At 64.0% G+C, this 55463-nt stretch carries 52 protein-coding genes and 1 pseudogene (1 of these 53 only partly in view); 27 read left to right on the top strand and 26 right to left on the bottom strand.

Going from position 1 to position 55463, the window contains the following annotated elements:
* The first annotated feature begins 77 nt into the window (after window positions 1-77).
* The 3 genes from FJ546_RS09895 (at window position 78) to FJ546_RS09885 (ending at window position 4825) form a co-directional block, all read left to right on the top strand.
* Window positions 78-707: an FMN-dependent NADH-azoreductase gene (locus FJ546_RS09895; protein WP_140889149.1), complete on the top strand. Its 630-nt coding sequence runs from the start codon at window positions 78-80 to the stop codon at window positions 705-707.
* 102 nt (window positions 708-809) lie between these two features.
* On the top strand, window positions 810-2252 hold the full coding sequence (locus tag FJ546_RS09890) for a 3' terminal RNA ribose 2'-O-methyltransferase Hen1 (protein ID WP_246686793.1): 1443 nt from the start codon (window positions 810-812) through the stop codon (window positions 2250-2252).
* Window positions 2249-4825 carry a polynucleotide kinase-phosphatase gene (locus FJ546_RS09885; RefSeq protein ID WP_140889148.1) on the top strand — a complete coding sequence of 859 codons (2577 nt, stop codon included), beginning with the start codon at window positions 2249-2251 and terminating at the stop codon, window positions 4823-4825. Before FJ546_RS09890 ends, FJ546_RS09885 begins: the two co-directional genes overlap by 4 nt.
* Window positions 4826-4831: 6 nt before the next feature.
* Here the strand turns inward: FJ546_RS09885 and FJ546_RS09880 are convergent, their stop codons facing one another.
* On the bottom strand, window positions 4832-5131 hold the full coding sequence (locus tag FJ546_RS09880; RefSeq protein ID WP_140889147.1) for an AzlD family protein: 300 nt from the start codon (window positions 5129-5131) through the stop codon (window positions 4832-4834).
* A complete protein-coding gene (locus FJ546_RS09875) occupies window positions 5128-5862 on the bottom strand; it encodes an AzlC family ABC transporter permease (RefSeq protein WP_140889146.1) in 735 nt (244 codons plus the stop codon). Before FJ546_RS09875 ends, FJ546_RS09880 begins: the two co-directional genes overlap by 4 nt.
* 171 nt (window positions 5863-6033) lie before the next feature.
* Here FJ546_RS09875 and FJ546_RS09870 point away from each other — a divergent pair, with 171 nt between their 5' ends.
* Window positions 6034-6492, top strand: a complete 459-nt coding sequence (locus tag FJ546_RS09870) for an Lrp/AsnC family transcriptional regulator (protein ID WP_140889145.1) — start codon at window positions 6034-6036, stop codon at window positions 6490-6492.
* Between the two features lie 144 nt (window positions 6493-6636).
* Window positions 6637-7839, top strand: coding sequence for an MFS transporter (locus tag FJ546_RS09865; RefSeq protein WP_140889144.1), 1203 nt, complete (start codon window positions 6637-6639; stop codon window positions 7837-7839).
* Window positions 7840-7892: 53 nt separating this feature from the next.
* Here FJ546_RS09865 and FJ546_RS09860 read toward each other — a convergent pair whose 3' ends face one another.
* Both FJ546_RS09860 and FJ546_RS09855 read right to left on the bottom strand, forming a co-directional pair.
* Complete coding sequence (locus FJ546_RS09860; RefSeq protein ID WP_140889143.1) at window positions 7893-9026, bottom strand: FAD-dependent oxidoreductase; 1134 nt, start codon at window positions 9024-9026, stop codon at window positions 7893-7895.
* 36 nt (window positions 9027-9062) lie between these two features.
* Complete coding sequence (locus FJ546_RS09855; RefSeq protein WP_140889142.1) at window positions 9063-9731, bottom strand: peroxiredoxin; 669 nt, start codon at window positions 9729-9731, stop codon at window positions 9063-9065.
* Between the two features lie 104 nt (window positions 9732-9835).
* Between FJ546_RS09855 and FJ546_RS09850 the strand changes: the two genes are divergently transcribed.
* On the top strand, window positions 9836-11572 hold the full coding sequence (locus FJ546_RS09850) for a BTAD domain-containing putative transcriptional regulator (protein ID WP_246686792.1): 1737 nt from the start codon (window positions 9836-9838) through the stop codon (window positions 11570-11572).
* A gap of 47 nt (window positions 11573-11619) precedes the next feature.
* Here FJ546_RS09850 and FJ546_RS09845 read toward each other — a convergent pair whose 3' ends face one another.
* Complete coding sequence (locus FJ546_RS09845; protein ID WP_140889141.1) at window positions 11620-13089, bottom strand: PLP-dependent aminotransferase family protein; 1470 nt, start codon at window positions 13087-13089, stop codon at window positions 11620-11622.
* A 97-nt stretch (window positions 13090-13186) separates the two neighbouring features.
* On the opposite strand from FJ546_RS09845, the gene FJ546_RS09840 reads away from it, so the two are divergent.
* From FJ546_RS09840 to FJ546_RS09815, 6 genes are all read left to right on the top strand, one after another.
* Window positions 13187-14305: a Gfo/Idh/MocA family oxidoreductase gene (locus tag FJ546_RS09840; protein WP_140889140.1), complete on the top strand. Its 1119-nt coding sequence runs from the start codon at window positions 13187-13189 to the stop codon at window positions 14303-14305.
* Entirely contained in the window at window positions 14302-15201 is a 900-nt protein-coding gene (gene iolE / locus FJ546_RS09835; protein ID WP_140889139.1) for a myo-inosose-2 dehydratase, read from the top strand. The genes FJ546_RS09840 and iolE overlap by 4 nt, the downstream gene beginning before the upstream one ends.
* 115 nt (window positions 15202-15316) lie before the next feature.
* Window positions 15317-16273, top strand: a complete 957-nt coding sequence (locus FJ546_RS09830) for a sugar ABC transporter substrate-binding protein (protein ID WP_140889138.1) — start codon at window positions 15317-15319, stop codon at window positions 16271-16273.
* Window positions 16274-16325: 52 nt separating this feature from the next.
* On the top strand, window positions 16326-17423 hold the full coding sequence (locus FJ546_RS09825; RefSeq protein ID WP_140889137.1) for an ABC transporter permease: 1098 nt from the start codon (window positions 16326-16328) through the stop codon (window positions 17421-17423).
* Window positions 17423-18217, top strand: coding sequence for an ATP-binding cassette domain-containing protein (locus FJ546_RS09820; RefSeq protein ID WP_140889136.1), 795 nt, complete (start codon window positions 17423-17425; stop codon window positions 18215-18217). Before FJ546_RS09825 ends, FJ546_RS09820 begins: the two co-directional genes overlap by 1 nt.
* Window positions 18218-18329: 112 nt before the next feature.
* Window positions 18330-18560: a hypothetical protein gene (locus tag FJ546_RS09815; RefSeq protein ID WP_140889135.1), complete on the top strand. Its 231-nt coding sequence runs from the start codon at window positions 18330-18332 to the stop codon at window positions 18558-18560.
* An 85-nt stretch (window positions 18561-18645) separates the two neighbouring features.
* Here the strand turns inward: FJ546_RS09815 and FJ546_RS09810 are convergent, their stop codons facing one another.
* A complete protein-coding gene (locus FJ546_RS09810) occupies window positions 18646-19536 on the bottom strand; it encodes an NmrA/HSCARG family protein (protein ID WP_140889134.1) in 891 nt (296 codons plus the stop codon).
* 104 nt (window positions 19537-19640) lie between these two features.
* Here FJ546_RS09810 and FJ546_RS09805 point away from each other — a divergent pair.
* Window positions 19641-20532: pseudogene (locus FJ546_RS09805) on the top strand (LysR substrate-binding domain-containing protein).
* A gap of 93 nt (window positions 20533-20625) precedes the next feature.
* On the opposite strand, the gene FJ546_RS09800 reads toward FJ546_RS09805, so the two are convergent.
* Window positions 20626-23064, bottom strand: coding sequence for an FAD-dependent oxidoreductase (locus tag FJ546_RS09800; RefSeq protein ID WP_140889133.1), 2439 nt, complete (start codon window positions 23062-23064; stop codon window positions 20626-20628).
* Between the two features lie 129 nt (window positions 23065-23193).
* A complete protein-coding gene (locus FJ546_RS09795) occupies window positions 23194-23487 on the bottom strand; it encodes an HlyU family transcriptional regulator (RefSeq protein ID WP_140889132.1) in 294 nt (97 codons plus the stop codon).
* 392 nt (window positions 23488-23879) lie between these two features.
* On the opposite strand from FJ546_RS09795, the gene FJ546_RS09790 reads away from it, so the two are divergent.
* Window positions 23880-24533, top strand: a complete 654-nt coding sequence (locus FJ546_RS09790; RefSeq protein ID WP_246686791.1) for a CmcI family methyltransferase — start codon at window positions 23880-23882, stop codon at window positions 24531-24533.
* A gap of 87 nt (window positions 24534-24620) precedes the next feature.
* Here the strand turns inward: FJ546_RS09790 and FJ546_RS09785 are convergent, their stop codons facing one another.
* Both FJ546_RS09785 and FJ546_RS09780 read right to left on the bottom strand, forming a co-directional pair.
* Window positions 24621-25397 carry a TylF/MycF/NovP-related O-methyltransferase gene (locus FJ546_RS09785; RefSeq protein ID WP_140889131.1) on the bottom strand — a complete coding sequence of 259 codons (777 nt, stop codon included), beginning with the start codon at window positions 25395-25397 and terminating at the stop codon, window positions 24621-24623.
* 246 nt (window positions 25398-25643) lie between these two features.
* The gene (locus FJ546_RS09780; protein WP_140889130.1) at window positions 25644-26285 is read right to left on the bottom strand and encodes a TetR/AcrR family transcriptional regulator; all 642 of its coding nucleotides are present in this window, start codon (window positions 26283-26285) and stop codon (window positions 25644-25646) included.
* Between the two features lie 179 nt (window positions 26286-26464).
* Here FJ546_RS09780 and FJ546_RS09775 point away from each other — a divergent pair, with 179 nt between their 5' ends.
* Together FJ546_RS09775 and FJ546_RS09770 are read left to right on the top strand one after the other, a co-directional pair.
* A complete protein-coding gene (locus FJ546_RS09775) occupies window positions 26465-27142 on the top strand; it encodes a PspA/IM30 family protein (RefSeq protein WP_140889129.1) in 678 nt (225 codons plus the stop codon).
* A gap of 63 nt (window positions 27143-27205) precedes the next feature.
* Window positions 27206-27466, top strand: coding sequence for a YiaA/YiaB family inner membrane protein (locus FJ546_RS09770; protein WP_019860476.1), 261 nt, complete (start codon window positions 27206-27208; stop codon window positions 27464-27466).
* Between the two features lie 68 nt (window positions 27467-27534).
* Here the strand turns inward: FJ546_RS09770 and FJ546_RS09765 are convergent, their stop codons facing one another.
* The 8 genes from FJ546_RS09765 to FJ546_RS09725 form a co-directional block, all read right to left on the bottom strand.
* Entirely contained in the window at window positions 27535-28209 is a 675-nt protein-coding gene (locus tag FJ546_RS09765; RefSeq protein ID WP_140889128.1) for a PadR family transcriptional regulator, read from the bottom strand.
* A gap of 157 nt (window positions 28210-28366) precedes the next feature.
* Entirely contained in the window at window positions 28367-28759 is a 393-nt protein-coding gene (locus FJ546_RS09760; protein WP_140889127.1) for a DCC1-like thiol-disulfide oxidoreductase family protein, read from the bottom strand.
* 13 nt (window positions 28760-28772) lie between these two features.
* Window positions 28773-29831 (bottom strand): DMT family transporter, encoded by a 1059-nt coding sequence (locus FJ546_RS09755; protein WP_140889126.1) that lies wholly within the window; start codon window positions 29829-29831, stop codon window positions 28773-28775.
* Window positions 29832-29857: 26 nt separating this feature from the next.
* Window positions 29858-30208, bottom strand: coding sequence for a DUF333 domain-containing protein (locus FJ546_RS09750; protein ID WP_246686790.1), 351 nt, complete (start codon window positions 30206-30208; stop codon window positions 29858-29860).
* Window positions 30209-30230: 22 nt separating this feature from the next.
* Window positions 30231-30524: a GYD domain-containing protein gene (locus tag FJ546_RS09745; protein ID WP_027047268.1), complete on the bottom strand. Its 294-nt coding sequence runs from the start codon at window positions 30522-30524 to the stop codon at window positions 30231-30233.
* Between the two features lie 339 nt (window positions 30525-30863).
* Entirely contained in the window at window positions 30864-32888 is a 2025-nt protein-coding gene (rpoD, locus tag FJ546_RS09735; protein WP_140889124.1) for an RNA polymerase sigma factor RpoD, read from the bottom strand.
* 366 nt (window positions 32889-33254) lie between these two features.
* Entirely contained in the window at window positions 33255-35189 is a 1935-nt protein-coding gene (dnaG, locus tag FJ546_RS09730; RefSeq protein ID WP_140889123.1) for a DNA primase, read from the bottom strand.
* Window positions 35190-35330: 141 nt separating this feature from the next.
* Window positions 35331-35699: an RcnB family protein gene (locus tag FJ546_RS09725; protein ID WP_140889122.1), complete on the bottom strand. Its 369-nt coding sequence runs from the start codon at window positions 35697-35699 to the stop codon at window positions 35331-35333.
* A 385-nt stretch (window positions 35700-36084) separates the two neighbouring features.
* On the opposite strand from FJ546_RS09725, the gene FJ546_RS09720 reads away from it, so the two are divergent.
* From FJ546_RS09720 to FJ546_RS09710, 3 genes are all read left to right on the top strand, one after another.
* Window positions 36085-37749, top strand: a complete 1665-nt coding sequence (locus FJ546_RS09720) for a Na/Pi cotransporter family protein (protein WP_140889121.1) — start codon at window positions 36085-36087, stop codon at window positions 37747-37749.
* Between the two features lie 131 nt (window positions 37750-37880).
* On the top strand, window positions 37881-38090 hold the full coding sequence (locus FJ546_RS09715; protein ID WP_140889120.1) for a DUF2061 domain-containing protein: 210 nt from the start codon (window positions 37881-37883) through the stop codon (window positions 38088-38090).
* Window positions 38091-38244: 154 nt separating this feature from the next.
* The gene (locus tag FJ546_RS09710) at window positions 38245-39429 is read left to right on the top strand and encodes an MFS transporter (RefSeq protein WP_140889119.1); all 1185 of its coding nucleotides are present in this window, start codon (window positions 38245-38247) and stop codon (window positions 39427-39429) included.
* A gap of 60 nt (window positions 39430-39489) precedes the next feature.
* Here FJ546_RS09710 and FJ546_RS09705 read toward each other — a convergent pair whose 3' ends face one another.
* The gene (locus FJ546_RS09705) at window positions 39490-41709 is read right to left on the bottom strand and encodes a heavy metal translocating P-type ATPase (RefSeq protein WP_140889118.1); all 2220 of its coding nucleotides are present in this window, start codon (window positions 41707-41709) and stop codon (window positions 39490-39492) included.
* A gap of 110 nt (window positions 41710-41819) precedes the next feature.
* Between FJ546_RS09705 and FJ546_RS09700 the strand changes: the two genes are divergently transcribed.
* Entirely contained in the window at window positions 41820-42236 is a 417-nt protein-coding gene (locus FJ546_RS09700; protein WP_140889117.1) for a helix-turn-helix domain-containing protein, read from the top strand.
* 66 nt (window positions 42237-42302) lie between these two features.
* Window positions 42303-43334: a P1 family peptidase gene (locus FJ546_RS09695; protein ID WP_140889116.1), complete on the top strand. Its 1032-nt coding sequence runs from the start codon at window positions 42303-42305 to the stop codon at window positions 43332-43334.
* Window positions 43335-43442: 108 nt separating this feature from the next.
* Here FJ546_RS09695 and FJ546_RS09690 read toward each other — a convergent pair whose 3' ends face one another.
* Window positions 43443-44000: a GNAT family N-acetyltransferase gene (locus FJ546_RS09690; RefSeq protein ID WP_140889115.1), complete on the bottom strand. Its 558-nt coding sequence runs from the start codon at window positions 43998-44000 to the stop codon at window positions 43443-43445.
* Between the two features lie 279 nt (window positions 44001-44279).
* On the opposite strand from FJ546_RS09690, the gene FJ546_RS09685 reads away from it, so the two are divergent.
* On the top strand, window positions 44280-45278 hold the full coding sequence (locus FJ546_RS09685; protein WP_140889114.1) for a hypothetical protein: 999 nt from the start codon (window positions 44280-44282) through the stop codon (window positions 45276-45278).
* A 51-nt stretch (window positions 45279-45329) separates the two neighbouring features.
* On the opposite strand, the gene FJ546_RS09680 is transcribed toward FJ546_RS09685, so the two are convergent.
* Window positions 45330-46115: an alpha/beta fold hydrolase gene (locus FJ546_RS09680; RefSeq protein WP_140889113.1), complete on the bottom strand. Its 786-nt coding sequence runs from the start codon at window positions 46113-46115 to the stop codon at window positions 45330-45332.
* 101 nt (window positions 46116-46216) lie between these two features.
* On the opposite strand from FJ546_RS09680, the gene FJ546_RS09675 reads away from it, so the two are divergent.
* Entirely contained in the window at window positions 46217-47143 is a 927-nt protein-coding gene (locus FJ546_RS09675; RefSeq protein ID WP_140889112.1) for a LysR family transcriptional regulator, read from the top strand.
* A gap of 36 nt (window positions 47144-47179) precedes the next feature.
* Here the strand turns inward: FJ546_RS09675 and FJ546_RS09670 are convergent, their stop codons facing one another.
* A complete protein-coding gene (locus tag FJ546_RS09670) occupies window positions 47180-47629 on the bottom strand; it encodes a GatB/YqeY domain-containing protein (protein ID WP_140889277.1) in 450 nt (149 codons plus the stop codon).
* Window positions 47630-47899: 270 nt separating this feature from the next.
* Here FJ546_RS09670 and carA point away from each other — a divergent pair, with 270 nt between their 5' ends.
* Entirely contained in the window at window positions 47900-49105 is a 1206-nt protein-coding gene (gene carA / locus FJ546_RS09665) for a glutamine-hydrolyzing carbamoyl-phosphate synthase small subunit (RefSeq protein WP_140889111.1), read from the top strand.
* A gap of 70 nt (window positions 49106-49175) precedes the next feature.
* On the opposite strand, the gene FJ546_RS09660 is transcribed toward carA, so the two are convergent.
* Window positions 49176-50441, bottom strand: a complete 1266-nt coding sequence (locus tag FJ546_RS09660) for a TCR/Tet family MFS transporter (RefSeq protein ID WP_140889110.1) — start codon at window positions 50439-50441, stop codon at window positions 49176-49178.
* Between the two features lie 156 nt (window positions 50442-50597).
* Window positions 50598-51521 carry a neutral zinc metallopeptidase gene (locus FJ546_RS09655; RefSeq protein WP_140889109.1) on the bottom strand — a complete coding sequence of 308 codons (924 nt, stop codon included), beginning with the start codon at window positions 51519-51521 and terminating at the stop codon, window positions 50598-50600.
* Between the two features lie 484 nt (window positions 51522-52005).
* Here FJ546_RS09655 and FJ546_RS09650 point away from each other — a divergent pair, with 484 nt between their 5' ends.
* A complete protein-coding gene (locus FJ546_RS09650; RefSeq protein WP_246686789.1) occupies window positions 52006-52341 on the top strand; it encodes a hypothetical protein in 336 nt (111 codons plus the stop codon).
* A 105-nt stretch (window positions 52342-52446) separates the two neighbouring features.
* On the opposite strand, the gene FJ546_RS09645 is transcribed toward FJ546_RS09650, so the two are convergent.
* Window positions 52447-52635 (bottom strand): hypothetical protein, encoded by a 189-nt coding sequence (locus tag FJ546_RS09645; protein WP_019860505.1) that lies wholly within the window; start codon window positions 52633-52635, stop codon window positions 52447-52449.
* A gap of 89 nt (window positions 52636-52724) precedes the next feature.
* Complete coding sequence (gene mntR, locus FJ546_RS09640) at window positions 52725-53177, bottom strand: manganese-binding transcriptional regulator MntR (protein WP_027044183.1); 453 nt, start codon at window positions 53175-53177, stop codon at window positions 52725-52727.
* A 230-nt stretch (window positions 53178-53407) separates the two neighbouring features.
* Here mntR and FJ546_RS09635 point away from each other — a divergent pair, with 230 nt between their 5' ends.
* Together FJ546_RS09635 and FJ546_RS09630 are read left to right on the top strand one after the other, a co-directional pair.
* Window positions 53408-54772 (top strand): Nramp family divalent metal transporter, encoded by a 1365-nt coding sequence (locus FJ546_RS09635; protein ID WP_140889108.1) that lies wholly within the window; start codon window positions 53408-53410, stop codon window positions 54770-54772.
* 53 nt (window positions 54773-54825) lie between these two features.
* A protein-coding gene (locus tag FJ546_RS09630) for a protein-L-isoaspartate O-methyltransferase (protein WP_140889107.1) crosses the window boundary here: on the top strand, window positions 54826-55463 show its 5' portion. The gene runs 205 nt beyond the window's last position; only the first 638 of its 843 coding nucleotides appear in the window; its start codon is at window positions 54826-54828; the stop codon falls past the right edge of the window.

Genomic DNA, 55463 nt, shown 5'->3' with positions numbered 1-55463 from the left:
ATAAAATATAACAGTTTATATGATGGATAGATATCCCATATCTAGCGGGACAATTTATTCCACTGGAGAAACCCGCTATGTCCATTCTTCTCGTTACCTCGAGCCCGCGCGGCGCTGCCTCGCACTCGACCCGCATCGCCACCGAATTCGCCGAAAAGCTCCTCGCCGCCGATCCGTCGAACACGCTTGTCGTGCGCGACCTCGTCGCCAACCCGCTGCCGCATATCGATGCCGACTATTCGACCGGCATCTACACGCCGGCTGAAGCGCGCACCCCGCGCCAGGCTGAAGTCGTCGGCGTCTCCGACGTCGTGCTCGACGAGTTGTTCGCCGCCGACACGGTGATCCTCGCCACAGGCTTCATCAACTTCAACATCTCCTCGACGCTGAAGTCCTGGGTCGACCACATCGCCCGCTCCGGCCGCAGCTTTGCCTATGGCGAGAACGGCCCCAAGGGCCTCGTCACCGGCAAGAAGGTCTATATCGTGCTGGCTTCGGGCGGCATCTATTCCGAGGGTGCGGCCGTGCAGTTCGATCACGCCATTCCCTATCTGCGCGGCGTGCTCGGCTTCCTCGGCATGACCGATGTCGACGTCATCCGCATCGAAGGCGTCGGCATGGGGCCCGACGCGGTCACCGCGGCGCTCGCCAAGGCGACCGCCAAGGTCGACGCCGTGGTCGCCAGCCAGCAAGCCGCCGCCGCGTAAGGCGCCTCGCTCATCTGAACTCGAAAGGCAGGCACCTCGGCGCCTGCCTTTTTGCTTGGCAAGCGGCGCAACAGGTTGCGTATGGGAAATGGATGTATTGCGTTGGATAGATTGCCGCGCAACGCCATTGGTTATTCTGCTTGTCTGCGTTATCGGTCGCTGATGTTCCTTTCCGTCGCCACAACGCATCGTCCAGCCACAGATCTCGGCTTCTTGCTGCACAAGCATCCCGAACGTCTGCATGAGACTGACCTGTCATTCGGCAAGGCTTGGCTGTTCTATCCGGAAGCGACCTATGAGCGTTGCGAGGCTGTGCTTCTGCTGGACGTCGACCCGATAGGGCTCGTGCGGGGCAAGGGACAGGCGGAAGGCTTGCTGGACCAGTATGTAAACGATCGTCCGTATGCGGCATCGTCCTTCCTGTCGGTGGCATTGAACAAGGCACTGCGGACCGCGATGGCCGGCATATCAAAGGAGCGCCAGCAACTGGCCGACAGCGACCTGCCGCTCGAAGCCGTGGTGACCCCGCTGCCGATGCGCGGCGGCGAGGCTCTGGTTCGAGATCTGTTCGAACCTCTGGGATGGGTCATCGACCTGACGCCGATCGAAAATATAGGATCTGGAGCTGGCGAGCCGCGATACGGTCGCCTGAGGCTGACTGGCACTGGCCGGCTAAGCAGCCTTCTCAACCACCTCTACGTCCTGATCCCGGTGATGGACGACGCCAAGCACTACTGGGTTGGCGAGGCCGAGATCGACAAGCTTCTGTCGAAGGGCGAAGGCTGGCTGGAGAACCATCCGGCCAAAGACCTGATCGTGCGTCGTTATCTGCGCAACCGGCGTGTGTTGGCTCGTATCGCCCTTGAGCGACTGGCCCCCGAGACCGTCGGTGAGGCCCTGCCTCCCGAAGCTCGGGCTGCGCCTGAGGAGGCGCTGGAGGCGCCCATCCGGCTGAATGATCTGCGCATGGATGCTGTGGTCCAAGCCATTCGAGCAACCGGCGCGACCAGTGTTGCGGATCTGGGATGCGGCGAAGGCAAGCTGCTGTATCGGCTCGTGCGCGAGCGATGGATCCACAGGCTGTTCGGACTCGACCCCGCAGTCCGCGAACTGGAATGGGCTGCCAAGCGCCTCAAGCTGAACGAGTTCGGCGGGCCGCCCGAAGGTCGTGTCACGCTGCTGCATGGATCGCTGACATATCGCGACAGCCGCTGGGCTGAAGCTGACGTCGCCGTGCTGGTCGAGGTCATCGAACATCTCGACGAAGACAGGCTGCCTCTGATCGAACGTGTGGTCTTCGGCGAGACAGCGCCCAAATCCGTGATAGTGACCACGCCAAACGCTGACTACAACGCGTTGTTTCCCAATCTGGCCCCTGGCGCCTTTCGCCATCCGGATCATCGTTTCGAATGGAGCCGGGTTCGGTTTGAAGCCTGGGCGGCTAAGATCGGCGAGACCTATGGCTATGATGCTGCCTTCAGTGGCATCGGAGCCGTGGACCCCGTGCTTGGCGCGCCGACACAGATGGCGGTGTTCACCCGATGAGAGAGCCCGATAAGACCGACCTCACCATCCCTGACTTCGCTCTCGTCGTGCTGATCGGCTCGACCGGATCAGGCAAGTCGACCTTCGCCGCCAGGCACTTCCTGCCGACCGAAATCATCTCCTCGGATCGCTGCCGCGCACTGGTCTGCGACAACGAGACTGATCAGGACGTGTCGGCCGACGCCTTCGATCTGGTGCGCGAGATCGCCGGCAAACGGCTCAAGCATCGCAAGCTGGCGGTCATCGACGCCACCAATGTGCGAGCCGCGGACCGCAAGGCCTGGGTTGAACTGGCGCGAAAATGGCACGCTTTGCCGGTCGCTCTGGTTATCGATCCGGGCGTCGATGTCTGCGTCGCGCGCAACGCGTTGCGGCCCGACCGGCCGTTCGGCGCTGGCGTGGTCCAGCGCATGACGACCGAAATCCGCAAGGGCCTCGGCGGCCTGCAACGCGAAGGTTTCCGTCAGGTCTGGAAGCTTACTAGCGAGGCCGGTATCGACGCGGCCAAGGTCTCGCGCCAGCCATTGTGGACCGACAAGCGCGGCGACCATGGTCCGTTCGACATCATAGGCGACATCCACGGCTGCGCCGATGAACTTCAGGCCCTGCTTGGGCAACTGGGTTACAGCGTCGCCTGGTCCGAGGATCATGGCGAACGAACCGTCACTGTGACGCCGCCGGAAGGTCGCAAGATCGTCTTTGTCGGCGACCTCGTCGATCGCGGTCCCAACGTGCCCGACGCCTTGCGCATCGCCATGAGCATGGTCGCGGCCGGAACCGCCTACTGTGTCCAGGGCAATCACGAACGCAAACTCAGCCGCTGGCTGGAGGGCCGCAAGGTTACGATCGCGCACGGACTGCAACAAACCATCGACCAGCTGGACGCTCAGGATCGCGGCCTGCGAGAGGCTTTGCCGGCCTTCCTCGACAGCCTGCGCAGCCACGTCTGGCTGGACGAGGGACGCCTCGCCGTCGCCCATGCCGGTTTGAAGGAAGACATGATCGGCCGCGGCTCCGGCGCAGTGCGTGAGTTCGCCCTCTATGGCGAAACCACGGGCGAAATCGACGAATTTGGCCTCCCCGTCCGGGCCGACTGGGCAGCGGCCTATCGCGGCAAGACGAGCGTGGTCTATGGACATACGCCAGTGCTGTCGGCCGAATGGGTCAACAACACCCTCTGTATCGACACCGGGTGCGTGTTCGGCGGCAAACTGACGGCATTGCGCTGGCCGGAACGCGAACTGGTCGACGTCCCGGCAGTCCAGATCTGGTCCGAACCAGTGCGTCCGCTCGGTGGATCCGGCCTCGGCAAATCGGCACAGGCCGATGCCGACGGCGTGCTCGATTATCAGGATGTCTCCGGGCGCCGCTGGATCGAGACCGAACTAAGGGGCCGGGTCGTCGTGGCCGAGGAGAACGCGTCGGCGGCACTTGAGGTGATAAGCCGCTTTGCGCTGTCGCCGCAGTGGCTGGTATATCTGCCGCCCACGATGTCGCCATCCGAGACCTGCAGCCAAGGCGGCTGGCTGGAGCGCCCCGAGGAAGCCTTCGCCCATTTCCGCGAGCGTGGCGTCAGCCAAATCCTGTGCGAGGAGAAGCACATGGGTTCGCGGGCAGTCATCGCGCTGTGCAGAAACGCGCTGACGGCGCGCGGCCGGTTCGGGGTCCCGGGCGACGAGACCGGCGCGATCTGGACCCGGACCGGGCGCTCCTTTTTCAACGACACCGGCATGACGGAAGGCCTGCTCGCCCGCCTCCGCGCAAGGGTCGAGGCTGTGGATCTATGGAGGGAATTGAACAGCGACTGGCTGCTGCTGGACGCTGAGATCATGCCATGGTCGGCCAAGGCCGGCAGCCTGATTGAAAGCCAGTATGCCCCGGTGGCGACGTCTGCGGCCGCTGGCCTCCAGGCCGGCCGCGAGGCACTTGCCCTTACGATGGCACGCGGCGTCGATGCGGCCGCGCTTGACGCGCGCCTTGAGGACCGGGCCGCGCGCGCGGCCAGATACGCCACCGCCTGGGCGCCTTACGTCTGGCCGGTCTCGGGCATAGAGGATCTGAAGGTCGCGCCGTTCCACCTGCTCGCCAGTGAGGGGCGTGTCTGGTTCGACCAGGACCATTTCTGGCACATGACGCTTGCAGATCGCCTGGCTGCCGGCGACGGCGCGGTAACGCGAACACAATGGCGGGTGGTCAATCTGGCCGACGCCGCCGCATGTGCGGAGGCTGTCGTCTGGTGGGAGACGCTGACCGGCTCAGGCGGCGAAGGCATGGTGGTGAAGCCGCGCGACTTCGTCAGTCGGAACAAGAATGGGCTTATCCAGCCGGCGCTGAAGGTGCGCGGCCCGGAGTATCTGCGCATGATCTATGGTCCCGAATACGACGCGCCGGACAATCTCGTGCGCCTTCGGGAACGAGGCTTAAGCGGCAAGCGTAGCCTGGCGCTCCGGGAGTTCGCGCTCGGGCACGAGGCGCTGAAGCGCTTTGTCGCCAGGCAGCCGCTACGGCGTGTTCACGAGTGTGTTTTCGGCGTCCTGGCGCTGGAGAGCGAGCCAATCGATCCAAGGCTGTAGTCTGGACTACCCGATAAAATGCCTCAGCAGCCCCGCCGAAGCGACGCCGATCAGCACGGTCGGGAGCATGGAAAGGCGCGTCGCCGCGATGAAGGTGATGGCCAGCGCCAGAAGGTCGGCGGGATTGCGCGACACGAAAGCCGGCGCGATGACCGAGATCAGCACGCAACCGGGCGCCGCCTCCATCACCGCGGTCGCACGCGCGCTGAGCACGCGGTTGCGCAACATCGCATAGCCGCCGATCCGCGTGAGATAGGTGACGCCGGCCATCAGCACGATGGTGACAAGGGTTGCCACGTCGATCATGCGTCGCCTGCCATCAGCCAGGCAGCAAACAGCCCCGACACCGCGCCCGCCGCGACATACCAGGCGCCGGGAATGAAGAGATGGACAAGGGCCGCGACGACCAGGCTCACCAGCCAGGGCCGTGCCGCCGCCACGCTTTTCCACATGCCGCGCATCAGCACCAGGAAGACAGCCGGAAACGCCATGTCGAAACCATAGGTCTCGACATGGCCGAGCATCGGGCCGAGCAGGGCGCCAAGCGTGGTGAAGGAGAACCAAGTCAGGTACATCGCCAGTGCCGCGCCCATATAGTAGCGCGGGCTGAAGGCCGGCGTGATATCAGCCGCGGCGCGCTGTTTGGCGTCGGCCAGGCCCAGCGCCCAGCTTTCGTCGCACAGGAAGAAAAGCGCTGGAAACACCTTGCGCCGCGGCAGGTCGCGCAGGAACGGAGCGAGTGCTGCTCCCATCAGCAGATGGCGGCTGTTGACCAGGAAGGTGATGGCGACGATGAGCAGGATATGCGGCGGCGACGTCCACAACTGGATCGCCGCGAATTCCGAGCCGCCGGCGAAGTTCAGCCCCGTCATCATGGACAGTTCGAGCGTGCTCAACCCTTTTTGCGTCGCCTGGGCACCAAGCACCAACGCATAGGGGATGGTGCCCAACAGCACCGGCGCGCAGGACGCCACGCCCCGGCGGAACTCGGATCGCGAGCCGTCGCCCGCCGCTTCGACTGCCTGTGAAATGCTCATGCTCTGCCGTCGGCCGGCCTAGCGGCCACCGCTTCCCTGGGTTTTGAACTCTTATGATACCGGCGGCAAACATAACCACACTTCTCGGCAATTTGGTTGCGAAGATTGTTGCATTCTCTCTACTTTTGGCACTGAATGTCACAAATATCCGATAAAATGGAATCCAGGGCCATGACGCTCGACGACATCGACAAGCGCATCCTGCGGGCGCTGCAACGCAACGGCCGCATGGCCAATAACGATTTGGCCAACGAGGTCGGCCTGTCGCCCTCGCCTTGCCTGCGGCGCGTCAAGCTTCTGGAGGAGGCCGGCGTCATCGACCGCTATGTCGCCGTGCTCAACCCGGCCAGCATCGACAAGGGCCTGACCTTCTTCACCCGCATCTGGCTGAAGACGCAGGACGAGGACACGATCCAGCACTTCGCCACCGAAGTGGCCAAGCTGCCCCAGGTCATGGAATGCTATCTAATGCTCGGCGACTGCGATGCCCTGGTGCGCGTGGTGGCGGCCGACGTCAACGACTATCGCCGCTTCCAGTCCGAGCATCTGAGCCGCATCAAGGGCGTCCAGAACGTCAAGACCGACGTGCCGAGCTGGACGATCAAGTACACCTCGGAACTGCCGATCTGACTGGTCCCACAGAGCGGCCCGGATGCCTGGAGCAGCGTTTCGGACTGGATAAAAAATGCAACCGGATTGTAGGATCGCTTTCGCTGCCATCGTCCTTCGGACGCAAGCAGCGCTGGGCGCTGCCCTCTGGGATGGGAGATTTGCATGAACCTTTCCTATCGTTGGGTCATCGTCGCCGCTGGTGCGCTGATGTCCTGTGTCGCCATCGGCACGATGTTTTCGCTGGCGATTTTCCTCGAACCGATGGCGATCGACACGCAGTGGTCGCGCGCCGGCATTTCGAGCGCCATGACGCTCAACTTCCTGGTCATGGGCCTTGGCGGCTTCGCCTGGGGCGCGCTGTCCGACCGCTTCGGCGCCCGCATCGTCGTGGCGATCGGTGCCATGCTGCTCGGCCTGGCACTTGTGGTGGCGAGCCACGCCGGCTCGCTCCTGACCTTCCAGATCAGCTATGGTGTCCTCGTCGGGCTTGCGGCCAGCGCCTTCTTCGCACCGATGATCGCGCTGACCACGGCCTGGTTCGACACCAACCGCGGCCTTGCGGTTTCGCTGGTCTCGGCCGGCATGGGCGTTGCCCCGATGACGATCTCGCCTTTCGCCCGCTGGCTGATCTCGGCCTATGAATGGCGCACCGCCATGTTCGACATCGGCATCATGGCCTGGGTGCTGCTGCTGCCGGCGGTGCTGCTGGTGCGTCAGCCACCAAAGCCCTCTGTGGCGGACGGGGCTTCCGCGCCGGTCGCCGAGGGCACCGGCATGAGCGTGGCCCAGGCACTGCGCTCGCCGCAATTCATCGTGCTCGGGCTGACCTTTTTCGCCTGTTGTGCCGCCCATTCCGGGCCGATCTTCCATATGGTCAGCTACGCCATGCTGTGCGGCGTCGCCCCCATGGCGGCGGTGACGATCTACAGCGTCGAGGGCCTCGCCGGCTTGGGCGGCCGGCTTCTCTACGGCGTGCTGGCCGACCGGCTCGGCGTCAAGCCGGTGCTGATCGCGGGTCTGGTGATCCAGGCGATCGTCATTGCCGGCTATCTCTCGGTCAGCCAACTCGACCAGTTCTATGTGCTGGCCGTCATCTTCGGCGCCACCTATGGCGGCGTCATGCCGCTCTATGCCGTGCTGGCGCGCGAATATTTCGGCCAGCGCATCCTCGGCACCGTGTTCGGCGCCGCCACCATGCTGTCCAGCCTCGGCATGGCGCTCGGCCCGCTCGCCGGCGGCATGGTGTTCGATGCCTATGCCAACTACCACTGGCTGTTCATCGGCTCGGCCCTTATCGGCCTGGGTGCCGCCGGCATAGCGATCGCCTTCCCGCCGCTGCCGCGCAGGCAGTTGCAGATGGCCTGAAGCGGATGGACGGGCGCTGGTGATAACCCATCGGCGCCCGCCTTCGTCGAAGGTCAATGCCCAAACCAGCGAGCTTTGCGGCTGGAACCGAAATTCACCTTGTCGACCCGCAAAGCCTCCGACGGTTCATAGAAAGCACCGGTGGGTTTTGGACCGGAGAAGAAATCCACATCGACCCTGGCGATCCGGTTGGCACCAAACTCGATGTAGCAGGATCCCGCGCCCGGGTTCCTTGCCGTCGGTTCCTCATGGCGGAGCCTGGCGATCAGGTTCGCCGCAACGGTGCGTGCGGCGCCCTCGGCAAAGACGCCCGCTTTCGGCGCGCCCGTATTGGCCAGATCCCCCAGCGCGTAGACGCCGGGAAAGCGGGTTTCGAGTGTGCGCGGATCGATTGTGACCCAGCCGCCTTCGGTGATGCCGGCTTCGACGACGACATCGGGCGCGCGGTTCCGGGGCACGCCCAGGAACAGATCGCAGGGCAGTTCGCCGCCATTGTCGAGCGTCACAACCTTGCGGCCCTCGTCCACGGAAACCACCCGGGTGCTAGGGATGAAGGTGATGCCGCGCTCGGCGAAGGCGGCCAGAAGCGCCTTCGACGTTTCGGGAGAAGGCGGCACCGGGCTCGACATCGAGTTCACATAGGTGATCTGGCAGTCGCCCCGGACACCCCGCTCGGTCAGGTAGTCATGCAGCATCAAGGCGCATTCGCTGGGCGCGGGCGGGCATTTGTAAGGCGCGCCGCAGACGCCGATCACGGCATGGCCGTGGGTGAAGCCGGGCAGCACCCTGGCCATGTGGACGGCGCCCGGAACCGAGTAGAATTCGTTGCGGCCGAGCGTGATGCCGGGTGTAGCCGAGACGTCATAGTCGGCGCCGAGAGCGATCACCAATATGTCCGCCTCGTGCACATCTTTATCCGTCGTCACGCGCCGCCGTTCCGGGTCGATGGCGGTGACGGTCTCGCGCTTCATCGTAACGCCGGCCTTGGCATAATCGGCGTAGGGCAGCCGCACAGTCGCTTCGGTTGCGCGGCCGAACATCAGATCAAGCTTGGCAAAGCCGAACACGAAGGAATCCGACCTGTCGATCAGGGTGACAGCAATGCTGTCACCCAAAGCTTCGGACAAGGACGTGCTGAGCTCGAGCCCGCCGAAACCGGCCCCAAGGATAAGAATACGGGTTTTCATACTGTCACCTCCTGTTGCCTGATGTCTTTGGAAGGCTCAGGCGTTGCTGCGAGGCTGCGGCACGATGCGGATATACGGCTTCGGCTGCTTCCAGCCGTCGGGGTAGAGCACCTTGGCTTCGTCGTTCGAAACCGAACCCGCGATGATCACGTCGTCGCCCTGCCGCCAGTTCACCGGCGTGGCGACGCGATGCTTGGCGGTCAGTTGCATGGAGTCCACCACACGCAGGATCTCGTCGAAGTTCCGGCCGGTGGTCATCGGATAGGCGATCATCAGCTTGATCTTCTTGTCGGACCCGATGACGTAGACATGGCGCACCGTCTGGTTGTCGGCCGCCGTATGCCCCTCGGCGCTGTCGCCGGCCGTGGCGGGCAGCATATCGTAGAGCTTGGCAATGGCCAGCATCGGGTCGCCGATCATCGGGAAATTCGGCGCGTGGCCCTGGGTCTCGGCAATGTCTTCAGCCCATCCGGCATGACGCTCGACCGGATCGACGGAAAGCCCGATGATCTTGACGCCACGCTTGTCGAACTCGGGCTTCAGCTTGGCCATGTAACCGAGTTCAGTAGTGCAGACGGGGGTAAAATCCTTGGGATGAGAAAACAGGATGCCCCATGAATTGCCCAGCCAATCGTGGAAACGGATTGGGCCGTGGGTGGTTTCGGCGGTGAAGTCAGGCGCGGTGTCGGCGATACGAAGAGACATTTGATCCTCCTGCGAGAGACGGTTGGAATTGACTACGAGTGCAGACTAGGCAACCTATGTTCCGCCAGCGTTCCCCGCCCCACAGGCGCTTGTGACGGCCGGGCATGCGGGCCTCGCATCCTGAAAGGGCCTTTCGATTGCGTGTCCGGGTTCAATTGCTTGGCGGCTTCAGCGTCAGTCTGGACGATCAGGTCATACCGGTCGCGGCGTGGCGCCGGGACCGTGGCGCCGCACTGGTGAAGCTGCTGGCCGTCGCCCGCTCCCACCGTATCCACCGCGAACAGGTGATGGAGGCCTTTTGGCCGGATCTAGATCCGGAGACCGCCGGCGCCAACCTGCGCAAGGCCATCCACTTTGCCCGCCGCGCGCTGGGCGCCCACGACCTCATCGAACAAGCGGCCGAAATTATCGCCCTCGCCCCGGCCGCCGACCTCGAGATCGACGTCGAGGCGTTCGAGGCCGCCGCCAGGCTTGCCTTGCACTCCAAGGAAATCGCCGCCTGCGAAGCGGCCGCCGACCTCTATTTGGGAGACCTGCTGCCGGACGACCCCTATGTCGACTGGTTCGAAACGCCCCGCCAGGCCCTGCGGCAGCGTTATGCCGAGGTGCTGCGGGCCGGCAAGCTCTGGCAGCGCCTGATCGCGCTGGACCCGGCCGACGAGCAGGCGCAATGCGCCCTGATGCAATCGGCGCTCGACGCCGGCAACCGCGCCGAGGCGATCCGGCTGTTCAATCAGCTGAGCGAAAGCCTGCGGATCGACCTCGGCGTCGGTCCCGGCGCGGAAACCGTGAAGCTGTACGAAAAGGCGCTGGCCGTACCCTCTATCGACCCCGTCGGCTTGAGCGACCGCATCCGCGCCTCGCTGGCCTGGGGCCTGCTGCACCTGCAAAGCGGCGACTTCGCCAAGGCCGGCCAAGTTGGCCGGGAAACCCGCGAACTCGCCATGGGCGCGGGGTTGGCCCGCGAGGTTGGCGAGGCCAGCGCCCTGATCGGCCTGGTGGCCCACATGCAGGGCCAGTGGCGCGAACTGTTCAGGGCGGAGTTCATCGAATGGGTCCGCTCCAAGCCAGCCTTCGTCTCCAACGTTTTTGACGGGCATCTGTGCCTGGCCGAATTCTGCCTCTGCAGTGCCAAGGGCCACCACGACATCGCCGCCTCTGCACGAGAGCTCCTGTCGGTGGCCGAGGGCGCCGGCTCGGTCGTCGGGCGCGGCCTGGCCTCGCTCGTGCTGGGTGAAGCAGCGCTGTTCTCGGGCCAGTTGGCCGAGGCCGAACGCATGTTGACCGAGGCCGAGAGACTCTACGCGCAGGTGGGAACCGTGGCCGGCCGCGTACTGGCGCTACAGCGCCTGACGGAACTCGCGCTTGCCCGCCACCAGAAATGGCAGGCAGGACGGTTGATCCACCGCGCCACCACCCTTGCCCGTTCTTCCTGGCTGGCGCCGCACCTGCTGATCAGCCTGAAAGGGCTTGAGGTGCGCGCCGCCAACCCCGAGAGGATCGCCGAGACCATTCGCGAAGGTGACCGCATGCTGTCATCGGGCTGCAATTGCCAGCCTTGCTCAATGACCTTCCGTACGGCGGCTGCCGTTGCCCTGGCCGAGGCGGGCGAGATCGAACAGGTCAACCGCCGGCTCGACGAGGCTGAGCGGGTCGCCGGCATGTGGAACGGCGGCCCCTGGGTGGCTGCCGTGTGGGAAGCGCGCGGCGTGCAGCGCCGGGCCGAGCGCAACAAAACCCGGGCCGTGGCGGCATTCGAGGAGGCAGCCACGCGCTTCGCCGCGCTTGGCAGGCCGATCGACGAGGTGCGCTGTCGGGCACGGATGGCCGATCTGGGCTAGCAACGCACACCAGCACGAGCCGGGCTTAAACGAATAATCCCAGTTGCTTACCTGGGATCATTCATTCGCGAAAAATGGTTTTGCAGCACGGTGCGAAACTTCTGCATCGTCCTTTCGGTCGTCTGCGCATCGGCGGCCGCGAAGCCCATGACAAGGCCGTTCTGCTGCGTGCCGTGGCGGTACTGGATAGACAGGGCCGACACGTTGATGCCTTGCTGGAGCGCCGCTTCGGCTACCGCCCGGTCGCTGCATCTGTCGCGGAAAATGCCGACGACCTGGATGCCGGATTCGGTCGTGTGGAAATCCAGCCATTCCCCGAGATGCCGTTGCGCGCTTTCCAGGAAGAACTGCCGTCTCTCCGCGTAGAGCCGCCGCATGCGCCTGAGATGGCGGGTGAAATGCCCCTCATTCATGAAGTCCGCCAGCGCGGCCTGGGTCAGCAAGGGGGCGAACTGGCCGCTCACGCTCAGCGCCGAGACGATCGTATGGTCTATCGCCTTGGGCGTCACCATGAAGCCCAGCCGCATGGCCGGGAAAAGGATCTTGGCGAAAGTGCCGACATAGACCACGCGGTTCGATGCGCCGATGCCCTGCAGCGCCGGAATAGGCTGGCCCTGGAAACGGTACTCGCCGTCATAATCATCCTCGATGATCCACGAACGCCAGGTCTCGGCCATGTGCAGCAGATTGAGCCGCTGTTCCATCGGCATGGTTATGCCGAGCGGGTGATGGCAGGAGGGCGTCACGAAGATCATGCGGGGCACGACATCGGGCGGATCGAGGTTCCAGCCCACGTTGCTGACGCGCAGCGGTGCGAGTTTCGCGCCGGCCGAGACGAAGGCCGAGCCGGCGCCGTAATAGCCCGGCTCCTCCATCCACACCGTGTCGCCGTCATCGATCAGCAGCCGGGCCAGGAGATCGAACGCCGACTGCGCGCCATTGGTCACGACGATCTGCTCGGCGGTGCACTTCACCCCGCGCGAGCCGGTGAGATAGCGCGCTATGGCCTCGCAGAGCGGCGGATAGCCCTTGACGTGATAGGTGCCGAAAAGATCGATATGGGCGAACTTCGCGCGGCGACCGAGCAGTTTCGACCAGGTGTTGAACGGAAAATTGTCCGGGTCCGGCATGCCGGGATGGAAGGCAAGCATACCCGGCTGGCCATGATGATAGGGTTGGGCAAGCATGGCCTGGCCGCGCCGCGATAGCGGATTGGCGTCCTCGACCGACATTTGTTCGGCAACTGCCGAACGCGTCGGCAGATCCATCACCACCGAGGGTCTGCGCGGACGTATCGCCAGATAGCCCTCCAGCGCCAACTGTTCGCAAGCGGCAATCACCGTGTTGCGTCCGACTTTCAGATCCCGCGCCATGACCCGTGTCGAGGGCAGTGCGTGGCCGCTTGGCAGCACGCGCCGTTCGATCAGGCCGCGCAACTGGACATAGAGCTGCCGGTGCAGATTGGCGGAGCTGTCGCGATCCAGGGCAATGCCGTCAACGGGAAAGCTGGTCTTCATCTGGTTCCCAAAAATCAATGGAATCTGGTTCTAACAATGGAACCAAAGGAGGCCTACCCTCAAGAAAAAAGCGTTCGGGTTCAGATGGGGCTGGCCGATGCAGTGCATAAGGGTGGGAGTGATCGGGGCGGGCGGCGTCGCCCAGGTCGAGCACATTCCGAACCTGCTCAAGCTGCACCGGCAGTTCAATATCCTTGGCGTCTACGATCCGTCGCGAAAAGTCCGCGCTTTCGTCGCAGAGGAATTCGGCCTCGAGACATTTTCCGATCTCGACGCGCTGCTCGCCATGCCGCTTGACGCCGTGGTCATCGCTTCGCCGGATGCGCTGCACCGCGAACAGAGCCTCGCCGCCTTTGCCAGGGGCCTGCATGTCTTCTGCGAAAAGCCGCTTTGCTACGGCGCGCGGGACATCGACGAACTGATCGCCGCCAGGGATCGCGCCGCAAAGGTGCTCCAGGTCGGCTACATGAAGCGTTTCGACCCGAGCTACGAGGCGGCGCTGAACTTGCTGCCCGGCACGGCGCGGACGCTTCGCTACATTTCGGTCGAGGTCAACGATCCCGACGCCTGGCCCTTCATCCGGCACGCCTCCACTTGCCGGGGTGACGACGTCGCGGCGGAACTGATTGCCTCGACCGAAGCCAGACAGCGCGAGCAGGTCGACCGCGCGGTGCCCGGGATCGACGATCCCGAGGCCTTCCGCGGCTTTGTCGGCGCTTATTCCTCGTCGATCGTGCACGACGTCAACGCCGTCCATGGCTTGCTCGATGCGCTCGGCGTCGCCGACGGCGAAATCGTCGGCGCCTCGTTCTTCGCCAGGGGCGAAGGCGGCCAGGGCGCCGTGCGGCTGCTCGATGGCCGGGCCCTGTGGACCATGGTCCATGTCGCCACGCCGGGGCTGCCTGATTACCGCGAGCGCATCACGCTCCATTTCGACGATGCCTCGCTCGAGCTGGAATTTCCCTCGCCCTATCTCAACCACCAGCCGACGCGGTTGACCGTCCGCAGCGCCGACGGCCACACGCTCTCCAGCCGCGACATCCGCAGCGGCTTTGAAGAGGCTTTTATCGAGGAGTTGAAGGGCTTCTGGTCGGCAATCGTCGAGGGTACGCCGGTGCGCAACACCGCCGAGCACGCGCGCCGCGACATGACGCTGCTGGCTGGACTGACCCGCCATCACCTTGCCCAATCGAAGCAATCAGGAGCTCGCCCGTGACGGTTCGCATCGGCATCAATCCGATCACCTGGACCAATGATGACGTGCCGGAACTCGGCGGCGATACGCCGCTTGAAGTCTGTCTCAGCGAAACCAGGCAGGCCGGCTACGCCGGCACCGAACTCGGCGGCAAGTTTCCGCGCCGGTCGACCGAGCTGAGGCCGATCATGGACCGCTATGGCCTCGCGGTGATTTCCGGCTGGTATGATGGCCGCTGCGACGAGAAGGATCTTGGTGCCGAGATGGATGCGATCACGCCGCATCTCCAGCTCTTGAAGGATATGGGCTCTACCCATGTCGTCTATGCCGACACCTCGCGCGGGCGCCACAACGCCATCTGGGGACCGATCTCGCAACGCCCGGCCCTGAGCCCGGAAGAATGGCCGGCCTATGGCCGCAAGCTGACGGCACTCGCCGAAAGAATGGCGGACTTCGGCGTGCGCATGGCCTTTCACCACCATATGGGGACCATCGTCGAGACAGATGCCGAGGTTGGCCTGCTGATGCGGCATACCGGCGAAGCCGTCGGCCTGCTTTACGACACCGGCCATTCGATATTTTCGGGCGGCGACCCGCTCGCCTTGATCAAGGCGCAGGTCAAACGCGTCGTGCATGTGCACTGCAAGGACGCCCGCAAGACCGTGCTCGAGCGTGCCCGCGCCGAGGACATGAGTTTCATGGGCGCGGTCATGGACGGGATCTTCACCGTGCCAGGCGACGGCTTCATCGACTATCCCGCCATTCTGCGCGTGCTGGCCGACAATGGTTACAGCGGCTGGCTGGTCGTGGAGGCCGAGCAGGATCCCAACAAGGCCAATCCGCTGACCTATGCGACGATGGGATTTAAGAACCTGTCGCGCATGGCGAGGCAAGCCGGATTTACCGTCATGGAGTGATCGAGGCCACTATGCGGGCCTCCAGGGAACCAGTGCTGAGGAATGAAACTGGAATGAAGGGGCAACTGGACTGCCGACCGTAATTGCGGCGGCGGAAAACAAACAGGAGGTTGTTATGTTTTCGCTTGCGAAATTGATAAGGCCCGCGCTCGGCCTGCTGGCCGGCTTCACGATGATGATGGCGGCCATGACCCTTGCGGCCGCCGACGAAACCCGGGTGGTGTTCGTCACCCACGGCCAGAGCGGCGACCCCTACTGGTCGGTCGTCAAGAACGGCATGGACGATGCCGCCAAGCCGCTCGGCGTCAAGGCCGAATATCTGGCGCCCGAAACCTTCGACATGGCCAAGATGGGGCAGATGATCGACGCCATCGCGGCCTCGAAGCCCGACGGCATGGTTGTTTCAATCCCCGATGCGGCCGCCCTTACAACTCCGGTCAAGAACGCCGTCGCCGCCGGCATTCCAGTGATCGTCATCGATTCCGGCGGCTCGAAACTCACCCATGACCTTGGCGGCCTGCTGTTCATGGGGCAGGATGAATTCCAGGCGGGCGTCATGGCCGGCGAGCGCATCAAGGCGCTCGGCCTCACCAAGGCGGTCTGCGCCAACCACGAGGTCGGCAATTCGAGCCTTGACGACCGCTGCGCCGGCTTCGCCAAGGGTCTGGGCGTCGACGTGCCGGTGATGAACGGCGTCATCGACCCGACCGAAATGAAGAACCGCGTGATCGCCTACATGACCGCTCATGCCGATACACAGTTCATCCTCGCCGTCGGCGCCAGCGGCGCCGAACCGACGCTGGCCGCGCTTGATGAATTGGGCCTCTCGGGCAAGGTGAAGACCGGCACGTTCGACCTCTCGCCCACGATCCTGCAGGCCGTCGTCGGCGGCAAGATGGAATGGGGCATCGACGCCCAGCAGTACGCCATGGGCTACATCCCGGTCGCGATGTTCGATCTCTGGAAGAAGTACAAGATCATGCCGATCGCCGACTATCCGACCGGCCCAGGCTTCGTCACCAAGGATACTGCCGCCTCGGTCATCGAGCTGTCGAAACAAGGCAAGCGCTAACACTGGCGGCCGGGGCCCGCCCCGGCTGCGACACTCTTGAGGGCAAGCAGCCATGGTTTCAGAGATTCGCGACGAGCGGGTCCGGTCTGTCTCACGCCTCAGCCGCCTGCTAAGCAGGCCGGAGCTTGGCGCGGCCGCCGGCACCGTGCTGGTCTTCGTGTTCTTCGCCATCACGGCGGGAGGCACGGGGCTTTTCAGTGCCAAGGGCATCGTCAACTTCCTCGAAGTCTCGGCCCAGCTTGGCATTCTCGCCGCACCCGTGGCCCTGCTGATGATTGCCGGCGAGTTCGATCTGTCGGTCGGCTCGATGATCGGCTTTGCCGGCATCCTCATCGCCATCCCTGCCGTGTTCTGGGGCTGGCCGATCTGGCTTTCGCTGCTGTTCACCTTTGCCGTCTGCGGCGGCATCGGCGCGCTGAACGGGCTCGCCGTCGTCAGGACCGGCCTGCCTTCCTTCATCGTGACGCTCGGCAGCCTGTTCATGCTGCGTGGCCTGACGCTCGGCCTCACGCGCGGCATTTCAGGGCGGACCCAGGTGTCGGGCGTGCACGAGCTGGCGCAGAACGATCCCCTCAACAGCCTGTTCTCCGGCCAGGTGTTCACCGGCCTGATCGCCTGGCTTTCCGACCTCGGCCTGGTCGGCAAGCGGGCCGACGGAATGCCGTCGATATCAGGCATTCCGGTGTCGATCGTGTGGTGGATCGCGCTGACACTGGCCTGCACCTGGCTCTTGACGCGCAGCCGCTTCGGCAACTGGATTTTTGCAGCCGGCGGCGAAGCCAATGCCGCGCGCAATCTCGGCGTGCCGGTGGCGCGCACCAAGATCACGCTGTTCGTCATGACGGCACTCGCGGCCGCCCTGTTCGCGGCGGTCCAGGTGCTGGTCACTGGCTCCGCCGACACGCTGCGCGGCACGCAGAAGGAATTCGAGGCCATCATCGCCGTCGTCATCGGCGGCACGCTGCTGACCGGCGGCTACGGGTCGGCCATCGGCGCCATGTTCGGCGCCCTGATCTTCGGCGTGGTGCAGATGGGCATTTTCTACACCGGCATCGACACCGACTGGTTCAAGCTGTTCATGGGCGCCATGATGGTCATCGCGGTGCTGTTCAACAGCTATGTGCGCAACCGCGCCATGAGGAGCCGGTGATGGCCGAGCCCTATGTCGAACTGAAGTCGGTCAGCAAATATTTCGGCTCGGTCGTGGCGCTGAAGGACGTGTCCTTCGATGTCTGCCCCGGCGAGGTGCATTGCCTGCTCGGCGACAATGGCGCCGGCAAGTCGACGCTGATCAAGACCCTGTCCGGCGTCTACTCGCCGGACGAGGGCGAAATCCGCGTCCAGGGCAAGCCCACACGGTTCGCCTCGCCCGCCGATACGCGCGACAGCGGCATCGCGACCGTCTACCAGGACCTGGCGCTGGTGCCGCTGATGAGCGTGGCACGCAACTTCTTCCTCGGGCGCGAGCCGATGCGCAAGTTCGGGCCGATCAGCCAGTTCGACGCCGAATTCGCCAACCGCACCGCCTATGACGAAATGTCGGCGATGGGCATCCAGTTGCGCGATCCCGAACAGCCGGTCGGCACGCTGTCGGGCGGCGAACGGCAATGCCTGGCCATAGCGCGTGCCGTCTATTTCGGCGCCAAGGTGCTGATCCTCGACGAGCCCACCTCGGCGCTGGGTGTCCACCAGGCATCCGTGGTGCTGAAGCTCATCGTGCAGTCCAAGGCGCGCGGCATCGGCGTCATCTTCATTTCCCACAACGTCCACCACGCCTATGTCGTCGGCGACCGCTTCACGCTGTTGAAGCGCGGCAGAAGCACCGGCACCTACGCCAAGGGCGAAATCACCCGCGACCAGCTGCTCAACCTGATGGCCGGCGGCAAGGAACTGGTGGACCTGGAACAGGAACTTGCGAAGTCGGCCAGGAGCGGCCAGGCTTAGGCGCCGCGCCGATCGGATCCCTGTGGCTGACCAGTCTGGCCGGTACGCATCGGTATCGCGCAGCCGCGAATCTGTGCTAAGCCGCCGCCCAATCAACAAGAGGACGACAGCTGTGAGCGAACCGACCGTGGCCGAGGCGACCGAGAATATCTATGCATCGCTTCGGGCGGACAATGCCGACATCGACGCACATATCGCCACGCTCAAGGCCGCGCTGGCACGCGAGGGGATGGAACAGGCGGTGTTCGATCCGGCCAAGCTGGCGCAAAACAACCGCTCGGGCCGCAAGTTGATGCAAGCTTATTTTCGCCAGCGCGGCGTCAGCGTGAGTTTTTCGGACTAAGAGCCCCGAACGGAGCAGCTGCCTCTCGTCTGCTATTGTGCAGTGCAGCAATGATGTTGCTGCAAGAGCCAGCGGGTTTTACTCCTCAGCTCGCCGCCGTCTCTATCGCCCGCGAACCAGCGATTACTGAGGCGAAGTCGCGATATGGGCGCAGTGGGCGACCCAGAAGCGCAGTCAGGCGCTCGACGTCGCCGGCCTCGGGCAGCATCCCGTCGGTGAAGAAGCGCTCGCCCATCAGGCGCATGTCGTAGGCCATCCAGGCGGGCAAGAACTGCTTGAGATTTTGCTCAAAGCCCTCGGTATTGTCGCCGCCGTAGTGGATCGGGCGGGCGAGCACGTCTGACCAGATTGCGGCGATATCCGTCCCAGTCAGTGTCTGCGGACCGACGAGGTTGATCCGGTCGAGCGCAAGCGGCTCTGCGGACTGTTCGCGGCGCAGCAGCTCAAGGGCGGCGATCTCGGCGATATCACGCACGTCGATCATGGCAAGACCCTTGGCGCCGATCGGCATCGTGTAGGTGCCGTAGCCGGTGATGACGTCTTCGATCATCAGATCGTTCTGGACGAAGTAGGCCGGGCGCAAGATCGTAGCCTTGAAGTCCATCCGCTCGATCATTCGCTCGACGCCGAACTTGCCCGCGAAATGCGGCACGTTCACGTAGACGTCAGCGTGGAGCACCGAAAGATAGACGATGCGCTCGATACCGGCCGATCGGGCGACGTTCAGCGCGATCAAAGCTTGGGTGAATTCGTCCGGCACCACGGCGTTCAAGAGGAAGAGAGTGGAAACGCCAGACATGGCTTTGCGCAGCGAATCGACATCGAGAAAATCGCCTTGCACAACGGATACGCCTGCCGGGAAGCTGGCTTTCGACGGATCGCGGACGAGAGCACGGACATCGGCGCCGCGCTTGACGAGGTGTTCGACGACCTGACGGGCAATGTTGCCTGTGGCACCGGTAACGAGAATGGTCATGAAAATTTCTCCTGTTGGATTGCTTGACACCTCCAATATGTGTGGCTCACTGAGAGCCCAATAGACGGAAACTTTAGACGCACCGTCTCACTGGTGGAACACAGATGGATCTTCTTGCGCTCGCCGATTTCAATCTCGTCGCCCGCCATGGTGGCTTCGGCAAAGCGGCAAGGGCCACCGGCCGGCCCAAGGCAACGCTGTCCCGGCGCGTTGGAGAGTTGGAACGCAGTCTTGATCTGCGCCTGTTTGAACGGGGTGCGCGTAACCTGAAGCTCACCGAAGAAGGACGGGCGCTCTTCGAACGGACGGGGGCGCTGCTTGCCGAACTGGACGAGACGGCTTCGGCGATTGCCTCGGGCGCTCAGAGACCCAAGGGGAGATTAAGGATCGGCGCACCTTTACATTTTTCGCAGACGGCAATGGGGAGGATCGCCGCGGGATTTGCCCTCAAGTATCCGGAGGTGAAGCTTGAAGTGACGACCGAGGACCGGCCTGTCGACATGATCGAGGAAGGCTACGATCTGGTAATCCGGGTCAACCCCGATCCCGACGAAAGCCTGGTCGGACGGGCGTTTTCTCCGCGACCGTCTGGTTGTTGTGGCGAGCCCCGACCTTCCTCGCACGACCGGTGAGCGTGCCGCTCCTGGCGTTGCGCGCGGGGCAGGCGAACTGCAAACATGGCACGTGAAGACACCCGGTGGCCGGTCAACAATTACAATCGAGCCGGTCCTCGTTTTGTCAACGCTCATCATGGTCCGGGATGCCGTGCGAGCCGGCGTCGGTGCGGGACGTCTTCCCATTTCGTTGGTGAGCCACGACTTGGCTGACGGGACACTGGTGAATTGGGGGGATATCGACGGTCCCGAAATCTCGATTTGGACGCTCTACCCATCGCGGCGGCTGCTCAGCGCGCGAGTGTCGGCGTTCTTGGACTTTCTAAAACGGGCTTTCCCAAACGGGACACCGGACGAACTGGCCGCCTACATCGGCAAGTGATGACCGAAGCTGCTTTCGGCGCCGACAGTCCTATGCAAAAACAACGGAAGCTGGAAGCGTGCCCCCAATACCTTCGCTCACGTCTGCTGCGCGTTACATCCGCGCCCTGGCCGAAGAGGGATCATAGGGCGAGTCCGCGATGACCTCAGCGGTCTTCCATTCCCCCAGAATGGCGACGTCGAGCTTCGTGCCGGGCGTGCCGAGACGCTCGGGCAACAGCGCCAGCGCCACATCGTGGCCGAGCGTGTAGCCATAGCCGCCCGACGTGATGCGGCCGACAAGCTCGCCGCCGATGTACAGCCCTTCACTTGCAAGCGTGCTGGCGCCGTCGGTCTCTATTCTGAGCGTCACCGACCGGCGCTGGTCGTTCCTCGCCTTGTATTTCACGACCGCGTCGCGGCCGGCGAAATCGCCCTTGTCGAGGCGGATGAAGCGCTCGAGCCCGCTCTCCAGTGCGTTGAGTTCGGGATTCATGTCGCGATACATGGCGCGATAGGATTTCTCCAGCCGCAGCGATTCCAGCGCATGCAGCCCGACGAGCCGCATGCCGTGCTTCTCGCCCTCTCTCAGGATGGCGTCGAGCAATTGCCGCTGGTAGGCCATGGGATGATAGAGTTCCCAGCCGAGTTCACCCTCGTAGTTGACGCGCAGCAGCCGCACGTCGCTGGCAAGCGCCACGCCGCTGGTCTTCACGCCGAACCAGGGAAAGCCCGCATTCGACAGGTCGATCTCGGTGAGTGGTTGCAGCACGTCTCGCGCCTTCGGCCCGACGACCGTGAAGCAACCGCGCTCGTTGGTGACGTTCTTCAGACTGACGCTGCCGTCGGCGGGAAGCAGCTTTGAGAGATCGTCGAAATTCCAGCGTTCCGCGCGCGGCGTCGAAATCAGGTAGAAACTGTCGTCGCCAAGGCGCGCCACCATATATTCGGCCTGCACGCCGCCGGCAGCGGTAAGGTGATGTGCCAGCACCGCCCGGCCGGTCGCCGGCAGGCGGTTGGCGAGGATCGTGTCGAGCCAGGCGGCCGCGCCTGGCCCCGATACTTCGAACTTGGTCATCGGCGTCATCTCGACCAGGCCGACGGCGTTGCGCACCGCCTGCACCTCCTCGCCGACGAACACGCCCTTTTCGGTCCAGCGCCAGCTGTACTGGTCCTTGGCCTCGACGCCGTTGGGCGCGAACCAGTTCGGCATTTCCCAGCCGTTGAGCACGCCCCAGACCGCACCCAGTTCGGTCAGCCGCGCATAGGACGGCGCGGTCTTCTGCGGGCGGGCGGCGGGCATGTCCTGTCCCGGATATTTCTGCTCGGCATGCGTGCCCCAGGCCTCGCGGACCTTCTCGCGCGTCCAGGCCTTGTTGGCATAGTCGCCGAAGCGGCGCGGATCGAGATCGGAAGTGTCGAGGCTGTTGCCGCCCTCGACGATCCGCTCCGACAGGTAATAGCCGATCGTGCCGCCCCACAATATGCCGCCCGGCACACCCTCGGCCAGCCACACATTGGGCAGGCCCCAGGCCGGTCCCATCAGCGGAAGCTCGTCCGCCGTCATCTGGAAGGGACCGCGGACATTGGCCTTGATCCCGGCACGTCCCAGCGCCGGCACAAGCTGCGTTGCCTGCTCCCAGTTCCACGACACCGCCTCGAAATCCTCTTCGACGAGATCGGCGCCGAACCAGGCGGGAACGCCGTCCTCGGCGAACAGCTTGAGGTGTTCGGTGCGCTCGTAGGGCCCGAACATGAATCCGTCGCCCTCCTCGCGCAGATAGCCCTCAAAGCCCTCGTCGCGCAGGATCGGCATTTCGGCACGTCCCTGCTTTTTGCGCTCGACGATCTCCGGCACGGGTTCGGTGATCCAGTACTGGTGCAGGATCGGAATGGCGGGGATGTCGAGGCCGAGCAGCGCGCCGGTCTGGCGCGCGTAATTGCCGGTGGCGCAGACCACATGCTCGCAGATCATGTCGCCCTTGTTCGTCTGGACCAGCCATTCGCCGCCGGCGGTCCGCTGAAAGCCGGTGACCTCCGTGTTCAGGTGGATCCTGGCGCCCAGATCCCGCGCGCCCTTGGCCATGGCATGGGTCACGTCGGCCGGCGCGATATGGCCGTCATCAGGATGATAGAGCGCGCCGAGCATATGCTTGTTGTCGAGAAGCGGGCAGAGCGCCCTCGCCTCCGCCGGCGACAGCAAATGCGCCCGCATGCCCTGAGCGTCGGCCACGCTCATATAGCTCTTGTATTCGTCAAGCCGGTCCCTGGAATTGGCGATCCGCAACTGGCCGCATTTATGCCAGCCGACCGGCTGCCCGGTCTCGGCCTCTAGCCCTTCATAGATCTCGATGGTCTTGTTGATCATCCGGCCGATATTGATATTGCGGGCATAGGACGGGACGAGGCCCGCCGCATGCCAGGTCGAGCCGGCCGTCAGCTGCGTGCGTTCGAGCAGCGCGACGTCGGTCCAGCCGCGCTTGGCCAGACCATAGAGGATGCCCGCGCCGACGCACCCGCCGCCAACAATCACCACCCGCGTATGTGTCGGCATCGACCCACCAAATCCCAGTCATTTCCAATGTGCAGAGTCGAAGCTACAGATGGCGAAAGGCCCTGTAACGTCTTCAAAAACTAGGGGTGATGATAAGCTGGATTTATGCAGGCGCCATGTGGCCAAGCCCTAGCCGAAAATCCGCTCGCCCTGTTCATCGACCAGCTGGATGCCCTTCTTGATCGAGATGTCGACGGCGTCGTCGAGGCCGGCGAAGCGGTCGGCGCGGATGAATTTGTGCTCCTTCACCACGCCGTCGATCTCCTTGGAGACGATACCGCAGGTCTGGTACTGGCCATCGTTCTTGTAGGGTGTGGCGCTGATCAGGAAACCCTTGTACTCGACCTGCTTGGCGGGTGCGGCACTCTTGGGCTCGGCCGCTTCACCGCCGCCACCGCCGAAAAGACGTTTCAGAAAAGACATGGCTCAAATCTCCTTGTTCGCCGTGCGACCGCGGCCGGCCTGTTCGCGATTCACGACGCTGTTGTCCCAGCATGCGCGAATGTGCCGCCGCGTTCCAGCCCCCTCCCGCTGTTCCGCCCCTATCCTGGCAACCGGTTCTGCGTTGCGGGAGGCGCATGGGAATTCAATCACGATCGGCAATATACCGCTGCCTGCCATGAATGTCCTTGAATATGGGTGGCGATATTTCGTACCAGTAAGCCGTTCATGACCAACGAGTTTCTCTGCGGCTGCGACCCCGTTGCTACACCGGCTTCGGCAAGTATCTTCTGAACCGCCAACCGACCCGCTCACACTGTGTCGCGGCGGCATACCGGATAATCGGGTTTGACGTCGGCTTGAAGGACAACCGTATGATTGAACGTCTTGCCACCGGAAGTGCATTGCTTGGTGCATCGCTTGCCAGGATTCAAGACGGCACCATGCGCTACACCTACAAGGGCGTGCCCACCTACAAAAATCCATTCGATCTGGCGCTGTACCAAATGCTGCTTTGGCAGCAGAAGCCCCGGACATTGATCGAGATCGGCTCCAAATGGGGCGGCAGCGCGCTCTGGTTTGCCGATATACTGCGCAGCTTCGGCGTCGACTGCGTCATTCACTCGATCGACATCACGCCGCCCTCGATCAGCGTGCCTGGCGTGACGTTCCATCGTGGCGATGGTCGCGACCTGGCGGCAACCTTACCGGCGGATCTGATCGAGAGCCTCCCCAGACCGATGTTCGTCATCGAGGACGCGGACCATCACTGCGAGACGACGCTCGCCGTGCTGCGCTTCTTCGATCATTGGCTGGTTGCGGGAGAGTATATTGTCGTCGAGGACGGTATTGTCGACGATCTTTATGGCCCAGAATATGTCGCCAGGCTGATGGGCGGCCCGCGCCGTGCGGTCGAGCTGTTCTTGCGCGATCGTGGGCAGAATTATGAAATCGATACCGGCCTTTGCGACCACTTCGGCACCAATGTGACGTGGAACGTCAACGGCTATCTCCGTCGCGTTCGCTAGAGCAATTGCAGGAAAAGTGTGGAGCGGTTTTCCCGGGAAAAGCGCGCAGCGCTTTCCCTTGGGAATTGCGTAAAAAGGAAGACACTCTCATTCCTTGCGCCACCAGGATCCGGTCCAGTCGATCTCCTGCATCGGCGCCGTGATGCCGTGTTGATCGCGAAAATCGATCACCGCGCGCTGGCATGGATCGAGGGCACGATCGTCGATGATGACAACACCGCCTCGGGACAATTTGGGGTAAAGGGAATTCAGCGCCACAATGGTCGACTCGTAAAGATCGCCGTCGAGCCGCAGCAGCGCGAACGGCCCGGCCGACAGCGACGGCAGCGTGTCGCTGAACATCCCTTCCACGAACACGACCTGCTCATCGAGCAGCCCATAGCGTGAGAAATTGTCCTTGACCGTCTCCAGCGAGACGGCCAGCGCCTTGAACACGTGCAGGTCCCATCCGGTATCCCGGGGATAGAGCTCTTCGTTTGGCGCCGGCAGGCCGGCGAACGAGTCCGCGACATAGACCTTGCGGTCGTGGATCTGGTTCGCGGCAAGAACGCCGCGCATCAGGATGCAGCAGCCACCGCGCCAGACGCCCGTTTCGATGAAGTCGCCAACGATGCCGTCGTCCAGCACCTGCTGTGATAGATTGCGCAAGCTCTCGAGACGCGCCCGGCCGACCATCGTGTGGGCCTGCGTTGGCCAATCCTTGCCGATCGCGCGGGTTTTCGGGTTGAACGGCTCGATCACCATCGGCCGAACCCCCGGGTTGATCGCGGGATCCTGGTAAATGGTGTTGAGCAATATCCTGACCAGGAGATCAAGATACAATTCCCGCGCTGCTGGGGTTGAATCGTCAACTGTCGTCATCATCCGGCTCTTCATTGCCCCGATCTGCCACGTTCGCGAAGCCGCGCGACGCGTCAACCCTCAACGTCAAGCCAATTGCTCAGGACGATGTCCTGCGCGAGCGGTTGGAATGCAGCCGATCCGGAACGAGTTCACAATGGTGAGCAGACGAAGACCGCCTGTTGCAAGGCAGGTGGCTCAAAGGTCTGGTCAAAGCGCCGGCCTTCAGCTTTGGCATGCCGAATGCATGCAAGCCTTCAACGTTTCGATTCACGACGCTGTTGTCCCAGCATGCGCGAATGTGCCGCCGCGTTCCAGCCCCCTGATGAAGACGGCGACCAGCAGCTCGATCTGCTGGTCGATCTCGTCGGCCTGCCGGCGAACGGACCTGCCGGCGTAGCCGCTGGTGACGATGCCATGCACGCTTGACCACAATGTGCGCGCGGCGATCCGGCGGGTATCGTCGTCAAGGTCGAAGTCGCCGCCGCCGAGCACGCCGGCAATGATCTCGAACAGCTGGTCGAGCCGCGCCTCGTAGGCATCCGGCTCGGTCAGCGCCAGGCGCCGCCTGTTGAAGGCGAGCAGCGCCGGCCAGCTGCCCGGATGCGCCTCGACGAAGCGTACATAAGCGCCGGCCAGCGCCAGCAGGCGCTGACGCACATCGGTGATGCCGCGCTGGGAAAGACCGGCCATCGCCGCCGCCCCTGCCGCGCCCAACCGGTCGAGCAGCCGCATGTTGACGGCACGATGCACCCCGTCGAGGTCGGAAAACAGATTGTAGACCGAGCCGACCGAGATGCCCGCCTGCTCGGCGATGGTTCTGGCCTTCAGATTGTCCATGCCGCCCTCGTTGAGCAGCACCTCGGCAATCGCCAGCACCCGCTCGCCTATTTCTTCCCTGTCCAGTGCCATGCTTGTCCTTATGGATGCCGTGCCCTCGGCCCCGGCTGTTCGAACCACGATCGTCCCTCCGTTTACCACATCCGGGATTTCGTGAACAGCGTTCAAAAACTATCTTGAACAACGTTCACTTCCTGCTATGCTGGCGTCGTGAACATTGTTCATGGCAACAATTCGAAGGGAGAAGAACCATGCTTAGCCTGATCAGAACATTGCTCGACGGCGCCGGTGCAAGGGCCGAGGATGGCCTGAAGGATCGCTTCGCCATCGACCTTCTGGCGCAGCGCATCCGCGACGCCGAGACTGGGCTTGCCGCCGCCAAGCAGACGCTTGCCACGCTGATCGTACGCCAGCGAGCCGAGCAGGCGGGTCTCGACCAGCTCGAGCGACGCCACGCCGATCTCGAAAGCCGCACACTCAGCGCGCTGGCCGCCGGCAATACCGGGCTGGCCGAAAGCGGTGCCGCGGCCATCGCCGAACTGGAGAATGAGCGCGAAGTCCGCCGCGCCACGGTGCAGAGCCTTGGCGAAAAGACATTGCGGATGCGCGTTTCAGTGGAGCGGGCGCATCGCCGCATCATCGACTTGAACCAGGGCATGATCTCGGCGCGCGCCATCGATGCCGAGCGCAAGGCACAGTCACGCCTCGTCAGGTCGATCGGCCATTCGGCGAGCCTCAACGACGCCGAGGAATTGCTCGCCCGCATCAAGGGAGCCAGCGACCCGTTCGAGGAGGCCGGCATCCTCGACGAGATCGATGGCGAGCTGCGTCACGAAGCGATCCGCGACCGCCTTGCCGATGCCGGACACGGCCCGGCGATGAAGGTGCGCGCCAGGGACGTGCTCGAGCGCCTGAAGACCATCAACTGAAACCAGTCTTTGCAGACCTGGCTTCCATCGACCCAATCATCGCCAAATCAACGGAGAACTCCAATGAACGCCAATCAGACCTACATCATGTTCAACACTGCCTCGGTCGGCGCCGCCTATTTCATGCTCGGCCTGTCGCTGTGGCTGGCGCCGGTCGACCTGTCGACCAAGGGTTACTGGGCCATGGGTATCCTTCTGCTCACGGGCAGCCTTGTGAACCTGGTCAAGTACCGCACCGACGAGCGCCTGTCGGCCGAGATGACCGCCAAGATCGAAAAGGCCCGCAACGAAAAGCTGATCAGCGAGTATGTCGGCAAGGAATGATCCGCATCCGCGCCGACGCAAAAAGCCCGGGTCGCCCGGGCTTTTTTCATGTATTTGTTGCGCCCGGATCAGCGGTGCGTCAGCGCTTCCAGCGCTTCCGCCGCGGCTTCGAGAATGGCGATCGCTTCGGCCTGCTTTTCGGCCGGGGCATCGACGATGTCGCCCAGCGCAGCGCGCAGGCGGTGGCGGATGGCGCGGAATTCGTCGCGCGTTTCCGAACGCTCGCCGCGCCCGCTGCGACCACCGCGGCGGTCCTCGCCATCATCGTTCCAGCCGAACCAGTCGCGTGCCTTGGCCATCTTGCGGCCAAAGCGCTCAAGGTGGTCGAGCACGCCGTCGATCATCTCGCGATTGTCGGCAAGATGCGCCTGTCCGGCCTCGGTGATGGAAAACACCTTCTTGTTGCCTTCGCTCGACGAGACGGCATAGCCGGCCTCTTCCAGGAAGGTCAGCGTCGGGTAGACCACGCCCGGGCTCGGGCTATAGATGCCGCTGGTGCGCTCTTCCAGCGCCTTGATGATGTCGTAGCCATGGCGCGGCGCCTCGGCCAGCAGCGACAGCGTGATCAGCTTGAGGTCGCCGTCGGCCAGCATGCGGCCGGCGCGGAACATGTCGCCCGGGCCACCGCGTCCGCCGCCGCGACCGCCATGGCCGAACGGACCAAAGCCACCGCCCCCTCTGCCACCGAATTTGCCGGTCATGTGCATGAACATGCGCTCGCCGAAATGATTATGTCTGTGCATGATTGCTCCTTGAGTTCTATCTTACGATATATCTTAATTAGGCATCTGCCCTGCTGGAGTCAAGATATATCTTACGATGTATCGGAATGCGGCGCCAGCCGGATCGACCTTCCGGTCCGGGGGTTGTCTTGCAGACGACGGAGTTGGATGCGTGCGGCTACCAGCGGCCCTTGCGCCGGTTCCAGGCGTAGAGCAGGTCGGCGAACCGGTCATAGGCAAGTCGTGTCAACGGCAAGGCAACCGGATTGCCGAAAAGCACGGCCAGCCAGCCCTCGCCCGGTGTTGCTTGCCATATGGCAATCGCGACATCGGCGCCGACCAGCAGCCGGCCGGCCGCGTCGGTGGCGTGCAGCCGGCGGCGGATGTCTTCCAGCGAGGCGCCAAAACGGCCAAGTGCCGCCGGCTCCAGATTGATGTCGCGAAACTCGATCCGCCCCGCCTGGACCGCTTCGATCAGCCGCCGCTTTTGCCAGCTGATGCCCGCATCGCAGACAGGGCATCGCGTGTTGTACCAGACGGTCAGTTCAGGCTTGGGTGTTTGCTTGAGCATGATCTTGGCATGCTCAGCCGTGGCTATGCCGATGATGCAGGTCCGGATAATGCGGATGCCGGTGACGCATCGGCGCATGCCGGTGCCAGTGCGAATGCGGTTCGCTCACCAGCCCGTCATGCTCGTGCTGGTGGTGCTCGTCATGCACATGACTGTGCTCGTGTTCCAGTGCCTCATGGTCGTGCTCGTGCTCATGGCGTTCCGACAGATGCAGCCACAGGCCGATACCCATCATAAGCCCCGCGATCACCAGTTTGAGAGTGATGGCATCACCCAGCATGACGATGGCCAGCAGGGCACCGATGAACGGAGCGAGCGAATAATAGGCGCCTGTGCGCGCCGTCCCGAGATGGCGCAGCGCCAGGATGAACATCGCCAGGCTGACGCCGATGCCGAGGAAGCCGACCGCGGCCGTGGCCGCGACAATCGACATCGCGGGAAACGACGCCCCGGCGGCAAGCGCCAATCCGACATTGGCCGCACCCGCCACCAGGCCTTTCAGCATGGCGATCACCACGGGGTCGGTGGCTGAAATCCTGCGCGTGAAATTGTTGTCCAGCCCCCAGGCCACGCAAGCCACCGCCACCAGCAGGGCGCCCGGGTTGAAAACAACGCCGCCGCCGTCCCATGACAACAGCACCGCGCCCGCCAGAATGGCGAAGGCTCCAAAAAGCAGGCGCCGGTCGACATTCTCGCGATAGACGAGCCAGGCGATCGCCATGGTCGCCAACCCCTCCAGGTTGAGCAGCAGCGCTGAACTGGATGCCGTGTTGAGGCTGAGGCCGAACATCAACAGCACCGGCGCGAAGATGCCACCCATGCCGATTGCAAGCGCCAGCCAGGGGATATCCCGGGCGGCCAGTTGCGCTTCGCCAGCCGCCGCCTGCTTGCCGCGAAGCAAGCGATAGAGAGCGAGGCCGAGACCGGCGCCGAGATAGAGCAGGCCGGCCAGCATGAAGGGGTTCACGGCGTCGAGCAGCAGCTTGGAAAGCGGTGGCGTCGCGCCGAACAGAGCGGCCGAGCCAAGGGCGAGCGGCACGCCGGGCCAAAGATGCGAATGTGTTTCGGACATCATCTCACCCTATGACAGCGCGCATGTCACTTGCCGCGCATGGCAGTCTTTGGCCCTATGCACTTGTTGTCGCGAAACAGCGTCCACTCTTCGCACAGGCGCCCTTTGGGCACCCGGCAAAACCCGTATTCGTTGCCGGCCCTGTCCTTCCTGATCACCAGACGCCCGCCGATCTCGCCGCAATGGACCGATGCCGGATTGGCCATGCCGACCGGTTTTTGCGCCGCGGCGCCGGCGGCGAACGGCATCGACGATATCAAGGCAAGGCTGGCAGCCAGTATCGAGACTTTCTTCATCGCGATCCTCTGGCCGCAGTCTATCACGGCGAAGCGTCCTGTCCTGCGGCAAAGCGCCGTCAGGCCGGATACCCAGGTCATCGCCTTCGAACCCTGCCGCCTGCTATCCAAGCGACGAGATGATCTCGCGGTAGGCGAATTCGGGGAAGGCTTTCAGCGTCCGCGTCCGGATGTTGCCGGCGGCCGCCAGCATCAGCGAGAAACGCGCCAGGACCGCATCGTCGGGTGCTTCCACCACCGCCACCATGTCGTATTCACCCATCGTCAGGTAGAACGCCTTGAACGAGCCGCCCATGTCGCCCAACTGCTTCCTGGCGGCATCAAGCCGCTTCGGCGAATCCCGCACGTTCTTCGCGCCCTGCTCCGTCCAGTTCATCAGCACGATGTAGCTTGTCATGGCACACCTCCTCCGGGGCCACGGAGCACGGCGTCTTCGCCGGGGCGGGCATCCGGGTTGTCGCCCAGAAAATGCATCCGACCTGGAAATTATCCTCCCGATGAGTGCGAGCCGCAAGAGCGCGTGCCACAAACGAAAAGGGCGCCAGTGGCGCCCTCAGATTGATTACAAACCCCTCGGTTTTTGACAGCAGTCAAAATCGAGGGGTTTTGATTCCGGTTTGTTCGCGATCTGAATCTGAGACGTTCCGTGAATCTTGGGTGATTTCGAGACGTGCGGAGGTTTGTCAGCAGTCTGAGGGCGCCAGTGGCGCCCTTTTGTTCTTGCTGTCGGTATGTCTCAGCTGTCGAGGAAACTGCGCAGCTTGCGCGACCTGCTCGGGTGCTTGAGTTTTCGCAGCGCCTTGGCTTCGATCTGGCGAATACGCTCGCGCGTGACCGAGAACTGCTGGCCGACTTCTTCCAGCGTGTGGTCGGTGTTCATGCCGATGCCGAAGCGCATGCGCAGAACGCGCTCCTCGCGCGGGGTCAGCGAAGCCAGAACGCGCGTGGTGGTCTCGCGCAGATTGGCCTGGATCGCGGCGTCGATCGGCAGGATCGCCATCTTGTCCTCGATGAAGTCGCCCAGATGCGAATCCTCCTCGTCGCCGACCGGCGTTTCGAGCGAGATCGGCTCCTTGGCGATCTTCAACACCTTGCGCACTTTTTCCAGCGGCATGGCGAGCTTTTCGGCCAGTTCCTCCGGCGTCGGCTCGCGGCCGATCTCGTGCAGCATCTGGCGCGAGGTGCGCACGATCTTGTTGATCGTCTCGATCATGTGCACGGGAATGCGGATGGTGCGCGCCTGGTCGGCGATCGAACGCGTGATCGCCTGCCGGATCCACCATGTCGCGTAGGTCGAGAACTTGTAGCCGCGGCGGTATTCGAACTTGTCGACCGCCTTCATCAGGCCGATATTGCCTTCCTGGATCAGGTCGAGGAACTGCAGGCCGCGATTGGTGTATTTCTTGGCGATCGAGATGACGAGGCGCAGATTGGCCTCGACCATTTCCTTCTTGGCGATCGCGGCTTCGCGCTCGCCCTTCTGCACCTGGTTGACGATCTTGCGGAATTCCAGGATCGAGATCGCCGTTTCAGTGGCCAGATGCTGGATCTCGGCGCGCAGGTCCTTGATCGCATCCTTCTCGTTCTTGGTGAATTCCTTCCAGCCGCGCGAGGTCAGATTGCCGATCGCGCGCGTCCAGTTGGGGTCGAGTTCGGAACCCTGATATTCCTTCAGGAACTCCTCGCGGCGCACGCCATAGCTTTCGGCCAAGCGCAGCAGCTTGCCCTCGTTCTGCACCAGGCGTTTGTTGATGTCGTAGAGCTGCTCGACCAGCGCCTCGATGCGCGCCGTGTTGAGCGACAGCGACTTCACCGCCTTGATCAGCTGGTCCTTCAGCTCCTTCAGCCGGCGGTCCTGGCTGGGCGACAGCGTGCCGGCGGCGGCCAGACGGTTCTCGACCTGCTGGTCCTGCAGCTTGCGCAGCTTCTTGTAGGTGTCGGCGATGACGTCGAGCGTCTCCATCACCTGCGGACGCAGTTCGGCTTCCATCGCCGCCAGCGACAGGCTCGCCTCGTCCTCGTCTTCCTCGTCATCGTCCCCGATGCCGCGCGTATCGACGCCCACATTGGTGATGTCGTCTTCCTCGTCGCGCCCGCGCCGCGGCTTTTCCTCGGCCTTGGGCGCTTCCTCGATGCGCTCGACCACCGGCGCCTGCTTGGCTTCCGGGCCGGCATAGGTGGCTTCGAGATCGATGATCTCGCGCAGCAGGATCTTGGATTCGTTGAGCTCGTCGCGCCAGATGATGATGGCCTGGAAGGTCAGTGGGCTTTCGCACAGGCCCGCGATCATCGTCTCGCGGCCGGCCTCGATGCGCTTGGCAATGGCGATTTCGCCCTCGCGCGACAGCAGCTCGACCGAGCCCATCTCGCGCAGATACATGCGCACCGGATCGTCGGTGCGGTCGGTCGGCTCTTTCTTGGTTGTGGTGGCGGCGACCGCCGTGCCGGTCTGTTCGGCCAGCTCGTTGGCGTCTTCCTCGGCGTCCGCCGCGGTGTCGCCGGCCTCGGCCTCTTCGCCCTGCTCGTCATCCTCGACGACGTTGATGCCCATGTCGGACAGCATCGCCATCGTGTCCTCGATCTGCTCGGAGGTCACTTCTTCGGAAGGCAGCACCGAATTCAGCTCGTCCATCGTGACATAGCCGCGCTTCTTGGCGGCCTTGATCATCTTCTTGACAGCATCATCGGAAAGGTCGAGCAGAGGGCCATCGGTGGCGCCTTCGCGTTCGGTCTCGACCTCTTCCTTTTCCTTAGTCGCCATAATTTTCATCTTCTCCTAGCGGCCGGGCATCGGGGCCGCGTAAGCTGTCGGACCAGTCAAATCGGATAGGCTCGTTTTGAAACGCGCTTCACCGGGCCACTAACTTCCTTGATCGTTAAGTCCAGATTAACCCTGATATCTGTGGCAGGCTGCCTGCCTGTCCAGTGACCAGTACCTCACATCGCTCATTTCCCGTCGGCGCGGGTGCGGGTTAACGTTTCGAATCGTCCTGATTCCGCCATTCTGCCTGAAGGTCAAGCGCCTCTGGCATGATTCGCATGAAAAAAGCGAATCAATTACCCGACTTAGCGCGCCTTGCTCCCCTGGGAAGCCCGGCCACGCTCTCATTCTTGCACTCAGCTGCACTTAGGCTCGCCCAGCCCTGCCCGACGAAACGCCAAATCCTTCGATCAGCGCTTCCGTCGCCTGCACATCCTGAAATTGCGCCTGAATTTCGATCAGATGGCGGAAGTTTTCGTCCGAGGGATCCGCTTCGAGCGCCGCTTCCGCCTGTTTCAGCTCCTTATGTAAGGTGCGCGCGCTGCGCTGCAAGTGCAGTGCCTGGTTCAGAGCGTCACGGGCGTCGTCAAGTGCTGCCGTCTCCAGCGCCGGCCATTGCCGCGCCCGCCGGATCAGGCCGACGGCGCGCTCCCAGATCTCGGCGCAGCCGGCACGCTCGATCGTCGCCACCACGGCGTGGCGATCATTGGCCATGTCATGTGCCATTGCGTCGAGGATGGCGGCGTGCAGCCGCTGCAGATCGGAATTGGCGAGGTCGAGAAATTCGACATGGGCGAAATTCTCGTCGATCAGCGCCGGATGGTTGACCAGCGCCACGATGATCGTCGCCTCGCGCACAGACATCCCTTCGCTGCCGCGCTTGACCAGCGCCGACTGGCCGAGGCTTTCGGTGATCGCCATGCGACCGCCACCAGGCTTGGCGAACTGGCCGCCGGGTGCGGCTGCCTTGCCCTGCCCCGGTTTCCAGTCCTGGCGTCCTTGCCGCGCATCGCGCTGCGAGCCGAAGAAGCTCTTTTCCCGCTCACGCATTTCCTGCTGGTAGTGAAAGCGCGTGCTTTCGTCGCGGATGCGGCTGGTCAACTCCCGCAGCGTCTTTCCCAGTTCCGCCCGCCGTTCCGGCGTGTCGAAGACGCCGCCAGCTGTCTCGCGCATCCACAACAGGTCAACCAGCGGCCGCGCATCGGCAAGCACTGCGCGGAACGCGTCCGGCCCCTCGGCCTTGACCAGGTCGTCGGGATCCTTGCCTTCCGGCAGCAGCGCAAAACGTGCCGAGCGCCCGGCCTGCACCGAGGGTAATGCCAGATCCGCCGCACGCCATGCCGCCTTCAGCCCGGCCTTGTCGCCGTCGAAGCACAGCATCGGTTCGGGCGCCATGCGCCACAACAGTTCGAGCTGGTTTTCGGTAAGCGCGGTGCCGAGCGGCGCCACGGCATTCTCGAACCCGGCCTGCGCCAGCGCGATGACGTCCATATAGCCTTCGACGGCAATGACCGTGCCGCCTTTGGCCAGCGCCTTTCGCGCACGGGCGAAATTGTAGAGCACGTTGCCCTTGTGGAAGAGCTCGGTGTCGGGCGAGTTCATGTATTTGGCCAGCGCATCGGGCGCCAGCGCCCGGCCGCCAAAGGCGATGATCTTGCCGCGCGAATCCGGAATCGGGAACATGATGCGGTCGCGGAACCAGTCATAGGAGACCGGAATGTCGTCGCCATGGCGCACCAGCCCGCAGGCTTCGATATCGGCCTTCGGCACGCCTTTTGCCGCGAGATGCTCCTTCAGCGCATTGCGGCTGTCCGGCGCGTAGCCCAGCCGGAACGACTGCTGCGTCGCCGGCGTCAGCCCGCGGTCCCTGAGATAGGCTCGGGCCTTTGCCCCCTCAGGCCCTTGCAGCCGCTCCTGGAAGAAGGCGGTCGCCATCTCCATGACGTCGGTCAGGCTGGCGCGTTCCTGCTCGCGCCGCTCTTCCTGGGCGTCGCGCACCGGCATCGGCACGCCGGCCATGTCGGCGATCTTTTCGACCGCTTCGGGGAAACTCATTCCGTCGAGTTCGGTCAGGAATTTGAAATGATCGCCCGAGACCGAGCAGCCGAAACAATGATAGCGGCCCTTCTTGTCCTCGCAGTGGAAGGACGGGCTCTTCTCGCCATGGAACGGGCAGCAGGCCCAAAAGTCGCCACGCGACGCGTTGGTCTTCCGGCGATCCCACGCGACGCGCTGGCCGATAACCGATGAAATCGGCACGCGGTCGCGGATCTCGTCGAGAAAGGCGGGTGGAAAGCGCATTGAGGGAACTCGTTTCCCCACCATATAATCATGCCAGCGAAATCCGACGACCCCCAATACCGGCCATGCCCGGTTTCCACAGGGCAAAAAGAAAGGCGGCCGTCACAGGCCGACCTTCCTTCTCAGCCCAGTTGCCGGCGCTTACTGTGCGGCGAGCGCGCCGAAGATGACGCCCGAGACGATGCCGACCAGCACATAGTCGTTGCCGACGCGGATCCATTCCTGGCCGCGGCCGGGACGATGCAGGCCGTAGCGGCCATAGTCGCGGATCGGCCGGTGCTGCCTCCAGCCGGAATATTTCTGGCCGTCGCGCCAGTGGTTCCGCTTCACGACGACCTTCTTCTTGAAGACGCGCTTCCTCACGTCATTGTGGTGGCCCGGCTTCTGCCAGTCGACCTTGGTGTAACTCGACCGCGGCGCGACCGGCGCGTTCATCGACGCGGCCTGGCCGGCGAGTGAGGTGGCGGCCAGCATCGAGACGGCGACGACAGAAAGAACAATGCGCTTCATGAGAAATTTCCTTGGTTGTCGATGCCCGAGGAATAGCGGCCGGCGGATGAACTGAAACTGAACGCCGGCATTACAATTGCGTCATGAAATCTTCTGCTTATTGCCGATACTTGAACATCATCGCAAAGATGAGCGTCGGCCACTCGGCAAAAGCAGCCGTTCCAGACCGGCCAAAGCCCGGCTGTGCAGCCATTCGCGCACCCATCCATTTCCCGACACGGCCTGTCGCGCCGCGACGGCCTCTTGAAATCGACAAAGTTTCATTATCCGGCTAAAATATTCCGGCTATTATTCACAGTGTCATGACCATGATTCGAACCCTTGCTTTTCCGCCTGTTGGCCGCGCCGTGCGCTCTGCGTGCCCTGTCCGCATGCAGGCGCCGAAATGAGCGGTTCCGTCGTCCTTTTGCATCTGGCCGGCGCCGTGGCGCTGATGCTGTTTGCCACCCGCATGGTGAAGACCGGCGTCGAGCGCGCCTATGGCGATGTGCTGCGCCACAGGCTGCGCGCCACCATGCGCAATCCGATCATGGCGGTGCTGGCCGGCACGGGCCTCGCCATCGCCCTGCAGAGCTCGACCGCCGTGACGCTTTTGGTCGGCTCCTTCGCCGGTTCCGGTATCGTCTCGGGCGCCGCCGGCCAATTGGCCGTGCGCGGCGCCGAGATCGGCTCGGCGCTCGTGGTCAAGCTGCTGACCTTCGACCTCACGCTGCTGGTGCCGCTCTGCCTGATCACCGGCACGGTGATGTTCATGGCCACCGAGCGGCGCGACTGGCGCCAGACCGGCCGCATCCTGGTCGGCATCGGCCTCTTGATCCTGTCTCTGGAAATGATCGGCCAGGCGTCGGAGCCGCTGCGCAACAGCCAGTTGATGCCGGTCATCATCAACTACTTCTCCAGCGATTCCATCACCGCCTATCTCCTGGCGGCGCTGATCACCTGGCTGTTCCAGTCGAGCATCGCCGCCGTGCTTTTGATGGCGACGCTGGCCGGCCGCGGCCTGATCAGCCCGGAACTCGGCGTCGTCCTCATCCTCGGCGTCAATCTCGGCTCCTCCATCATCGCGCCGATGCTGACCCGCTCGGCCGGACCCGCCGTGCGCGTCGTGCCGGTCGGCAATCTGCTGATGCGCGGGCTTGGCTCGCTGGTCATGCTGGTCCTGTTCATGATCTTCCGGCCGCATGTCGGCTTCCTTGGCACCACGGCGGCCGACCAGATCGTCAACGCCCACATCCTGTTCAACGTCATCATCCTGCTCGCCGGCCTGCAGCTGGCCGGCTTCGTCTACCGCGCCTCGGAGAAGATCGTCGCGCTCGGCTCCAAGGCGGCACCGGCCGCCTCGCTCGACGTTATCGAACTGTCCGCGCTCAACGAAAGCGCGCTCGATGTGCCGAGCCAGGCGCTGGCCAATGCCACGCGCGAGGTGGTGCGGGTCTGCGAGACGGTCGAGATCATGCTGAAGCGCATCATCGAGCTCTATGAGAGTGCCGACGCCGACAAGATCAAGGCGCTGGCCGCCCTCGACGACCGTGTCGACCGCAAGCATGCGGCGATCAAACTCTACCTCGCCAAGGTCACCAAGAACCCGCTGACCGAGGACGAGGCGCTGCGCTGCCAGGAACTGATCGGCGCCTGCGTCAAGCTCGAGCAGGTCGGCGACATCATCGTGCGCAACATGCTGGTGCACGTGAAGAAGAAGGTCGATCGCGGGCTGGAATTCACCGACGAGGGATGGAGCGAATTGTGCGCCTTCCACAGCTCGGTGCTGGCCAATGCAAGGCTTGCCTTCAACGTGCTGGTCTCGCGCGACCCCGAAACGGCGCGCCAGCTGGTGCTGGAGAAGGACCAGTTGCGCGACCGCGAGAAGGAAACCAGCGCAAGCCATTTCCAGCGGCTGCGCGAAGGCACCGCCAAAAGCGTCGAGACAAGCTCGATCCATCTCGACACCATCCGCGACCTCAAGCAGATCAATTCACTGCTGGCCTCGATGGCCTATCCGGTGCTCGAAGAGCGCGGCCTTCTCACAGGATCCCGACTGAAGGCAAGCTAGCGAGAAGGGATTTGCCACGGCGGCGTCAACTTGGGAACAAGCTTGCGTCATTCCGGCTCGAACGGCAAAATTAGTCTTTGCTCACCCTGCCTCCCGTCGGCTAAGCATCCTATGCCCCCGGGAGGAAATCGATGGATACCCATTCGCGCAGTTTCGCCAAGGCGCTTTCCTGGCGCATGACCGGCACCATCGACACGATCGTCATCTCGCTTGTGGTAACTGGCAGCGTCAAGCTGGCGGCCGCCATCGGTGTGACGGAGGTTTTCACCAAGTCGCTGCTCTATTATTTTCATGAGCGCGCATGGCTGAAGATCCCTTACGGACGCAAGACCCCAGTCTAGCGGCTTGTCCGCTGCCGGCATGCACTGCCGATTGCCAAGCCAGCGGCTGACGCCAGGGGAATCCAGTCAAGAAAAGCTAAAGTCGCGACAAAAATTTCTGGATTGCCCGCGCCGCCTATCCGTGGTTTGACGCCGTTCCAGCCAAGGCTTTCTCATGTCGCTTCCGCTCATTGCCCTGTTCATTGCCGCCTTCGCTTTCGGCACCACCGAATTCGTCATTGCCGGCGTGCTGCCGCAGGTGGCGGAAGGGCTCGGCGTTTCGGTTCCCTCCGCCGGCTACCTCGTCTCCGGCTATGCCTGCGGCATCGCCATTGGCGGCCCGCTGCTGGCGCTCGCCACCAAATCCCTGCCGCGCAAGACCTTGCTGCTCGGCCTCGCCGTCGTCTTCACCATCGGCCAGGCGGCCTGTGCGCTGGCGCCCGACTTTACCTCGATGCTGCTGCTGCGCATAGCCGTTGCCGTCGCGCACGGCGCCTATTTCGGCGTCGCCATGGTGGTCGCCGTCGGCCTGGTTCCCGAGGACAAACGCGGCATGGCAGTGGCGGTCATCCTGTCCGGCCTCACCGTCTCCAACGTCATCGGCGTGCCGGCAGGCACCGCCATCGGCAACATCTGGGGCTGGCGCGCGACCTTCTGGGTGATGTGTGCGCTCGGCGTGGCGGCAACGCTGGCGATGACTGCCCTTCTGCCGCGCACCGCCGGATATCAGGCCAAACCGGCCGGCCTGGCGCGTGAGGTCCGCGTGCTGGCGCGCCAGCAGGTCTGGACCTCGCTGATCCTGATGCCCATGCTGATGCTCGGCCAGTTCTGCCTGTTCACCTACATCACGCCGACCTTGCTGGAGGTCACCGGGCTCGACGAAGACCTGGTGCCCTGGGTGCTGCTGCTCAACGGCGTCGGCGCCACGCTTGGCGTCTTCCTCGGCGGCAAGCTGTCCGACTGGAAGCTGATGCCGTCTCTGATCACCATGCTCGCTTTGCAGGCCGTGACGCTGGCAGTCATCTACGCCGTCAGCCCCTATCCCCTGCCGATGATCGTGGCGATCGTCATCTGGGGTGGCCTCAACTTCGCCATCGGCACGCCGATCCAGACCCGCATCCTGGCCTGGACGGCCGACGCGTCCAATCTCGCCTCTTCGCTGATCCCGTCCGGTTTCAATGTCGGCATCGCGCTGGCAGCGTCATTGGGCGCCGCCATGCTCAATGCCGGCTATGGCTATCGCAGCCTGCCCGTGGTCGGCGCTTTCGCCATGCTGGTCGCCGTGGTGGTGGCGGTTGTCTCCCAGGTCTGGGAAGCGCGCAGCAACGCCACGCCGCCGCTGACGGCACCGGCCGAGTAGGCCACGATCCGGAAAAGTGGGAACTGGTTTTCCGAAAAGATCGCGGCCAACCGAAAGCCCTCACCCGCGCCAGCGCAACAGGCGCATGGCGTTGGCGGTGACCAGCACGGTAGCGCCGGTGTCGGCCAGGATCGCCGGCCACAGGCCGGTGATGCCTGAAATGGTGGTGACCAGGAACACTGCCTTCAGCCCCAGCGCCACGGTGATGTTCTGGCCGATATTGGCCATCACCGCCCGCGACAGCCGCACCATGCGGGCAACGTCCAGGACGCGGCCATGCAGGATCGCCGCGTCCGCCGTCTCCAGCGCCACGTCGGTGCCGCCGCCCATGGCGATGCCGATATCGGCGGCGGCGAGCGCCGGCGCGTCGTTGATGCCGTCGCCGACCTTGGCCACCTTCAGCCCTTCGCGCTGCAATTCGCCGACGATGCGCTGCTTGTCCTGCGGCAACAATTCCGCCCGTGCCTCGATGCCGAGCGAAGCGGCGATGGCTTGCGCCGTACGACGATTGTCGCCGGTCAGCATCACCGCGCGGATGCCCTCTGCCTTGAGTGCCGCGATGCCGGCCGCCGCATCCGGTCGTGGCTCGTCACGCATGGCGATCAGCCCGGCCACCACGCCATCGGCGACCAGCACCGACACGGTCTTGCCCTGGCTGTTGAGGCTGTCGACGGCAAGGCGCTGCGGCTCGGTCACGTCGGCGCGTTCGCCCGCCGCCGCACCTGAGCCGAGGAAGACAGCCACGCCGCCGACGCTGCCCTCGACACCCCTACCGGAAATCGCCCTGGCGGCCAGTGCCGGCGGCACCGGCGCCTTGGCGGCGCTGGCCCTGTCCAGGATCGCTGCCGCCAGCGGATGGCTCGAGCCTTGTTCGAGCGCCGCCGTCAGCGCCAGCACGCTGCGCTCATCGCGACCATAGGCAACGATGTCGGTAACGACAGGCTTGCCCGCGGTCAGCGTGCCGGTCTTGTCGAAGGCCACCGCCGTGATCCGGCGAAAGCCTTCCAGCACCGCGCCGCCCTTCATCAGCAGGCCACGCCGTGCGCCGGTCGCCAGCCCCGCCGCGATCGCAGCGGGCGTGGAGATGACCAGCGCGCAGGGGCAGCCGATCAAAAGGATCGCCAGGCCCTTGTAGATCCATTCGTTCCAGTCGCCGCCGGCGATGAGTGGCGGCAGCACGGCCACCAGCGCGCCGACCGCCAGCACGCCCGGCGTGTAGGTGCGCGAGAAGCGGTCGATGAGGCGCTCGGTCGGCGCCTTGGCCTCCTGCGCCTCCTCCACCAGCCGCACGACGCGGGCGATGGTGTTGTCGGAAGCCGCCGCCGTCACCCGCACTTTCAGCACGCCATCGCTGTTGATCGTGCCTGCGAAGACAGTGTCCGCGACACCCTTGCGCTTCGGCGTGCTTTCGCCGGTCACCGGCGCCTCGTCGATGTCACTCGAGCCTTCCACAATCTCGCCATCGGCCGGGATGCGGTCGCCGGGCCGCACCACGATAACCTCGCCCACGCCAAGCTGGTCGGCGGGAACTTCAACCGTGCCGCCGCCCCGCTCGACCAGCGCCGTCTTCGGCACCAGGTCGGCCAGTCCCTGGATGCTGGCCCGCGCCCGGCCGGCGGCGACACCTTCCAGAAGCTCGCCGATCAGGAACAGCACCACCACGGCGGCCGCTTCTTCCGTTGCATTGATCATCACCGCGCCGGCAGCGGCGATGGTCATCAGCATCTCGATCGAGAACGGCGTTCCGGCCAAGGCAGCCATCAGCGCGCGCCGCGCGATCGGCACGAGACCGACCAGCAAGGCGGCCAGGAAAACCCAGCGCTCCGCCGAGGGCAACAGATGGCCGATGCCGTAGGCGGCGAGCACCGCTGCGGCACAAGCCAGCGTCAGCGCCGCACGGCGGGTACGCCACCACGCCTGCCCCGGTGCGGCGTGGCTGTGCAGATGGGACGACCCTGCGGCCTCTTTGGCGATTTGTCGGCCGCCGCCATGGTCATGGCCTTCGTGATCACGATCGGCACGGTCATGCGCCTTGGCCGCCGGCCCATCGGTCCTGACCTCCGCTTTGACGATACCGTAGCCGAGCCGCGCCACCTGCCGCAGCACCCGGTCGTCATTGAGCGGCCCGCCATGGCTGACCGTCATGCTGGCGCCGGTCACCGAAACCGAGACGTCGGCAACACCGTCGAGACGGCGCACCGCGGTATCGATCTTGGCCGCGCAGGAGGCGCAGTCCATGCCGCCGATCTTGAACCGCGTCTGCGCTAGAGGAGAAGTCATGCCATCACCCGTCTTTTTTCCACCCGGCGACGTGCCGTCGCACGGGTCTTGAACCTTGATGTCAGGCACTGTAATTGCTCTAGTCACTAGAGCTTCAAGAGGCAAAATGCATGTTTTCGATCGGTGATCTCTCCCGCCGCACCGGGGTCAAGGTGCCGACCATCCGCTACTACGAGCAGATGGGCCTGGTCGCGACGCCCGAGCGCTCGGAAGGCAACCAGCGCCGCTACTCCAGGCAGGAGCTGGAGCGGCTGGCCTTCATCCGCCACGCCCGCGATCTCGGCTTCGCCGTCGAGGACATCCGCGCCCTGATCGATCTCAGCGGCCATCCCGAGCAACCCTGCGGCCATGCCGACAAGATCGCGCAGGAGCAGTTGATCTCGGTGCGCGAAAAGATCGCCCAGCTGAAGCGGCTGGAAACCGAGCTGGAGCGCATCGCTTCCTGCTGCGACGGTAAGACGGTCGGCGACTGCTATGTCATCCGCGCGCTGTCCGACCACGCGCTGTGTGCTGACGAGCACGTCTGATAACGAAATCCGGTCCGACGCGGACCTCGGCTTGGGCGCGTGCCGTTCGTGAGACCAGGAGCAGACATGACGAGCACTGTCAGCGATTTCGGCTTGAGCTGCGGCAGCTTGCCGGCGGGCGCGCGCAATGCGATCACCGATGTGCCCGGTATACGCGTCGGCCACTGCACGCTGCGCAACGGCGACACCAACACCGGCGTGACCGCGATCCTGCCGCATGGCGGAAATCTGTTTCGCACGAAGGTGACGGCGGCAAGCCATGTCATCAACGGCTTCGGCAAGACCACCGGCCTGGCGCAGGTGCAGGAGCTTGGCACCATCGAAACGCCCATCCTCCTGACCAACACGCTCTCGGTCGGAACCTGCGCAACGGCGCTGATCCGCGACGCCATCCGCCAGAACCCGGATATCGGCCGCACCACCGGAACCGTCAATCCGGTGGTCGGCGAATGCAATGACGGTCCGCTGAACGACATCCAGGCCCTGGCGATATCGGAGCAACACGCCCTCGCCGCGCTGGCGGACGCGCATGAGGGCGAGGTCGAACAGGGCAATGTCGGCGCCGGAACGGGAATGACTTGCTTCGGCTTCAAGGGCGGCATCGGCTCGGCGTCCAGAAGAATCGCGCTCGGCGGCGGCCATCATCTCGGCGTTCTCGTTCTGTCGAATTTCGGCAGACCCGGAGACCTCGTTCTGCCCGATGGGCGCCGGCCGGACCCCGGACAACCGGCCGGGGACGAGCGCGGCTCGGTCATGATCGTGCTGGCAACCGATGTGCCGCTCGAACACCGCCAGCTTGAAAGAGTGGCGCGCCGCGCCGGAGCCGGCATCGCCAGGCTCGGCTCCTTCTGGGGCCATGGCAGTGGTGACATCGCCATCGCCTTCAGCACCGGCAATCTGGTCGACCACGATGAAAGCCGCGATCTGGTGCCCCTGCTCGCGCTCAATGAGGCGCGCATCGACATCCTTTTTCGCGCGGCGGCGGAAGCCACGCACGAGGCGGTGTTGAACTCCATGCTGTCCGCCGAGGCCCTCACCGGCAGGGCCGGCAAGCATCGCGCATCGCTGGCCGACTGGCTGCGCGATCGGCAATGTTGATGCATGTCGCCCAAAAGTGGCGACGTTCTGGGAAGGCGACATGCATAAAAACAAAGACCTGAAGCGCGGCGCATGAATCCGTTTCGATGCCAAGCGCTTTAAAGCGACCTACAGCTCGATCCGGAACCGCAAACTCTCCGCCCCGCCATAGGCCGCGTCCTCGAAGAAGCGTTCGACCAGCCTGCCGCCATTGGCCAGGATCACCTTGTGCGAGGTCGGATTGCCCGGCTTGGCGGTGATCTCGACATAGGGCAGGCCGACCGCCCTCGCCTCGTCCAGCATCAGCCGCAAGGCCTGCGTGGCGTAGCCGCGCCGCCGCTTCCACGGCACCACCGCATAGCCGATATGGCCAAGCACATGCGAGGGCAGTTCCGCCGTGCCCTTTTGCCAGCGAAAGCCGATCGAGCCCGATGCCTCGCCATCCCAGATCCAGCGGCGGAACCCCGGCAGGCGCGACACTTGCGTGCCGTCGGGCAAGGTGATCGTGCCGCCCTTTGCTTCTGGGTCGTCAAGGCTGGCCAGGAAGGCCACGGGATCCTGCTCTATCGCCGCCAACTGCTCGCGCGTCGCCTCCTGGAGCCGGACATTGTCCGGCGACCAGCCGCGCTCGAGCGCCGCCTTGTAGGACGGCAGATGCCCAAGCGCTGGTTTGACGATCTCGATCATGATCCATGCTCTCCAGGTGGTAAGGCAGAGATAGCCGTGGCCATCCGAGCGCTCAAGCCGCCTGGAAGCGAATCTCGCCCTTGTTCAGAGACATCGGCCGCAAGCCTTGGACCAGCATCCCGGTCTATGGGCGGTGCGCGCGCCCGCACCGGTTCTTCGTGCGGACTTGCAGGCTCGCTAAACAAGATGTGTCTCGCCGATTGCCGCAAGACATTTTATGATTGATTGCGGATATAACACCGCAGGGATTCGCATGGCTTCGGCAGGAGAATTGAACCGGTGCGGTTGAGATTTTTCCCCCTGGGTGTAGTCGTCACCCTCAGCCTTCTTGTCATCGTCATTGCCCTGACCGCGACGGTCCGGTCCATTGCCGCGCCCTCGGACGTCCCGGCATGGCTGCAGGCCCATGTCGGCGACAGCGACGGCCAGATCTCAACCGTGGTGCTGGAGCGGGCGCGGGCGCTCTACCTGAAAAAGGTGGCGCAAGGCGTGGTCAGGAACCCCTGTTACTTCGCCATGGACGCGACACGTCCCGGCGACATGGGCAACGGCGTGCTAGGGCGCCGGTACTACGTCATTTGCGAGGCCAGCCAGTCGTTTCACGCCATCTCGTCGGGTCACGGCGGCGGCCGGAATCTGAAAGGCACGGTCGATTTCTCGAACGGCAGGCGGTGCTCCAAGAACTTCGGCAATGCCATGGATTCCGAACTGACCGCCGGCGGCGCCTACATGACCAGCGAGGCGAAGACATCCTTCAAGGGTTTTTATCGGACCGGCGCGAAACAGAACGTGGCTTTCCAGCGCACCTTCATCCAGTTTGACGGCGAAGGCGAAGCCGCCAATGCCAGGCAGCGGGTGATCGGCGGCCATGCGGCGCAGGTGCTGCGCGGCATGTGCATGCGCAAAAGCCCCAACAGCTCCTACGCCGACCATGACGGCCTGGTGCCGTTCGGCAAGCTGGTGGACTATGCCGGCGGCCGCAGCAATGGCTGCACCAGCTGGTCGCCAACGGATGCGCAGCAGATCATCGCGATGGTGAAGGACAATCCGACGACGCTCTACATCTATCCGGAATCGCGTGATATCGCCGCCGTCGCGCAGGCGGCAAAAAGCCATTCGCCATCGGGCGAAGCGCCCTATTGGAACGCCTCCTGCCTGAAGGAAATCGGCGCGCCGAAATTCTGGCCGCGAAAAACCCTCGAGCCGGTCATCGCGCAATACAAGCAGGACCACCCGGCACCGCCACCGCAGCCGGTGCCGATGTGCAAGGAGCCGTGAGGTCCGCTCCACGTCGCGAGACAGCAGACCTCACCGGGGTAAGACTCTCGGTCAGCGCAGAAAACCGAGCACGGCCTCCATGAACTCCGCCGGATACTCCACATTCGACAGGTGAACCGCCGGCAGCATGACCAACTTCGCGCCGGGCACGGCCGCCGCGATCAGTTCGCTGTGGCTGGCCGCCGTCACCGTGTCGTGCTCGCCGGCGATCACCAGCGTCGGCCGGTTGATCAGAGCGACAGTGCGGCGAAGATCGGCATCGCGAACGGCGGCGAACAGGCCAGCCAGGCCTTGCCGGTCGATAGCGAGCAGCATAGCGCGGAACTCGTCGATGACGGGTTCATTGGCCGTCACCATCCGCGCGGGGAACCAGTTGTTGAGGAAGACTTCGGCGGTTTCCGACATGTCCGGCGCCTGCCGGACAACGGCAATCCGCTCGTCGAAATAGCTTGCCGGCGCCAGATGCGACGAGGTGTTGCTCAGGATCAGCCTGTCGATCCGCTCCGGTGCATGGATACCGAGCCACTGCCCGACGAAGCCGCCCAGCGACAGGCCGAGGAAATGCACACGTCCAAGCCCGAGCGCATCGAGCAGTTCGATCACGTCGCGGCCAAGCCGGTCGAGCGAATAGGCACCGACCGGGGCGCTTGACCCGCCATGGCCGCGAAAATCGTAGCGCAGGACACGGAAATGTTTTGAAAGCTCGCCGGCCTGCCCGTCCCACATGTACAGCGTGGTGCCGATGGAGTTCGACAGCACCGGCTTTGCGGCATCGCCATCGAAACGATAGGCGATGCGCGTGCCGTCGCCGACGGTCACGAAATTCAGCTCATTCATGATCAAAAGTCCTTCTGGAACGTTGAATGAGGCGGAGCGTAGTCGCGTCGAGCTTTTGCTGATATTACAAAGATAGGACAAACTCTGTAGTCAAAGCTGACATGGCCGAACTCACCTTGCACGACCTGCAATGCTTCGATGCGGTGATCCGCACTGGCGGCTTTCAGCCGGCGGCGACCTTGCTGCACCGCTCGCACCCGGCGGTGTTCGCCGCCGTTGCCAAGCTCGAACGACAGCTCGACCTCGTTCTCCTGGATCGCAGCGGCTATCGCGTGCGCCCAACCGAGGCAGGGCTGTCGTTCCACCGCCGGGCGCAATCGCTGCTGCGCGAACTGGAAGGCCTGCGCGTCCATGCCGCCCAGCTCTCGATGGGCGAGGAAAGCGAGATTCATGTCGTGATCGGCGACCTCTGCCCGAGGCCGCAGGTGCTGGGCATGCTCGGACGGTTCTTCGCCCTATGCCCGGGCACGCGCCTGCATCTGCATTTCGAAGCCGTCGGCGGCCCTTGGGAGCGGCTTTTCGATGACGAGGCCGACCTGATCCTGCACTGGATCGACAAGGGCGACGCGCGGGTGGAATGGATCGATTTGTGCAAGGTGCCGTTCATTCCCGTGGCGGCGCCGGGCTTTTTGCCCGAGCGCCTCAGGCAGCCGATCACGCTGGACCAGATGCGGGCGCTCACCCAATGCGTCATGCGCGACACCGCCCGCCATTCGCCACGGCAGGACTACTTCATGGTCGAAGGCGCGCCGCAATGCCTGGTGCCCGACCAGGGCATGAAGAAGGAGATCATCCTGCAGGGCCTTGGCTGGGGCCACCTGCCCCGCTTTCTGATCGAGGAAGAATTGCACGACGGACGCCTGCGCTCCATTGCCGGCCGCCATATGCCGGGCCGCACCGACGAACTGGTGGTGGCGCGCCGCCGCGACCGGCCGCACGGGCCGATCGCCAACCGGTTGTGGGATCACATCCAGCAGGAGGCGCCGGCATTGCGACGCGCGCTGGAGCCGCCAAAAACAGCATCTTAGGGCAAGTCCAGACCTGGCGGTTGCCCTTAAAACGCCTTACTGCAGCAGGCCCTTGACGATGCCGCTGGCCTTGCCGAAATCCATCTGGCCGGCATATTTCTGCTTCAGCGCGGCGATCACCTTGCCCATGTCCTTCTGGCTGGCGGCACCCGTCGCCGCGATCGCTTCGCGGGCTGCCGCCGTGACCGCCGCATCGTCGAGCTGCGTCGGCAGGAAGCCGCGGATGATCTCCATCTCACCGCGCTCCTGCGCGGCCAGTTCCGGGCGCTTGCCGTCCTCGAAGGCTTTCGCCGATTCCTCGCGCTGCTTCACCATCTTGGCCAGGATCTGCAGGATCTCCTCGTCGCTGGCGGGATCCTTGCCGGCACCGCGATTGGCGATGTCGCGATCATGAATGGCGGCCTGGATCAGCCGCAATGTCGGCAGCCGGTGCTTGTCCTGCGCCTTCATCGCGCTCTTCAGGGATTCGGCGATTTTTGCGCGCATCATGCTTTCTCCTTCGATCGGCGCGGACCATAACCTCGCCGGGAGCACAAGGCAAATCTCGCATGGTGTGGCAAGCCACTGATATTGTTCGACGAAATAAATCGATGCCGGTCCCTGGCTGCATCATTGACCGTTCTGGCACCTTCCCCTATGTACTCGGCCTTGCATAAGACAATGAATTGACGCGCTGAGGCTCGAGAAATCGCTGCCGCGCCGTTTGCTGCGCCGACGGCCCGCCATCGAAGCGCGCAGCCTGATAGGAGTGCCGCCATGGCCGAGATGACGCCCGCCTGGGCCACCGAGAAGCCGACCGCCCTTCTGGTGCTGGCCGACGGCACCATCATCGAGGGTCGCGGCCTCGGCGCCACCGGCTCCGCGGTCGCCGAAGTCTGCTTCAACACAGCGCTCACCGGCTACCAGGAAATCCTCACCGATCCGTCCTACGCCGGCCAGATCGTCACTTTCACCTTCCCGCATATCGGCAATATCGGCACCAATGGCGAGGACATCGAGGACCTCAACCCGGCAGCCCGCGCCGGCGCAGTCGGGGCCGTGTTCAAGGCCGATGTCACCAACCCGTCCAACTACCGCGCCGCCGGCCATCTCGACCAGTGGCTGAAGAAGCGCGGCATCGTCGCGCTCGCGGGCATCGACACCCGCGCGCTGACCGCGCTGATCCGCGAAAAGGGCATGCCCAACGCCGTCATCGCGCATGCGCCCGACGGCGTGTTCGACCTCGACGATCTGAAGCGGCGCGCCGCCGCCTGGTCTGGCCTGATCGGCCTCGACCTCGCCAAGGAAGTCACCTCGGGCCAGTCCTCGGTCTGGCGCGAGACGCCTTGGGTGTGGAATGAGGGTTTTGGCGAACAGGCGGCGCCGTCGCTGCACGTCGTGGCCATCGACTACGGCGTCAAGCGCAACATATTGCGCCTGCTTGCCGGCCTCGGCGCCAAGGTGACGGTCGTTCCGGCCAGCACGGGCTCGGAAGAAATCCTCGCCATGCAGCCGGACGGCATCTTCCTCTCCAACGGCCCCGGCGACCCGGAAGCCACCGGCGACTATGCCGTGCCGGTCATCCAGGACCTGCTGAAGACCGACATTCCGGTGTTCGGCATCTGCCTCGGCCACCAGATGCTGGCGCTGGCGCTCGGCGGCAGGACCGCCAAGATGCACCAGGGTCATCACGGCGCCAACCATCCGGTCAAGGACCACACCACCGGCAAGGTCGAGATCGTCTCGATGAACCACGGCTTTGCCGTCGACGCGGACTCGCTGCCCGAGGGCGTCGAGGAAACCCATGTCTCGCTGTTCGACGGCTCGAACTGCGGCATCGCGCTGACCGGCCGTCCGGTGTTCTCTGTCCAGCATCATCCCGAAGCCTCGCCCGGCCCGCAGGATTCGCACTATCTGTTTCGCCGCTTCGTCAACCTGATCCGCCAAAAGCGCGGCGAGGAATTGCTGGCCGAGCGGGCTTAGCCGGAAGCGTCGCGGCCCGCCGCGACAGCGACAGCCCGTCCCCTGGTCAGCGCGATGCGGCTGTCGTGGCTCATACCTGTGCCGCATCTTCCGCGACGCTGGTCGCGGCGTTCCTGAGCGGTGAGGGTCTTGCGACTTTCGTGACGAAGACGATGAGCGCCAGCACCAGGAAGCACGCACCGACCAGATAGGGCGCGCCACCGAAGGTCACGGGCGCGCTTGGCCCGGTGAACCAGGAAAAGATCGCCGTGTAGAGCAGCGGCGTGATGATCGAGGTGATCGAGAAGAGCGAGGTCATCGCGCCCTGCAGCTCGCCCTGTGCCGAAGGGGGAACCTTGGCGGCGGCGAGGCTCCTCAGCGGCGGATCGGCAAGTGCTTCCAGGCAACCGGCGACGATCACCGCATAGATCATCCAGCCCTGCGTCGCGAACGCGTAACCGAAGGCACTGAGCGCCGTGAATGTCAGGCCGATGACCGCCGTCTTCCATTCGCCGAGCCTGGGGATGACGCGCGGCAGCACCGTGCCCATGACGATGGCACCGCACAGGCCGAAAGCGCCGAGCGAAAAACCGATCTGCTGCTCGCTCCAGCCATAGCGGTAGCTGGAGACGAACGACCAGACCGCCGGATACATCATGTGCCCGAGCGTCATCAGGAAGAAGGCGAGCCCGATCCAGCCGATGCCCTCATACCTGCCCATCTGCAGCAGCGTGCCGACCGGGTTGGCGCGTTTCCACTCGAACCGGCGGCGATGCTTCTCGTCGAGCGTTTCGGGCAGGAAGACCATCGCGATCAGGAAGTTCACGAAGGCGAGCCCGGCGGCGAAATAGAACGGCACGCGCGGCCCGAACGTGCCAAGCAGCCCGCCCAACACCGGGCCGATGACGAAGCCGACGCCGAAGGCGATGCCGAGCAGGCCGAAATTCTTCGCCCGGTTCTCGTCGTTCGAGATATCGGCGATGAAGGCCGAGGTCGTCGAATAGCTGGCGCCCGAAATGCCGGCCAGCACGCGGCCGATGAACAGCATCGGATAGGACCATGCGACCGCGCAGATCAGATTGTCGATGGAGAAGGTCAGCACCGAGGCAAGCAGGATCGGCCGCCGCCCGAACCGGTCGCTCAACCCGCCCATGATCGGCGCGAAGAAGAACTGCATGGCCGCATAGACGAAGAACAGCCAGCCGCCTTCGATCGCCGCGCCGCTGATGCTGACACCGGACAATTCCTGCAAATAGGCCGGCAGCACCGGCATGATGATGCCAAAGCCGATAATATCGAGCAGCAGCGTGGTGAAAACCAGCGCGAGGCCCCGCCTGGCGGTCTTGGGGTCGATCATGATGGGTCAGGCTCCTCTGGTCGCCCGGGGCGCAGGCGGACGAACCTTATAGGCGAGGCCGCAAAAAGGAACAATGCGGGAACAGCCAGGAATCGTTGATCCTGACTCTCCCTGACGGCGACTTCACCGTCAGGCCGCTAGCGTGGGGACAAGCGCTTAAAGCGGACCGCTCATCGTGTTGCAGTCCGAAAGCTTGCCGCTCTTGTAGCCGCGCGCCAGCCAGGTCTGCCGCTGCTGCGAGGTGCCGTGGTTGAAGCTTTCCGGCACGACATAACCCTGCATCCTCTTCTGCAGCGTGTCGTCGCCGATCTGCTTGGCGGCGTTGAGCGCGCTTTCGATGTCGCCCTGCTCCAATATGCCCTTCTGCGCGGTGAAATGCGCCCACACGCCGGCGAAGCAGTCGGCCTGCAGTTCGATGCGTACCGACAGCTGGTTGGCATCGGCCTCGCTCATGCCTTGCCGCATCTGGTTGAACTTGGACATGATGCCGGTGAGATTCTGCACGTGGTGACCGACCTCATGCGCTACGACATAGGCCCGCGCGAACTCGCCCGAGGCACCGAATTGCTGGTCGAGTTGCTGGAAGAAGGTCATGTCGAGATAGACCTTGTGGTCGCCCGGACAATAGAACGGTCCGGCCGCCGCCGAGGCAAAGCCGCAGGCCGAGCGAACCTGGCCGGAAAACAGCACCAGCTTGGGATCCTCATAGGTCAGGCCCTGCGACTTGAAGATGCCGGTCCAGGTGTCCTCGGTTTCGGCAAGCACGGTCGCGACAAACTGCTTCATCTCGTCATTGGCAGGTGCCGTGCCGCTGCCCTGGCCGCCGCTGTTGTCTGATATCTGGCCACCGCCACCGGGCAGCAGGCCGCCGTCGCCACCGCCCAGGATCGCCGAGGGATCGAAACCGAAATACCATCCGGCCAGCACGACGAGGATGATGAGGAGGATGCTGCCGCCGCCACCGGTCCGGCCGCCGATGGGGAGCTGGAATTGGCCGCCACCGCCGCCGATCCCGCCGCCGCCGCCATCGCTGCGGTCGTCCTCGATATTGTCACTCTGACGACGGCCTCTCCAGAGCATGGCAACTCCCCGTGATAAACTTCCTCGTTGCTCCGGCAAGGCCGGCTCAACCCAACAAACAATTATCCCAATGGTTGCGCCAAGTCACAGTGTTTTTCGATGGCCAAGGCGATGCCGGCATGACCGCTTCACCACTCCGGCCGGAACCTTGGAAGGCTTGTAGCATCGGCCGTGACGGAGGATGCGAGGGGCGGTTGCGAACGATCGGTCAGACAGTGTTGGCTGTGGCACTGAGCGGCCTGGGCTTGCAGGGCGCCAACGCGGTGACGCTTGACTCCGGCGTCGCCGTCACCGATCCGGCCACCTTGCAGGCGCTGGAGCGCGGCGGCCTGTCGATCAGCTTGCTGCCTGTCGCCGGCCACCGCCAAGGCCTGCGCCATCGACCCCGCGCGACAAGAAACCACTGGTCAAACTCGCCGGCTATGGTGCGGCGCGCCAGCGCTACGACAACCCCGAGCAGAAGACCGGCGGTTTTCCCGGCGGCATGCTGCGCAAGGCGAACTGCGACAAGCTTCCCGATGAGGCGACCTGCGGCCGACTGGCCAAGACCGGCTTCAACGACTGCATCGCGTCCGGCAAGGACCACAAATTCTGCACCAGGGAATTCACCAAGACCGCCGGCCTGCGCGCCTGCGACAAGGCGCATCCCTGCCGCGAGGACTATATCTGCACCGCCGGCTATGACGATTTACCCAGGCCAAGCCTGGCGAAGGCACCTGCATCCCGCCCTATTTCATCTTCCAGTTCCGCGTCGACGGCCACCCCAGAGGCTGGGTACAGGATGTCAGCGAGTGAGAATGGTTTGCCGCAGGCAAATTGAAAGGTTCACTGGACCTCTCAAAGGGCTCGAACGCCCCGGAACCACAGCGGAGGGCAACCGCCCCTGAACAGACAGCTTCCGCCTGCCGCTGACGTCGGCGCGGCCTCAGCTTTTCTGCTTGGCGCCGGCGCTCTTGCCGTCGGAGCTTTTCGAGCGCTCCTCGAAACGCGCCGCACCCTTCTTCAGGGGATGGCCGGTCTCGGCCTCGGTCTTGCGCTCGTCCTTCGCCGCGGCCTGCTTCAATCCCTTGGCGGCCTGCTTGCCCTTCGCGGTCGGTGCCTGTTCGACGCCCATTGCTTCCTCCCTTGGCGCGACATCGCGCTATGTGAGGGGCAACGTGTGCAAAGGGCTGCGGTTCCACCTCCCCAGGAACGATCGGCGCCTCAGCGCGGTGCCGTCATCGCCTTGCGGAATGCTTCCAGCGTCTCGGCGCTGACATGGTGCTCGATGCCCTCGGCATCGATGCGCGCGGTCTCGGCGCTGACGCCGAGCGAACGCAGGAAGGCCTCCACCGTCTGGTGACGGATGCGGCTTTCCTCCGCCACCTTGCGGCCGGCCTCGGTCAGGAACACGCCGCGATAGGGTTTTCTCGACACCAGCCCGTCGGCGCACAGGCGCGTCAGCATCTTGGCCACCGTCGGCTGGGCGACACCGAGACGAGCGGCGATGTCGACCTGGCGCGCCTCATTGCCGTCCTCGATCAAATCGGCGATCAGCTCGACATAGTCCTCGACCAGCGCGCTGCGGCGCGCCTGGCGCTGCTGCCGGAACCCTTCCGAATGGACATCGGCGTCGGGCAATGGCTCACGCGGGACAGGTCTGTTCTTCAGCGCCAACGCGCGCTCCTCCTCGGGAGTTTAGCCGTTCCCGCTTTATAGCACGGGCTCTGATTCTTCAGGCCGTTTATTTGCATTCCCTCACAGGCGCAACCGGCGTTTCCGATTGCGGTTTCGCAAACCCGGCCGAACGCCCGACAAAAGCACAAACAATGAAATATAGCCTATTGCATAATGTTGAGCCGTGGCATAGCTTATGGATATCCCCTAGAAGTCTCGGAAAGCCTTTCATGTCAGACGCAGAAGCCACAGCCCCTCGATCCTCATGGCGGTTCGCCGGACGGGACGAGGACGATCAGCCCAGCCTGCGCGAAGTCAATTCCACCATCGCCGTGCCGAGTTCGGGCGCCTGGTTCCGCCGGCTGTTCGCCTTCATGGGGCCGGGCTACATGGTTTCGGTCGGCTATATGGACCCCGGCAACTGGGCGACCGACCTCGCCGGTGGCGCCCAGTTCGGCTACACGCTTCTGTCCGTCATCATGCTGTCCAACCTGATGGCGATCCTGTTGCAGGCGCTGGCCGCCCGGCTTGGCATCGCCACCGGCCGCGATCTCGCCCAGGCCTGCCGCGCCTATTATCCCCGCCCGGTCAATTTCGTGCTGTGGATCGCCTGCGAACTCGCCATCATCGCCTGTGACCTCGCCGAAGTGATCGGCACGGCGATCGCCTTGAAGCTTCTGTTCGGCATTCCGCTGATCGGCGGCGCCATCCTCACCGCGCTCGACGCCTTCCTCGTGCTGCTGTTGATGAACAAGGGGTTCCGCTATCTCGAAGCTTTCGTCATCGCGCTTTTGATCGTCATCTTCAGCTGCTTTGCAATCCAGATCTTCGTTGCCGCGCCGCCGGCCGGCACGATCCTGCATTCGATGTTCGTGCCTTCCTCGGAGATCGTCACCAATCCGGCGATGCTCTACATCGCCATCGGCATCATCGGCGCCACCGTCATGCCGCACAATCTCTATCTGCACTCCTCGATCGTGCAGACCCGTGCCTATGAGCGCACCGAAAAGGGCAAGCGCGACGCCATCAAATGGGCGACGACGGACTCCACCATCGCGCTGATGCTGGCTCTGTTCGTCAACGCCGCCATCCTGATCGTCTCGGCCGTCGCCTTCCACAACAGCGGCCACCAGGATGTGGCTGAGATCGACCAGGCTTTCGAGCTTCTGTCACCGCTGCTCGGCCTCAGCATCGCCTCGATCCTGTTCGCCGTGGCGCTGCTCGCTTCCGGCCTGAATTCGACGGTGACGGCGACGCTTGCCGGTCAGATCGTCATGGAAGGGTTCCTGCGCCTGCGCATCCCCAACTGGGCGCGCCGGCTTCTGACGCGCGGCCTCGCCATCGTTCCCGTGGTGGTCGTCACCGCGCTCTATGGCGAGAAGGGCACCGGCCAGCTGCTGGTGTTCAGCCAGGTGATCCTGTCGATGCAGCTGCCCTTCGCGGTGGTGCCGCTGGTGCAGTTCGTTTCCGACAAGAAGAAGATGGGCAACCTCGCCATTCCGCGCGGCGTGGCCGCACTCGCCTGGGTGGTCGCGGCGATCATCCTCGTGCTCAACTTCAAGCTGCTGTACGACACGATGTTCGAGGTCGGCTAGAATTCCGCCAGACAGCGCGACAAACCGCCAAATCGAGCTATCTTCCCGATGCCATGAGCAACATCGAAGACATCAGGAAATTCTACGCCCGGCTGATGGCGGCCAATGCCGCCTCATCGGATCCACGCCTGGAAGATGTGTTCGCCGAGGTTCCGCGCGAAACCTTTCTCGGCCCGGGACCGTGGACGATCGTCGCCGGCAGCGGCAAGGTCACGACGCCGAGCGCCGACCCGGCGCATATCTACCAGAACGTGCTGGTGGCGCTCGATGCCGACAAGGGCATCAACAATGGCGAACCGTTCCTGCACGCCATGTGGATCGGAAGGCTGGCGCCGAAACCCGGCGAGGCCGTCACCCATATCGGCGCCGGCACCGGCTACTACTCCGCCGTGCTGGCCAGGCTGGTTTCACCTGGCGGCACCGTCACCGCCTTCGAGCTCGACGGCAGGCTGGCCGAGCTGGCGCGCAAAAATCTCGAGCCCTATGGCAATGCGACTGTCGTCCAGGGCGACGCCGTGACCACGCCCTTGCCGCCATCCGACATCATCTATGTCAACGCCGGCGTCGTCGCCCCGCCGGTCGGGTGGCTGAAGGCGTTGCGCCCCGGCGGCCGCATGATCTTCCCCTGGCGCCCGTCCGAACGCGTCCCGCTGGCGGTGATGGTGATCCGCACCGAAAAGGGCTTTGCCTG

Source organism: Mesorhizobium sp. B2-4-19 (assembly GCF_006441315.1).
In the GTDB taxonomy this organism is placed as follows: domain Bacteria; phylum Pseudomonadota; class Alphaproteobacteria; order Rhizobiales; family Rhizobiaceae; genus Mesorhizobium.
This window is presented reverse-complemented; position numbering and strand designations above follow the sequence as displayed.

Excerpts from the sequence above, each read along its gene's own strand:
- FJ546_RS09700 (WP_140889117.1), top strand. The coding sequence starts at position 41,820 with ATGTTTTCGATCGGTGATCTCTCCCGCCGCACCGGGGTCAAGGTGCCG.
- FJ546_RS09790 (WP_246686791.1), top strand. The coding sequence starts at position 23,880 with ATGATTGAACGTCTTGCCACCGGAAGTGCATTGCTTGGTGCATCGCTT.
- FJ546_RS09800 (WP_140889133.1), bottom strand. The coding sequence starts at position 23,064 with ATGCCGACACATACGCGGGTGGTGATTGTTGGCGGCGGGTGCGTCGGC.
- FJ546_RS09670 (WP_140889277.1), bottom strand. The coding sequence starts at position 47,629 with ATGCGCGCAAAAATCGCCGAATCCCTGAAGAGCGCGATGAAGGCGCAG.
- FJ546_RS09750 (WP_246686790.1), bottom strand. The coding sequence starts at position 30,208 with ATGACCTGGGTATCCGGCCTGACGGCGCTTTGCCGCAGGACAGGACGC.
- FJ546_RS09785 (WP_140889131.1), bottom strand. The coding sequence starts at position 25,397 with ATGATGACGACAGTTGACGATTCAACCCCAGCAGCGCGGGAATTGTAT.
- FJ546_RS09810 (WP_140889134.1), bottom strand. The coding sequence starts at position 19,536 with ATGACCATTCTCGTTACCGGTGCCACAGGCAACATTGCCCGTCAGGTC.
- FJ546_RS09895 (WP_140889149.1), top strand. The coding sequence starts at position 78 with ATGTCCATTCTTCTCGTTACCTCGAGCCCGCGCGGCGCTGCCTCGCAC.
- FJ546_RS09690 (WP_140889115.1), bottom strand. The coding sequence starts at position 44,000 with ATGATCGAGATCGTCAAACCAGCGCTTGGGCATCTGCCGTCCTACAAG.
- FJ546_RS09765 (WP_140889128.1), bottom strand. The coding sequence starts at position 28,209 with ATGCACAGACATAATCATTTCGGCGAGCGCATGTTCATGCACATGACC.
- FJ546_RS09885 (WP_140889148.1), top strand. The coding sequence starts at position 2,249 with ATGAGAGAGCCCGATAAGACCGACCTCACCATCCCTGACTTCGCTCTC.
- FJ546_RS09720 (WP_140889121.1), top strand. The coding sequence starts at position 36,085 with ATGAGCGGTTCCGTCGTCCTTTTGCATCTGGCCGGCGCCGTGGCGCTG.
- rpoD (WP_140889124.1), bottom strand. The coding sequence starts at position 32,888 with ATGGCGACTAAGGAAAAGGAAGAGGTCGAGACCGAACGCGAAGGCGCC.
- FJ546_RS09710 (WP_140889119.1), top strand. The coding sequence starts at position 38,245 with ATGTCGCTTCCGCTCATTGCCCTGTTCATTGCCGCCTTCGCTTTCGGC.
- FJ546_RS09660 (WP_140889110.1), bottom strand. The coding sequence starts at position 50,441 with ATGATCGACCCCAAGACCGCCAGGCGGGGCCTCGCGCTGGTTTTCACC.
- FJ546_RS09650 (WP_246686789.1), top strand. The coding sequence starts at position 52,006 with ATGCTGCGCAAGGCGAACTGCGACAAGCTTCCCGATGAGGCGACCTGC.
- FJ546_RS09645 (WP_019860505.1), bottom strand. The coding sequence starts at position 52,635 with ATGGGCGTCGAACAGGCACCGACCGCGAAGGGCAAGCAGGCCGCCAAG.
- FJ546_RS09855 (WP_140889142.1), bottom strand. The coding sequence starts at position 9,731 with ATGTCTCTTCGTATCGCCGACACCGCGCCTGACTTCACCGCCGAAACC.
- FJ546_RS09860 (WP_140889143.1), bottom strand. The coding sequence starts at position 9,026 with ATGAAAACCCGTATTCTTATCCTTGGGGCCGGTTTCGGCGGGCTCGAG.
- FJ546_RS09830 (WP_140889138.1), top strand. The coding sequence starts at position 15,317 with ATGTTTTCGCTTGCGAAATTGATAAGGCCCGCGCTCGGCCTGCTGGCC.
- FJ546_RS09680 (WP_140889113.1), bottom strand. The coding sequence starts at position 46,115 with ATGAATGAGCTGAATTTCGTGACCGTCGGCGACGGCACGCGCATCGCC.
- FJ546_RS09780 (WP_140889130.1), bottom strand. The coding sequence starts at position 26,285 with ATGGCACTGGACAGGGAAGAAATAGGCGAGCGGGTGCTGGCGATTGCC.
- FJ546_RS09675 (WP_140889112.1), top strand. The coding sequence starts at position 46,217 with ATGGCCGAACTCACCTTGCACGACCTGCAATGCTTCGATGCGGTGATC.
- FJ546_RS09880 (WP_140889147.1), bottom strand. The coding sequence starts at position 5,131 with ATGATCGACGTGGCAACCCTTGTCACCATCGTGCTGATGGCCGGCGTC.
- FJ546_RS09850 (WP_246686792.1), top strand. The coding sequence starts at position 9,836 with ATGCGGGCCTCGCATCCTGAAAGGGCCTTTCGATTGCGTGTCCGGGTT.
- FJ546_RS09775 (WP_140889129.1), top strand. The coding sequence starts at position 26,465 with ATGCTTAGCCTGATCAGAACATTGCTCGACGGCGCCGGTGCAAGGGCC.
- FJ546_RS09870 (WP_140889145.1), top strand. The coding sequence starts at position 6,034 with ATGACGCTCGACGACATCGACAAGCGCATCCTGCGGGCGCTGCAACGC.
- FJ546_RS09655 (WP_140889109.1), bottom strand. The coding sequence starts at position 51,521 with ATGCTCTGGAGAGGCCGTCGTCAGAGTGACAATATCGAGGACGACCGC.
- FJ546_RS09845 (WP_140889141.1), bottom strand. The coding sequence starts at position 13,089 with ATGAAGACCAGCTTTCCCGTTGACGGCATTGCCCTGGATCGCGACAGC.
- FJ546_RS09825 (WP_140889137.1), top strand. The coding sequence starts at position 16,326 with ATGGTTTCAGAGATTCGCGACGAGCGGGTCCGGTCTGTCTCACGCCTC.
- FJ546_RS09745 (WP_027047268.1), bottom strand. The coding sequence starts at position 30,524 with ATGACAAGCTACATCGTGCTGATGAACTGGACGGAGCAGGGCGCGAAG.
- FJ546_RS09865 (WP_140889144.1), top strand. The coding sequence starts at position 6,637 with ATGAACCTTTCCTATCGTTGGGTCATCGTCGCCGCTGGTGCGCTGATG.
- FJ546_RS09770 (WP_019860476.1), top strand. The coding sequence starts at position 27,206 with ATGAACGCCAATCAGACCTACATCATGTTCAACACTGCCTCGGTCGGC.
- FJ546_RS09820 (WP_140889136.1), top strand. The coding sequence starts at position 17,423 with ATGGCCGAGCCCTATGTCGAACTGAAGTCGGTCAGCAAATATTTCGGC.
- FJ546_RS09755 (WP_140889126.1), bottom strand. The coding sequence starts at position 29,831 with ATGTCCGAAACACATTCGCATCTTTGGCCCGGCGTGCCGCTCGCCCTT.
- FJ546_RS09760 (WP_140889127.1), bottom strand. The coding sequence starts at position 28,759 with ATGCTCAAGCAAACACCCAAGCCTGAACTGACCGTCTGGTACAACACG.
- FJ546_RS09725 (WP_140889122.1), bottom strand. The coding sequence starts at position 35,699 with ATGAAGCGCATTGTTCTTTCTGTCGTCGCCGTCTCGATGCTGGCCGCC.
- FJ546_RS09635 (WP_140889108.1), top strand. The coding sequence starts at position 53,408 with ATGTCAGACGCAGAAGCCACAGCCCCTCGATCCTCATGGCGGTTCGCC.
- FJ546_RS09695 (WP_140889116.1), top strand. The coding sequence starts at position 42,303 with ATGACGAGCACTGTCAGCGATTTCGGCTTGAGCTGCGGCAGCTTGCCG.
- FJ546_RS09705 (WP_140889118.1), bottom strand. The coding sequence starts at position 41,709 with ATGACTTCTCCTCTAGCGCAGACGCGGTTCAAGATCGGCGGCATGGAC.
- FJ546_RS09795 (WP_140889132.1), bottom strand. The coding sequence starts at position 23,487 with ATGTCTTTTCTGAAACGTCTTTTCGGCGGTGGCGGCGGTGAAGCGGCC.
- dnaG (WP_140889123.1), bottom strand. The coding sequence starts at position 35,189 with ATGCGCTTTCCACCCGCCTTTCTCGACGAGATCCGCGACCGCGTGCCG.
- FJ546_RS09875 (WP_140889146.1), bottom strand. The coding sequence starts at position 5,862 with ATGAGCATTTCACAGGCAGTCGAAGCGGCGGGCGACGGCTCGCGATCC.
- carA (WP_140889111.1), top strand. The coding sequence starts at position 47,900 with ATGGCCGAGATGACGCCCGCCTGGGCCACCGAGAAGCCGACCGCCCTT.
- FJ546_RS09715 (WP_140889120.1), top strand. The coding sequence starts at position 37,881 with ATGGATACCCATTCGCGCAGTTTCGCCAAGGCGCTTTCCTGGCGCATG.
- FJ546_RS09840 (WP_140889140.1), top strand. The coding sequence starts at position 13,187 with ATGCAGTGCATAAGGGTGGGAGTGATCGGGGCGGGCGGCGTCGCCCAG.